A 57671-nucleotide genomic window follows, 5' to 3' on the forward strand; every position below is an offset into this window, starting at 1 on the left:
ACATTCCGAACCCGGAAGCTAAGCCTTTCAGCGCCGATGGTACTGCAGGGGGGACCCTGTGGGAGAGTAGGACGCCGCCGAACAATCATTGTGGGGAAGCCCCGTGCCATTGGCACGGGGCTTTTCTGCGTTTCAGGGCCTTTCCTGGGACCCGGGTTGTGCCGGCCAGAAAGCATCTGGCCGGCACAACCCGGGTCCTTTTGCGTCCGGGGCGTGCCGTGCTTACAGACGTCCGGATGCCTTGAGTGACAGGTAGGCATCCGCAAGTGTCGGCGCGAGTTCGGCCGGTGTCGCATCGACGACCGTCACCCCGTGCCGCTGCAACTGCTCGGCCGTCCGGCGACGTTGATCCTGGGCGCGGGCCCCGGCAGCTGCCTCGTACACCGCGTCCACCGTGCCCCTCGCGCCGGCCATCTCCTCCATACGCGGATCGCGTACCGAGGCCACCAGCACGGTGTGGCGCTGAGTGAGGCGTGGAAGCACCGGCAGCAGTCCTTCCTCGACGGGCGCCGCGTCCAAGCTGGTCAGCAGGACGATCAATGACCTGCGCGGGGCGTGCGCCGAAGCCGCTACGCAGAGACCACGGGCATCCGTCTCCACCAGCTCCGGTTCCAGAGGCGCCAGTGCCTCCACCACGGCCGACAAGACATCGCCCGGGGTTCCACCGCCCCGGACATGGGCGCGGACCCGGCGGTCGTAGGCAAGTACGTCCACACGATCCCCCGCGCGCGACGCGAGTGCGGTCAGAAGCAGCGTCGCGTCCATGGAGGCGTCGAGACGAGGTATGTCGCCGACCCGGCCGGCCGACGTACGGCCGGTGTCCAGAACCACCAGGATGTGACGGTCGCGCTCCGGACGCCACGTCCTGACCGCCACCGTCGACTGACGGGCCGTGGCACGCCAGTCGATCGACCTGGTGTCGTCACCGGGCACGTACGGCCGCAGGCTGTCGAACTCCGTCCCCTCGCCCCGCGTGAGGACGCTCGTGCGCCCGTCGAGTTCACGCAGCCGGGCAAGCCGGGACGGCAGATGCTTGCGGCTGGAGAACGCGGGGAGGACGCGCACGGTCCACGGGACCCGGTGGCTCCCCTGGCGGGCGGCAAGCCCCAGCGGACCGTACGACCGGACGGTGATCTGCTCGGCGCGACGGTCGCCGCGGCGTGTGGGACGCAGGAGCGAGGTGACACGGCGGCGTTCGCCGGCCGGGACGTCGAGCGCGTGGCGGGACGCGGCATGAGCCGTGCTGGGAAGCCAACTGCTGGGCGGCCACGCATCCCGCAGGTGTGCCCGGAGCCGACGGCGGGAAGGATTGGCTACGGTGAGTTGCACCGCGGCGGCCTCGCCGAGTCGAACGGTTGTATCACCGGATCGGGTGAACTGAAGCGTTCGCACTGGCGCTGCCAGGGCATAGTCGCACAGAATTGCTAGCGAGAGCGGGGCATTGACCGCGAGCATGCCCGTCCAGCTCGGGGCCTGGATGCCTACAGGGAGTGACCCCAGGGCGGCCAGCAGGGCGGAGCGTCCGGTGAGGGCCACGGTTCACCGCCTCAACGGGGTACGGGGACATGAGCGAGGACAGCGGTGATGACGGAGTCCGGGGTGACTCCCTCCATCTCCGCCTCCGGTCGCAATTGGATGCGGTGCCGAAGCGTGGGGAGAGCGAGTGCCTTCACGTCGTCGGGGGTGACGTAGTCGCGACCGGTCAGCCAGGCCCACGCGCGGGCCGTGGACAACAGAGCAGTGGCACCTCGGGGTGAGACGCCGAGGGAGAGCGAGGGGGATTCACGCGTGGCACGACAGATATCGACGACATAGCCGACGATCTCAGGAGAGACCGTGGTCCTGGCGACGGCGGCTCGTGCGGCCGCCAGATCGGCGGGTCCGGCGACCGGGCGTATGCCCGCCGCGTCCAGGTCGCGGGGATCGAAGCCCTCGGCATGGCGCGTCAGGACATGGATCTCGTCGTCGCGGGAAGGCAGCGGCACCGTCAGCTTGAGAAGGAATCGGTCCAGTTGGGCTTCCGGGAGGGGATAAGTGCCCTCGTACTCGACGGGGTTCTGCGTGGCGGCGACGAGGAAGGGGTCCGGCAGGGGGCGGGAGACTCCGTCGACCGTGATCTGCCGCTCCTCCATCGCCTCGAGAAGCGAGGACTGGGTCTTGGGCGGGGTCCGGTTGATCTCGTCGGCGAGCAGCAGATGCGTGAAGACCGGGCCGGGCTGGAAGGAGAACTCCGCCGTGCGGGCGTCGTAGACGAGCGAACCTGTGACGTCGCTCGGCATCAGGTCGGGGGTGAACTGGACGCGTTTGGTGTCGAGTTGCAGTGACGCCGCGAGTGCGCGCACCAGAAGCGTCTTGGCCACCCCGGGGACCCCTTCGAGCAGCACATGACCGCGGCAGAGGAGGGCGACGACGAGTCCGGTGACCGCCGCGTCCTGGCCGACCACGGCCTTGGCGATCTCGGAGCGCAGCGCCTCCAGGGAGGCGCGGGCCGCGGCATCGTCGGTGACGGTCCCGGTGGTCCCGGCGGGAGTGGGGAGCGGGGCGCTCATGAGGTGCGGACCTCTCTTTCGAGGGTGTCGAGTCGATCTGCCAGAAGCACGAGAGCCGAGTCGTCGGCGGGGACCCGGCCGAACAGCAACTCGTGGAGGTCGCTGTCGGAGGGGCCGAGGCGTACGGACACGGCAGGAAGGAGTTCTGCGGGGGAGTGGGCGTCGCGGAGGGGGACGCCGACGAGAGGCGCCAGCCGGGTGCGGGTGGCCCGGCGCAAGGACGCGGCCGCACGGTCCCGGGCGTTGGCCTTGCGCTGGAGGCGGGCGCGGCCCTCGGTGGATTCGGATGCCCGGATGGCGACGGGCAGGTGTTCGACGATCACCGGACCCAGACGCCGTGCCCGCCAGATCGCGGCCAGGACGGCGGCGAGGGCGAGTTGGAGAGTGCCCCAGAGCCAGCCCGACGGAATGAGATCGAGGAAGCCGCTCTCGCCTTCCGTCCCGTCGCCGTCCGTACCGTCGTCCGCTCCTGCGCCGCCGTTCCCGGCGGAGGGGTCACTGAGTGAAGGGATGTACCAGACGAGATGCGGTCGGGATCCGAGAAGTTGCAGAGCAAGGGAGGCGTTGCCCTCGTGGTCGAGACGTTCGTTGTAAAGGAGATCGGGGGCGCCCAGGAGGACGGCGTCGCCCACCTCCCGCTCGCGCAGGACGAGCAGGGAGGACTGAGTGTCCGCCGGGTAGCACGCGAGGGAGTCCGGGCCGTTCGCCGTGTAGAGGAAGCCGCCTGTTTCCGCCGGGCCCGCGCGCAGAGCGGCGGGCAGCGAACATCGCGGAGGCCGGGCGGTGACCGGGGCGGGGGAGCCGACACGGACGTCGGGGGCCAGGTCGCTTGCCGCGGCGGGACCGGGGGCGAGGAGCACGGTGCGGCCGCCCGTGTCGGCGGTCGCCCTGCGCAGAGCATGCCGCTGGTCCGGTGTCAGCAGGTTGGGGGCGCTGACGAGCAGCGTGGTGTCGGGGCCGACCGGGGTCACGGCGGCTTCGAGTGCGGTGACCACACGGACGGATACGCCGTGGTCCTTGAGGAGTTCGGCCACGGCCCGGCTGCCGTAGCGGTCGGCGGAGCGGGGGTCGAGCCGGCCGTGCTGCTCCCCGGAACGGGTGGCGGCCAGGGCCGTGGCCGCGACGAGGAGGATCACGAGGCCCAGCAGGACCCCGCGGGTGCGGGTCCAGACCTGGCGCGCGGTGGGCGAGGCGGAGGTGGAGGGAGCGCCGGTGACCGTGCTCATCCGGCGGCTCCCGGGTGGGCACCGGCGAGGTCCGGAGCCGCGGATTCGAGGTCGAGGTCGAGGGCCCGGACGGTGAGGTACGTCTGCTCGCCGGCGGAGCGGCCGCCGTATGTGACGTCGTCGAACTCCCGGGCGGCTGCCCGGAGCCGTGAGGCGTGGGAGGGCAGGGCGCGGCCCGCCTCCGTGGCGGCCTCGTCGGCGGTTCGTCCTGGGCGCGGGTCGAGCAGGGTGCGTTCCTCCAGAGAGCGGACGATCGCCCGCATCCGCTCCTGGACGGCCTGGTTCCAGCGGCCCGCGGCGGCGTGCGCGTCGGCGGTGGTGCGGTGTTCCGAGGCGCTGCGGGGGCCGCTCTCGAAGAGGGCGTCCCGTGGCGTGGGGACGCGTTGCGGTGAACCGAGGCGCCATACGAGCGCGGCGACGAGCGCGATGAGGATCAGGACGAGGACGACCAGCCCGGCCGGGCCGCCCGGGGCGGCCCCGGAGGCGGCGGAGAGGAGGTCGCCGATCCAGGTCCACAGGTGGTCCATCGCCCGCTGGAGAAGGTTCGGATCGTTCTCGTGGTACTTCGGATCGGACAGTTCGCGCTGTGCCGCCTCGCGGGCGGGGACGCGTGGAGTGTCCACGGGGATGTCGCCGCCCGCCCGGATGATCAGTCGTGCCGCCGTTGTGCCTCCCGCCCCCGACACGGTGTCAGCTCCTGTCGTCGTAGCCCGGCAGCCCGGCTGCCCGTGCGAGTTCGAGGTCCAGGGCCTCGCGGCGGATGCGCTGGTCCACGTAGAGGAGGGCCGCGACTCCCGCGGACAGCGGATACGTGATTGTCGAGATCACCACGTCGCCGATGGCCGAGACGATGAGGAAGGGCCAGCCGAATTCGGTGGTCTCGCCGGTGGCGAAGGCGCTCAGGCCGCCTCCGTCGACGCCCGCGGCGATCAGCCCGAAGGGGATGCCGATGACCAGCGTCACGACGAACGTCAGCAGGACGGTGAGCGCGAGGATGCCGAAGACGCGCCACCAGGCGCCGCGCACGAGCTTGGCGGAGCGCCGCATCGAGGCCGCGATCGACTGCCGTTCCAGCATCAGTGCGGGAGAGGCGAGGGAGAGGCGGACCATCAGCCAGAGGAAGACCACGATCGCGGCCAGGAGCCCGAGGAAGGCGAGCCCGACACCGGCCGTGTCGCCCAGCAGGAAGCCCGGCAGGATGCCCACGGTCATGATCGCCCCCGCGATGACAGCCAGGAGGACCGTCAGACCCAGCAGCGGGAGCAGCCGGGACCGGGCCTCGGCCCAGGCGTCGGCGAGCGTGACGGGCCGGCCGAGCACCGAGCGGCTGATCACCACGGTCAGCACGGCGGTCGTGAAGATCGTGGCGAGCATGCCGATGAGCATCGGAGGCGTGGTGTTCAGCAGGCTGGAGCGGAACGCTTCGCTTGCCTGCCGCAGAGCTTCCGAGCCGGTCGCGTTCCGGTCGATCGCCGGGGGGTCCGGCATCAGATAGCGCTGGATGAGCAGATTGGCGGTCTGGGCGACCACCGATACGGCGAGCGTGATGCCGAGGACCGTGCGCCAGTGCGCGCGCATGGCGGACACGGCGCCGTCCAGGATCTCCCCGACGCCCAGGGGACGCAGGGGGATGACACCGGGCTTCGCAGCGGCCATGGGGTGCCGGCCGGGGCCCTGAGGGGGGACACCCCAGCCGGGGGGAGGAGGGGGGACGCCGGGGCCGGGCGTGGAATTGCCCGGCGGGGACCACTGCCCGGCCGGCGGCTGCGCGGAGGACCAGTTCCCCGCGGGGGAACCGTCGACGGGGCCGGAGGGGCGGGGGACGCCCGGCTCCTGGTCGTCGGAGGGGGCGGATCCGGGCGAGGCCCAGCCCGGAGTGTCGTTCATTGCTCGCTCCTTCACGGTCCTGTCCGCGTACCGGGGCGTCAGGTTGGCAGCCATCGTGCCACGGGTCACTCCGGTGCGGGCCGGGCCCCGGATCTCCCTGGTATCTCCGCCGTTTCTTCCTGCGCGGGTGACGGGCGGGGCAGACTGGGCGAATGGCTGATCAGGATGCGCAAACGCCGGTGGGCAGCGAGCCCGCCGCTCTCCCCGTACTTCGCTGGGAGGAGCCGCCGGAAGGGGCCGTACTGGTGCTCCTCGACCAGACCCGGCTGCCGGCGGAGGAGGCCGAGCTGGCGTGTACCGATGTTCCGGCGCTGGTCGAGGCCATCCGGACGCTCGCGGTCCGGGGCGCGCCTCTGCTGGGGATCGCGGGGGCCTACGGGGTGGCTCTCGCCGCCGTGCGGGGGTACGACGTCGCCGAGGCCGCGGAGCTGCTGGAGCAGGCGCGGCCCACCGCGGTGAACCTCGGGTACGGCGTGCGCCGGGCGGCGGGAGCGTACTGGGCGGCCGTCGACAAGGGAGCCGGTCCCGAGCGGGCCGCCGGGGCGGCCCTGGCGGAGGCCAGGGCGCTGCACCGGGAGGACGCCGAGGCCAGCGGGCGCATGGCGGAGTACGGGCTGGCCCTCCTCGACGAGTTGCTGCCGGGCGGCGGTCACCGGCTTCTCACCCACTGCAACACCGGGGCCCTGGTCTCGGGCGGTGAGGGCACGGCCTTCGCGGTGGCGCTCGGAGCGCACCGGGCGAGCCGCCTCAGGCGCCTGTGGGTGGACGAGACCCGTCCGCTGTTGCAGGGCGCCCGGCTGACCGCGTACGAGGCGGCGCGCAACGGGATGCCGTACAGCCTGCTCACGGACAACGCGGCCGGGTCGCTGTTCGCCGCGGGGGAGGTGGACGCGGTGCTCATCGGGGCGGACCGCATCGCCGCGGACGGATCGGTGGCCAACAAGGTGGGGAGCTATCCGCTGGCGGTGCTGGCGAAGTACCACCATGTGCCGTTCATCGTGGTGGCGCCGACCACGACCGTGGATCTGCGGACTCCGGACGGTGCGGCGATCACGGTCGAGCAGCGTGCCGCGAGTGAGGTGACGGAGGTCACATTGCCGCAGGCCGCGGCCGGTGGGCGCGGGGGCGGGTCGGTGCCCGTGGCGCCGGTGGGAACCCCGGCGTACAACCCCGCGTTCGACGTCACACCGCCGGAACTCGTCACGGCGATCGTCACGGAAGAGGGCGTAATCTCCCCGGTCACGGGGGCCGGGCTGGCGGAGCTGTGTGCCAGATCATCGCAGGTAACGATTAGCTAATGGGATGATGTCGATTATGAAGGGACGCGTCCTTGTCGTCGACGACGACACCGCACTGGCCGAGATGCTCGGGATTGTGCTGCGTGGTGAGGGGTTCGAGCCGTCGTTCGTAGCGGACGGCGACAAGGCACTTGCTGCATTTCGTGAAGCGAAGCCGGACCTGGTCCTGCTCGACCTCATGCTGCCCGGACGGGACGGCATCGAGGTCTGCAGGCTGATCAGGGCCGAATCCGGCGTGCCGATCGTCATGCTCACTGCCAAGAGCGACACGGTAGACGTGGTGGTGGGCCTGGAGTCCGGGGCCGACGACTACATCGTCAAGCCGTTCAAACCGAAGGAGCTGGTGGCCCGGATCAGGGCACGACTGCGCAGGTCCGAAGAGCCGGCACCGGAGCAGCTCACCATCGGTGATCTGGTCATAGACGTGGCCGGGCATTCGGTGAAGAGGGACGGGCAGTCCATCGCGCTGACCCCGCTGGAGTTCGACCTGCTGGTCGCGCTCGCCCGTAAGCCGTGGCAGGTCTTCACCCGAGAGGTGCTCCTGGAGCAGGTCTGGGGTTACCGCCACGCCGCGGACACCCGGCTGGTGAACGTGCATGTGCAGCGGCTCCGCTCCAAGGTCGAGAAGGACCCGGAGCGGCCGGAGATCGTGGTGACCGTCCGCGGTGTCGGTTACAAGGCCGGACCGAGCTGATATGACCCTGGGCAGCGCTGCTCCGAAGCCCGGGGAGCCGGGAGTCCGTACGGAGCGGGCTGCCGGTTCGGGGCACACGTCGTCTCCGGTGGGGCGCTTCCTGCAGGGCGGCCGGTTGTTCCAGGACCGGGCGCCCGGCGGGCCCGTGCCCCGGCTGCTGATGCGCTGGGTGCGGCGTCCGCTGCTGCCTGCGGTCCGGCTGTGGCGGCGCAACCTCCAGCTGCGGGTCGTCGCCGGCACGCTGCTGATGTCGCTCGGTGTGGTGCTGCTGCTCGGCCTCGTCGTGATCGGGCAGGTGCGCAACGGACTGCTGGACGCCAAGAGCAAGGCGGCCCAGACCCAGGCCGCGGGCGGTTTCTCCGCCGCCCAGGAGAAGGCCAACGCGCCCCTCAACGTCAACGGGCAGAACAGCGACGACGCCGACGGGGCGAGGGCCAACAACTCCTGGCGGACCGAACTGGTCGACCAGCTCGCCAGTGGCGGGAAGAACGCGTTCAACGTGGTGGCGCTCAGTGCGGACGAGGGTTCCCGCGCGCCGCGCGGTTCGGGCAGTGTCGAGGCGGCGAGCATTCCGCAGAAGCTGCGCGACTCGGTGAACAAGGGGCCGGGGGCGTACCAGACGTACTCCCGGATCAAGTACTCCAACGGCCATGAGTCGCAGCCCGGCCTTGTCGTCGGCAAGCGGCTCTACGACGTCGAGCGCAATCCGTACCAGCTGTACTACGTCTTCCCGCTGACGCAGGAGGAGAAGTCGCTGAACCTGGTCAAGGGCACGCTGGCGACCGCGGGGCTGTTCGTGGTCGTGCTGCTCGGGGCCATCGCGTGGTTCGTGGTGCGCCAGGTCGTCACGCCCGTGCGGATGGCGGCGGGCATCGCCGAACGGCTGTCGGCCGGGCGGCTCCAGGAACGGATGAAGGTCACCGGCGAGGACGACATCGCCCGGCTCGGCGAGGCCTTCAACAAGATGGCGCAGAACCTCCAGCTGAAGATCCAGCAGCTGGAGGAGTTGTCCCGGATGCAGCGACGGTTCGTGTCGGACGTCTCGCACGAGCTGCGGACCCCGCTGACGACCGTGCGGATGGCCGCCGACGTCATCCATGAGGCACGGTCCGACTTCGATCCGGTCACCGCGCGTTCGGCGGAACTGCTCGGGGATCAGCTCGACCGTTTCGAGTCGCTGCTCTCCGATCTGCTGGAGATCAGCCGGTTCGACGCCGGGGCCGCGGCGCTGGAGGCCGAGCCGATAGACCTGAGGCAGGTCGTGCACCGGGTGATCGGTGGTGCCGAGCCGCTGGCCGAGCGCAAGGGGACCCGGATCAGGGTCGTCGGCGACGAGCAGCCGGTGATCGCGGAGGCCGACGCGCGCCGGGTGGAGCGGGTGCTGCGCAATCTGGTGGTCAACGCCGTCGAGCACGGCGAGGGCCGCGACGTCGTGGTGCGGATGGGGGCGGCCGGAGGCGCGGTCGCCGTGGCCGTCCGGGACTACGGCGTGGGGCTGAAGCCCGGAGAGGCGACGCGGGTCTTCAACCGGTTCTGGCGGGCCGATCCGGCCCGCGCCCGGACCACCGGCGGCACCGGACTCGGTCTGTCCATCGCCGTCGAGGACGCACGCCTGCACGGCGGCTGGCTCCAGGCCTGGGGCGAGCCGGGCGGCGGCTCCCAGTTCCGGCTGACGCTGCCGCGTACGGCGGACGAACCGCTGCGGGGATCGCCGATACCGCTGGAGCCCGAGGACTCGCGGAACAACCGGGAGAACCGGGAGCGGTCCGGGTCAGCCCCCGCCCGGGGCGGCGAGCACCGGCTGATGACCGTTCCCACGCAGCCGCCCGGGACCGACCGGGCCGCGCTGCCTGTGTCCGCCCGGACCGCACCGGCCTCGGTGCACCCGGCGGCCCTGCCGGGCAACGGCGCCCGGGTGATACCGCGCTCCGCCGAGGAGCGCCCGGCCCGTCACAACGACTCTCCCGGGCAGGACCGGGGGCGGGAGGACACGACTCGTGGGCACTGATCGTCGTCGTGACGGCCGGGGGCACGCGGCGGGCATGACCGTGCTGCTCGCGTGCGGCGGGATGCTGCTGCTGAGTGCCTGCGGCTCCATGCCCGTCACTGGGGACGTGAAGGCGGTGGATGCCTCGCAGCCCGGTGACTCCCAGGTCCAGGTGTACGCCGTGGCGCCGCGCGACGGCGCCACGCCGAACGAGGTGGTCGACGGCTTCCTGGAGTCGATGACCAGTGACGACTCGGACTTCCGTATGACGCGCCAGTACCTGACGAAGGAGGCGTCGAGCCGGTGGAAGCCGGGCGCGATGACCACCGTGCTGGCCAAGGCGCCGAACCGCAGCGACCGGCCGATCCGCGAGGGCGACCGCAGCACCAACGAGGTGGTGTACACGCTGACCGGCGAGAAGGTGGCGACGGTCGACGACCAGAACGCCTACCAGCCGCTGGCGCCGACGGAGTTCTCCCGCACGCTCCATCTGGTACGGGAGAACGGCCCGGACGGCAAGGAATGGCGCATCGCGTTCGTGCCGGACGGTCTGATACTCGGCCAGTCCGACTTCAAGCGGCTCTACCGCTCGGTCAACAAGTTCTATTTCGCCACCGGACGCGGCGACGCCAAGTCCACGCTGGTGGCCGACCCGGTCTATCTGCGCAACCGGACCGACCCCGCGACCGGCACCGACACCGTGACCCAGGCGGTGCGCAGTCTGCTCAGGGGGCCGACGGAGTGGCTGAGCCCCGTGGTCGAGTCGCGCTTCCCCGCCGGCACGTCGCTGCGCAAGGGGGTCACCTCGCTCACCCCCGACGACCGCAACGTGCTGAAGGTGCCGCTCAACAAGAAGGCGGACGGGGTCGGGCAGAGTTCCTGCCGGATGATGGCCTCGCAGGTCCTCTTCACGCTGCGGGACCTGACCTCGGCGCGGGTCGAGCAGGTGGAACTGCAGCGTTCCGACGGTTCGCCGTTGTGCGTGCTCGACGCCGACCAGGCGGAGGAGTACGCCCCCGCCGGTTCCTCGGGCGCGCCGGAGAGTCAGTACTTCGTCGACGGCAAGGGCCATGTCCAGCGCATCCCGGGCAGCACCCGGGGCAGCGGCGACCCGGAGCCCGTCGCCGGTCCCTTCGGCAGCGGCTCGCTGCGGGTGAGCGCGGTCGGCGTGGCCCGGGACGAGCAGTCCGCGGCGGTCGTCTCGCAGCACGGGGACGCGCTCTACGTCTCCTCCATCGCCGTGGACGGCGATCTGCCCGTTCCGGCGGTCACCAGCAAGGCCCCCCGCGTCAAGGACCGGCTGACGGCCCCCAGCTGGGACGGCCGGGGCGATCTCTGGGTCGCCGACCGGGACCCGGAGCACGCGCGACTGCTGCGGCTGGCCGGCGGCAAGGGCAAACCCGAGGAAGTCACCGTGCCCAGCCTCGGCGGCAGCCGGATCACGGCCCTGCGGCTGTCCTCGGACGGTGTGCGCATCGCCCTGCTGCTGACGCGCGACGACCGGACGACGCTGCACATCGGCCGGATCGAGCGCAGCGGCCCGGAGGACGGCGGACAGGTCTCCGTGGTCGACCTGCGCCAGGCCGCGCCCCAGCTCGCGGACGTGACCGCGATGTCGTGGTCCGGCGGCAGCCGGCTCGTGGTGGTCGGCAAGGAGGAGGGCGGGGTCCAGCAGGTCCGCTATGTGCAGGCCGACGGTTCGACGCCCACCTCGGGCGTGCTGCCCGGCGTCAACCAGGTGCGGGCCATCGCCGCGGCCGACGACGAGCAGCTTCCGCTGATGGCGGACACGGTCGGCGACGGCATAGTGAAGCTGATGCCCGGCGAGAACTGGCAGACCGGGCTCAAGGAGGGCTCCGCGCTGGTCTACCCGGGCTGAACCTCCGGCAGCGGTCCCGGCCTCCGCGGGGGTTTGTCCACAGGGGTGGCCGCCCCGACCTCGCGGGGGCACAGTGGATCCATGCGCGGGTGGTGGCGGGAGATCGCCGGACTGGTCCTGCCGGTGGTCTGCGGGGGCTGCGGCACGCCGCGGACGGAGTTGTGCGAGCGGTGCGGCGTGGAGCTGTACGGTGGCGCGCCTCGCCGGGTGAGACCCGATCCGGAGCCGCCGGGGCTGCCCGTGGTCCACGCGGCGGCCGCGTACGAGAACGCGGTGCGCGCGGTGCTGCTGGCCCACAAGGAGCGCGGTGCGCTCGGCCTCGCCGGGGCCGCCGGCCGGGCGCTGGCGGGCGCGGTGCGGGCCGGGGCAGGACGAGGGCCGGACCGGCGGCCGCTGCTCCTCGTGCCCGTTCCCTCCGCTCGTCGTGCCGTCGCCGCGCGCGGGCACGATCCGGCCCGGCGGATCGCGCTGGCGGCCGCGGCGGAGCTGCGGCGGGCCGGGATCGGCGCCCGGGTGGCCGGGGTGCTGCGGCAGCGGCGTCCGGTGGCCGACCAGTCGGGGCTCGGGGCCCGGGAGCGGCTGGCCAATCTGACCGGTGCGCTGGGCGTCGTGCCCGGCGGCGCCCGGCTGCTCGCCGCCGGACGGGTGGTGCTCGTGGACGATCTGCTGACCACCGGGGCCTCGCTGGCCGAGGCCGCCCGCACGGTGGAACGGGCGGGCGGCCGGGGCGGTGCCCGGGTCCGCCACGCGGCGGTCGTGGCCGCTTCTCCCTCCGCCTTCGAAATAAACCGGAACTGGAACTGAACTTGCATCGTTGCAGGTGATGAGAGGGTAAAAAGACCTGAACGGAGGTACGTGCGAGTAGCGGGTGCCGACATCCCGCCGAGCAGGCTATGTTCGGTTGTGAGGAATGGTGAATGCCAGACCTCGGCGAATGCACCACCAGGTTTCGGGCAGGCGACCCACCGGTGGACCCAACCGGAAATTCGGTGGGATGGAGACCTCGCCGACGGGGGAGGAGGAGGTGGAAGTCACCGAGTCCGCGGCTCCGGACACCACCGGAGCCTGGTGCAAAAGGGAGACGCTCCGCCAGGGAGTGGAGCGATCCGGGAACGGAGTTCTGCGTGGACATCGTCGTCAAGGGCCGCAAGACCGAGGTGCCCGAGCGGTTCCGCAAGCACGTGGCCGAGAAGCTGAAGCTGGACAAGATCCAGAAGTTCGACGGCAAGGTGATCAGCCTCGACGTGGAGGTGTCCAAGGAGCCGAATCCCCGTCAGGCGGACCGTTCCGACCGGGTGGAGATCACGCTCCGCTCGCGTGGACCGGTCATCAGGGCGGAAGCGGCCGCAGGCGACCCGTACGCAGCGCTGGACCTGGCCACGGGCAAGCTGGAGGCGCGGCTGCGCAAGCAGCACGACAAGCGCTACAGCCGCCGGGGATCGGGCCGGACGCCCGCTGCGGAGGTCGGCGAAACGGTGCCGGACGCGGCATCGTTCAACGGTGACGGCGAGCTGGTCGCCGACGAGGGCGAGCGGCCCGTACCCACCACCAGGATCGGTTCGCTCGAAGTGCAGGGCGAAGGACCGCTGGTGATGCGCGAGAAGACGCATGTGGCGGCGCCCATGTCGCTGGACCAGGCGCTCTACGAGATGGAGCTGGTCGGTCACGACTTCTATCTGTTCGTCGATTCCGAATCGAAGGAACCGAGTGTCGTCTACCGGCGACACGCCTACGACTACGGTGTCATCCACCTGAGGACCGACCCGCTGGCCGCCGACGAGGCGGGCGGCGCCGGCGGTGCGCTGGGCGGCTGACGCCCTCACCTCGTGGTGCCCCTGGAGCGCCCTGTGCGCCCCCAGGGGCACCCCCGTGCGACCACGGGATCACCGCATCGCCGTCCAGGCATGAAATCATGGCTGCCCAAGCCAATCGGTGCGCTGTGAACTGCCGTTGGCGGACCGTCCGAATCAGGCCGTGGCCTTCAGGGGGAAGAACGATGGCGGACACCTTCGGGCCCGTACGCGACGCGCACGATGCCGATGACGTGCGACGCTCCAGGGCCGGCGCGGACGACGACGCCTCCCGCAAGGAGCCGATCCGGGTCCTGGTGGTCGACGACCACGCCCTGTTCCGCCGGGGCCTGGAGATCGTCCTCGCCCAGGAGGAGGACATCCAGGTCGTCGGTGAGGCGGGCGACGGGGCCGAAGCGGTCGACAAGGCGGCTGATCTGCTGCCCGACATCGTTCTGATGGACGTCCGCATGCCCAAACGCGGTGGCATCGAGGCCTGCACCTCCATCAAGGAGGTGGCGCCCAGCGCGAAGATCATCATGCTGACGATCAGCGACGAGGAGGCGGACCTCTACGACGCGATCAAGGCCGGTGCCACGGGATATCTGCTGAAGGAGATCTCCACGGACGAGGTCGCCACCGCGATTCGCGCGGTGGCCGACGGACAGTCCCAGATCAGTCCCTCCATGGCGTCCAAACTCCTCACCGAGTTCAAGTCGATGATCCAGCGGACCGACGAACGGCGGCTGGTTCCGGCCCCCCGGCTCACCGAGCGCGAGCTGGAGGTCCTGAAACTCGTTGCCACGGGCATGAACAATCGCGATATCGCGAAAGAACTCTTCATTTCCGAGAACACCGTGAAGAACCACGTCCGCAACATTCTGGAGAAGCTCCAGCTGCACTCGCGCATGGAAGCGGTGGTCTACGCCATGCGGGAGAAGATCCTGGAGATCAGGTGACCCGGCCGATCTCCTTGGTGAGCGCCGTGCGCAGCTCCGGGGCGTCGACCCGCTCCAGCCGCACGTCCGTGCACCCCACCCACGCGGCGGCCTCGGCCAGCGCCTGTGCCATCGGCTCCACCGCCTTCGCGTCCGCGAGGGAAACCTGCCGGGCGACCAGCGTCGTCCCCTCGCGCGCCGGGTCGACCCTCCCCCGGAGCCGGCCTCCCGCCAGCAACGGCATCGCGAAGTAGCCGTGGACGCGCTTGGGCTTGGGAACGTACGCCTCCAGACGGTGCGTGAAACCGAAGATCCGCTCGGTCCGCGCCCGCTCCCACACCAGTGAGTCGAACGGCGACAGCAGCGTCGTACGGTGACGTCCCCGGGGCTCCGAGGCCAGCGCGGCCGGATCGGCCCAGGCCGGCTTGGACCAGCCCCGCACCGTCACCGGAACCAGCCCCGAGTCCTCCACCACGGCGTCGAACTGCTCGCCCTTGAGGCGGTGGTAGTCCGCGATGTCCGCCCGGGTGCCGACGCCGAGCGAGCGGCCGGCCAGTGCCACCAGCCGGCGCAGGCACTCCGCGTCGTCCAGATCGTCGTGCAGCACGGCGTCGGGCAGGGCGCGCTCCGCCAGGTCGTAGACCCGCTTCCAGCCGCGCCGTTCGGTGCAGACCACCTCGCCGTACATCAGGGCGCGCTCGACGGCCACCTTCGAGGCCGACCAGTCCCACCACTCCCCGCCGTTCTTCGCGCCGCCCAGCTCCGTCGCCGTCAGGGGGCCCTCGGCGCGCAGCTGGTCGATGACCCTCTCGTACGCCCCGTCGGGCAGGTCGTGGTGCCACTGCGGGCGGGCGCGGTAGGCGCGGCGGCGGAACGCGAAGTGCGGCCACTCCTCGACCGGGAGGATGCAGGCCGCGTGCGACCAGTACTCGAAGGCGCGGCCGCCCGACCAGTACGCCTCCTCGACCGGGCGGCGGCCGACCGCGCCCAGGCGCGCGTACGGAATGAGCTCGTGCGAGCGGGCGAGGACGGAGATCGTGTCGAGCTGCACCGCGCCCAGATGCCGCAGCACACCGGGCACCCCGGAGCGGCGGTCCGGGGCGCCCAGGAATCCCTGGGCCCGCAGCGCGATCCTGCGGGCCTGGTCGGCGGAGAGTTCGACAACGGGGGGCTGCACAGGCGTCATGCCTCGAACCCTAGAGGGCGGCACTGACACTCGGGCCGGGAACCTTCCACCTCGTGGACCGCCTTACCGGGAAGCGCCGGCACCGTCCGGGACATACGCGAGGGCCGACGGCAGACCGAGGTCGGACGGGAGCAGCGAGCCCGTCCAGGCGTCGCGCCGGACGCCGTTGTTGACCAGCGCGGAGCGCTGATCGCCCTCCATACGGAAGCCCGCGCGCAGCGCGACGGCCCGGGACGGTTCGTTGCCCGCCTCGGCCCGCCACTCCAGGCGGTCGCAGCCCAGTGCGGTGAAGGCCCAGCGGGCGACGGCGAGCACCGCCTCCGCCGTATGGCCGCGGCGTCTGTGCTCGCGGGCGGTCCAGTAACCCACCTCGAACGTTCCCGGATCCGGGCGGCGGTGGACGCCCACGGCCCCGGCCGGTCCGCCGCCGTCGCGCGGGACCATGGCGAAGTTGTAGGCGAGGTCGTCGCGCCAGCCGTCCGGCACCAGGCGGCGGGTGAAGGTTTCGGCGTCCGCGCGGGCGTACGGGGAGGGGACGGCCGTCCAGCGCTGGATGGCGGGGTCCTGGCAGGCCGCGTACACCGCGTCGGCGTCCTCGGGGACGAAGGGGCGGAGTATCAGGCGTTCGGTGGTGAGGGTGATCGGCTCCATGGACGGATTCTGGTGAGGCCGGTGCCTCGGGGCGAGTACTTTTCGCGCTTCCCGGCACCTTCGGCGCCCTTCGTCCGTTGACTCGGAAGGGCGCTGCGGGGTCAACGCGGCGGCAGCCCTCCCGGCGCGGCCGGGTCCTCGCTTACGATGGCCGTTGCGGTGGGGCCCACCTGCCGTGCCCGCGCCAGTGTCCATCACACGACCCAGTGCCCAGGCCCGACCGGCAAGGAGACCAGCCTCAGTGTCCGTCTTCAACAAGCTCATGCGTGCAGGCGAAGGCAAGATCCTGCGCAAACTGCACCGCATCGCGGACCAGGTCAGCTCCATCGAAGAGGACTTCGTCAACCTCTCCGACGCCGAGCTGCGGGCGCTCACCGACGAGTACAAGGAGCGGTACGCCGACGGCGAGAGCCTCGACGACCTGCTTCCCGAGGCCTTCGCGACCGTTCGCGAGGCCGCCAAGCGCGTTCTCGGCCAGCGCCACTACGACGTCCAGATCATGGGCGGCGCCGCGCTGCACCTCGGCTACGTGGCCGAGATGAAGACCGGTGAGGGCAAGACCCTTGTCGGCACGCTGCCCGCGTACCTCAACGCGCTCTCCGGCAAGGGCGTCCACCTGATCACGGTGAACGACTACCTGGCCTCCCGCGACTCCGAGATGATGGGCCGCGTCCACAAGTTCCTCGGCCTCAGCGTCGGCTGCATCATCGCCAACATGACGCCGGCCGAGCGCCGCGAGCAGTACAGCCGCGACATCACGTACGGGACGAACAACGAGTTCGGCTTCGACTACCTCCGCGACAACATGGCGTGGTCGAAGGAGGAGCTGGTCCAGCGCGGCCACAACTTCGCGATCGTCGACGAGGTCGACTCGATCCTCGTCGACGAGGCCCGTACGCCGCTGATCATCTCCGGCCCCGCCGATCAGGCCACCAAGTGGTACGGCGACTTCGCCAAGCTGGTCACCCGCCTGTCCAAGGGCGAGGCGGGCAACCCTCTCAAGGGCATCGAGGAGACCGGCGACTACGAGGTCGACGAGAAGAAGCGCACCGTGGCCATCCACGAGCCCGGTGTCGCCAAGGTCGAGGACTGGCTCGGCATCGAGAACCTCTACGAGTCGGTGAACACGCCGCTCGTCGGGTACCTCAACAACGCCATCAAGGCCAAGGAACTCTTCAAGAAGGACAAGGACTACGTCGTCATCGACGGCGAAGTCATGATCGTCGACGAGCACACCGGCCGTATCCTCGCCGGCCGCCGCTACAACGAGGGCATGCACCAGGCGATCGAGGCGAAGGAAGGGGTGGACATCAAGGACGAGAACCAGACGCTCGCCACGATCACCCTGCAGAACTTCTTCCGCCTCTACAACAAGCTGTCCGGCATGACCGGTACGGCGATGACCGAGGCCGCCGAGTTCCACCAGATCTACAAGCTGGGCGTCGTCCCGATCCCGACCAACCGGCCGATGCAGCGCGTCGACCAGTCGGACCTCATCTACCGCACCGAGGTCGCGAAGTTCGCGGCCGTCGTCGACGACATCGCGGAGAAGCACGAGAAGGGCCAGCCGATCCTGGTCGGCACCACCTCGGTCGAGAAGTCCGAGTACCTCTCGCAGCAGCTCTCCAAGCGCGGTGTGCAGCACGAGGTCCTCAACGCCAAGCAGCACGACCGTGAGGCGACGATCGTCGCCCAGGCCGGCCGCAAGGGCGCGGTCACGGTCGCGACGAACATGGCCGGACGAGGCACCGACATCAAGCTCGGCGGCAACCCCGACGACCTCGCCGAGGCGGAGCTGCGCCAGCGCGGGCTGGACCCGGTGGAGCACGTCGAGGAGTGGGCGGCCGCGCTGCCCGCCGCGCTGGAGAAGGCCGAGCAGGCCGTGAAGGCGGAGTTCGAGGAGGTCAAGGCCCTCGGCGGGCTCTACGTCCTCGGTACCGAGCGGCACGAGTCGCGCCGTATCGACAACCAGCTGCGCGGTCGTTCCGGCCGTCAGGGCGACCCGGGCGAGTCCCGCTTCTACCTGTCGCTCGGTGACGACCTGATGCGGCTGTTCAAGGCGCAGATGGTCGAGCGCGTGATGTCCATGGCCAACGTGCCGGACGACGTGCCGATCGAGAACAAGATGGTGACCCGGGCCATCGCGTCCGCGCAGTCGCAGGTCGAGCAGCAGAACTTCGAGACCCGCAAGAACGTCCTGAAGTACGACGAGGTGCTCAACCGGCAGCGCGAGGTCATCTACGGCGAGCGGCGCCGTGTTCTGGAGGGCGAGGACCTCCAGGAGCAGATCCGCCACTTCATGGACGACACGATCGACGACTACATCCGCCAGGAGACGGCGGAGGGCTTCGCCGAGGAGTGGGACCTGGACCGGCTGTGGGGCGCGTTCAAGCAGCTCTACCCGGTGAAGGTCACCGTCGCCGAGCTGGAGGAGACGGCCGGGGACCTGGCCGGTGTCACGGCCGAGTTCATCGCCGAGTCCGTCAAGGAAGACATCCACGAGCAGTACGACGAGCGCGAGAAGACGCTCGGCTCGGACATCATGCGTGAGCTGGAGCGGCGCGTGGTGCTGTCCGTCCTGGACCGCAAGTGGCGTGAGCACCTCTACGAGATGGACTACCTCCAGGAGGGCATCGGCCTGCGGGCCATGGCGCAGAAGGACCCGCTGGTCGAGTACCAGCGCGAGGGCTTCGACATGTTCAACGCCATGATGGAGGGCATCAAGGAGGAGTCCGTCGGCTACCTGTTCAACCTGGAGGTCCAGGTCGAGCAGCAGGTCGAGGAGGTCCCGGTGCAGGACGCGGCGACGTCGCTGTCCAAGGAGGACGCGGTGCCGGCCGCGCGGCCGGAGATCCGGGCCAAGGGGCTCGACGCTCCGCAGCGGCCGGACCGGCTGCACTTCTCCGCTCCCACGGTGGACGGGGAGGGTGGGGTCGTCGAGGGCGACTTCTCCAACGGGGACGGCGGTACGGCGTCCGAGTCGGACGGGCTCACGCGTGCGGAGCGTCGCAAGGCCCAGAAGAGCGGTGGGGGGCGTCGCCGCAAGAAGTAGGCGGTTGCGCGTTTGCGGCCGGGGCCGGGCACCTAGGGGTGTCCGGCCCCGGCCGTTGTGCTCGGTGGGGTGGGGAGCCGGGCCTCCGACGCCGACCGGGAGGGCCGGGTTGCCGTGCGGGGCGGGTCGCGACCTGCCCCGCCCCGCAGGGGTCCGCAGGCTGAAGCGGGCGATGGGAGGTGCCGGGTCCCCCTTGCCGAAGGCCCAGAGGCCCCAGGGGCCCCGGAGGGCCCTGATCGGTGTCTGGAGGGCCTTGTGCGCCTGGAAGGGGGCCGAGGGAGGGGGACGCGCTCCGAGGCCGTGTGCGGGTGTCATGGGGTGTTCTGGGTGCTTTCGGGGTGCGGGGTGTGGGCGGCGGTGGGGGTCAGGGGTGGCGGACGGGGGTGTTGCCGAGTTCTACCGCCGCGCAGCGCCAGCGGAGGTCGGGGCCCTGTTCGAGGCGGAAGGCCATGGCGCGGACCTGTTCACCGGCGGCGATGCTGGCGCATGCCTCGACGACGCCGGGGGCGGGCTGGGCGCCGTGGCACATGCGGATGACGGGGCGGGCGCCCCGGCTCCTGAAGGGGGTGGTGGGGGCCAGTTCGGCGAGCTGGTCGTAGGCGTCGCCGATGGTGTGGCCCAGCATCCAGTGGACGGGGCGCTGGCCGCTGAGGACCGCGAGAAGGCGTTCGGCGAACCAGTGGTGGGGCCGGAGGCGCTGGGGCATCCGGCGGCGTTGTGCGGGTACGGCTTCGGGCCTGCGGGCGTCGTGCCGTCCGGCGGGCCGGGTCCTGTTCGTGCTCATCGCTGTCGCCCCCGTGCGTCGGAGCCCGGTCGGTACCGGGCGGTAACTTCTGCTGTGGATCTTCTACGGGGGCGGCGGGGCCGCCGCAAGCCTCGGCGGCGCGCAGGGGCGGCGCAGGGGATTCACCTATCCGAGTGGTCGGGACGGTGCGGGGCGGGCCTCCGGGACGGGCCGGTCCGGGTGAGGTGCGGGCGCCGGGTGGACGGGGCGGGCCCGGGACACGTAACCCCAAAGGGGGACGCCGCACGTATCCTGAGGGCGTTCCGACTACGAAAGCGACCTCAGCCATGCGCGTGTACGTCCCCCTGACCCTCTCCGGGCTCGCAGCGGCGCACCGGGCGGGCGAAGTCGGTCCCGGCCCGCTCACCGCCTACGCGGTGACCCCCGCGCTGCGCGAGTGGTACGTCTCCGACGACATCGAGGAGCTGGAGTACGCGGCGCTCAACCGGGCCGCCTCCGCCTCGCTGCGGCTGATCGCCGGGGACCCCGACGCCGCCCGGCGCCGCGTGGTCGTCGCCGTCGACGTACCGGACGGGGACGCGGTCGCCGACCCGGATCACATCCTCGACGCCTCCTCGCTCGGCGAGGTCACCATCGCCTCCGCGGTCCCCCTGGCCAAGGCCGCCGCCGTCCACGTCGACTCCGACGAGGCCGACAAGGACGTCACCGCCGCCGCGGCCGCGCTCGGAGCGGCGGACCTCGGCGACGACGACGCGCAGTTCACGGTGGACGGGGCCGAGGACCACGAGCTGCTCTGGTTCGGGATCCAGGAGATTCCTCATCTGATCGGATAAGAGCAGCCGGGTTGTGGACAGTTTGTTCGGTTGTCGGCGGCGCCGGGTATTTTTTCCTGCATGGGGACGCACGGACACCACCGCACACATCTGGTCTGGGACTGGAACGGCACGCTGCTCGACGACAACGCCGCCGTCGTCGGCGCGACCAACGCCGCCTTCGGTGAGGTGGGGCTCGCGCCCATCACCGTGGAGCGGTACCGCGAGACGTACTGCGTCCCGATACCCCGCTTCTACGAGCGGCTCATGGGCCGGCTGCCCACCGATGCCGAGTGGGAGCTGATGGACGGCGCGTTCCACCGGCACTACGCCGAGCGGCGAGCTGCCTGCGGGCTGACCGAGGGGGCCGCCGAGCTGCTGGCCCAGTGGCAGCTGGACGGGCGGAGCCAGTCCCTGCTGAGCATGTATGGGCACGAGCACCTGGTTCCCGCCGTGCGCGGATACGGGATCGAGCGGCACTTCGTGCGCGTCGACGGGCGCACCGGCCCCTCCGGCGGCAGCAAGGCCCAGCACATGGCGCGGCACCTCGCCGCCCTACCGCACATATCCCCCGAGCACACCGTCGTCATCGGTGACGCCGTGGACGACGCCGTGGCCGCCGCGCACGTGGGGGCGAAGGCCGTCCTTTTCACCGGCGGTTCGCACAGCCGGGCCAGCCTGGAGCGGGCCGGAGTGCCCGTCGTGGACACTCTGGCCGAGGCCGCCGCCCTGGCCCTCAGCCTGGGCGCGTAGCCGGCGGCCCCGGGGCGGGTCACGTCACCGGCGCCTTGGACCTGAGCACCGTGAGGAACGCCCGCATCCAGGCCGAGTGGTCCGGCCAGGCGCGGGAGGAGACCAGGGTGCCGTCCACCACGACCTCGGTGTCCTCGAAGGCGGCCCCGGCGGTGGCCATGTCGGGTTCCAGGGCGGGGTAGGCCGTGACCCTGCGGTCCTTGAGGGCTCCGGCGGCGGCGGTCATCAGCGGGCCGTGGCAGATCTGCGCGACCGGGCGGTCCGTGTCGAAGAAGGCCGAGAGGATCGCGCGGAGGTCGGGGTCGTTGCGGAGGTATTCGGGCGCCCGGCCGCCGGGGACGACGAGGGCCGCGTAGTCGGCGGGGGCCACCTCGGAGAACGCCAGGTCGGCCGGCCAGGTGTAGCCGGGCTTCTCGGTGTAGGTGTCGAATCCGGGCTCGAAATCATGGACGACGAAACGGAGGGTCTTGCGGGAGGGGGCGGCGATGTCGACCTCGTACCCCTCCTCGCGCAGCCGCTGGTAGGGATAGAGGACTTCGAGGGATTCGGCGGCGTCGCCGGTGACGATCAGGATCTTCGGTGCCATCGCGGGGCTCCTCACGGGTGGGTCGGCCTGATCCGGGCGGGACGTACGGTTCGAACCGTTCCAGAGTGTCGAACCGTTCCAGAGTGCGGTGTCCAGGGTCCGCGCGCTGTCCGGAGTGTCAAACTTCGGGGGTTTCTTTTGTACACATGCGGCTCGTGACGGTTGTGGGGGAGAGCGAGATAGCCTGGACCCCGTGATCAGCGCGATACGCCTCGGGGGCAGCGAAGCCCCCGGCCTGCGCCCGGAGTGCCACCGCGCCCGGGCCATGACTGATCCCCTCAGCCCGGCCAGACCGCCAAAAATGGCCAATAAGGTCCCGGGCGTCTCTCATAGCGGCATAGCGTCGACTCAGACCGGAAACCCCGTGTCGTGGCGGTACGTCGTCTTTTTTTCCACCTACGTCACGCAACGGCGCGCGACAGGAGCCAGAGGACATGCAGACCAAGCTGGACGAAGCCAAGGCCGAGCTGCTCGCACGGGCCGCCAAGGTAGCTGACCACAGCCCGGGCGGTGGTGTCGGCGGGCCGGACGGGAGCCCCGGGGCGAAGGCCCAGGGCAGCGGGGCCGGGCCGGAGCGTTCACGGCAGGAGACCGTGCTCGGCTACCTCCAGCGCTACTACCTCCACACCGCCCCGGAGGACATCATCGGCCGCGACCCGGTCGACGTCTTCGGTGCCGCTTCCTCCCACTACCGTCTCGCCGAGAACCGCCCCCAGGGCACCGCGAACGTCCGGGTGCACACCCCGACCGTCGAGGAGAACGGCTGGACGTGCAGCCACTCCGTGGTCGAGGTCGTCACCGACGACATGCCGTTCCTGGTCGACTCCGTCACCAACGAGCTGTCCCGCCAGGGCCGCGGCATCCACGTCGTGATCCACCCCCAGATCGTCGTCCGGCGCGATGTGACCGGGAAGCTCATCGAGGTCCTCAGCGAGGGCACCGGCGCCCCGGCCGGCCCCCGGTCGGGCCGCAAGAGCGCCAAGGGCGCCAAGAAGGACGCCCCCGAGCTGCCGCACGACGCGCTCGTCGAGTCCTGGATCCACGTCGAGATCGACCGCGAGACCGACCGCGCCGACCTCAAGCAGATCCAGACCGACCTGCTGCGGATCCTGTCCGACGTACGGGAGACCGTCGAGGACTGGGAGAAGATGCGGGACGCCGCGCTGCGCATCGCCGACGACCTGCCCGGCGAACCGCTCGACGACCTCGCCGACGACGAGGTCAACGAGGCCCGGGAGCTGCTGCGCTGGCTGGCTGCGGACCACTTCACGTTCCTCGGCTACCGCGAGTACGAACTGAAGGAGAGCGACGCGCTGGCCGCCGTTCCCGGCACCGGTCTCGGCATCCTGCGCTCCGACCCGCACCACACGGAGGACGAGGCCCACCCGGTCAGCCCCTCCTTCGACCGGCTGCCCGCCGACGCCCGCGCCAAGGCCCGCGAGCACAAGCTCCTCGTGCTGACCAAGGCCAACAGCCGCGCCACCGTGCACCGCCCCAGCTACCTCGACTACGTCGGGGTGAAGAAGTTCGACGCCGACGGCAACGTCATCGGTGAACGCCGCTTCCTCGGCCTGTTCTCCTCCGCCGCCTACACCGAGTCCGTGCGCCGGGTGCCGGTCGTCCGCCGCAAGGTCGCCGAGGTGCTGGAGGGCGCGGGCTTCTCGTACAACAGCCACGACGGGCGCGACCTGCTCCAGATCCTGGAGACCTACCCGCGCGACGAGCTGTTCCAGACGCCGCCCGACCAACTGCGCTCGATCGTCACCTCGGTGCTCTACCTCCAGGAGCGGCGCCGGCTCCGGCTCTACCTGCGCCAGGACGAGTACGGGCGCTACTACTCCGCGATCGTCTACCTGCCGCGCGACCGCTACACCACCGGGGTGCGGCTGCGGCTGATCGACATCCTCAAGGAGGAGCTGAACGGCACCAGCGTCGACTTCACCGCCTGGAACACCGAGTCGATCCTGTCCCGGCTGCACTTCGTCGTCCGGGTCGCCCCGGGCAGCGAGCTGCCCACCCTCACCGACGCCGAGGCCGACCGCATCGAGGCCCGTCTCGTCGAGGCCGCCCGCTCCTGGGCCGACGGCTTCCAGGAGGCGCTGGGCGCCGAATGCGGCGAGGAGCGCGCCGCCGAACTGCTCCGCCAGTACGGCCACTCCTTCCCCGAGGGCTACAAGGCGGACCACTCGCCGCGCTCCGCCGTGGCCGACCTGGTCCACCTCGAAGCGCTCAAGCAGCACGGCAAGGACTTCGCCCTCAGCCTGTACGAGCCGGTGGGCGCGGCCCCCGGCGAGCGCCGGTTCAAGATCTACCGCACCGGTGAGCAGGTCTCCCTCTCCGCCGTGCTGCCCGCGCTCCAGCGGCTCGGCGTCGAGGTCGTCGACGAGCGCCCCTACGAGCTGCGCTGCGCCGACCGCACCCACGCCTGGATCTACGACTTCGGGCTGCGCATGCCGCAGACCACGGGCAACGGCGGCTATCTGGCCGACGACGCACGCGAGCGCTTCCAGGACGCCTTCGCGGCCGTCTGGACCGGCGAGGCGGAGAACGACGGCTTCAACGCCCTGGTGCTCAGCGCCGGACTGAGCTGGCGGCAGGCCATGGTGCTGCGCGCCTACGCCAAGTACCTGCGCCAGGCCGGTTCCACGTTCAGCCAGGACTACATGGAGTCCACGCTCCAGAACAACGTCCACACCACCCGGCTGCTGGTCTCGCTCTTCGAGGCCCGCATGGCGCCCGGCCGCCAGGCCGCCGGCAACGAGCTGACCGACGGGCTGCTCGAAGAGCTCGACGGGGCCCTGGACCAGGTCGCCTCGCTCGACGAGGACCGCATCCTGCGCTCCTTCCTCACCGTCATCAAGGCCACCCTGCGGACCAACTTCTTCCAGCGCGCCGACGACGGCGAGCCGCACGGCTACGTGTCGATGAAGTTCGACCCGCAGTCCATCCCCGACCTCCCCGCGCCCCGCCCGGCGTTCGAGATCTGGGTCTACTCGCCGCGCGTCGAGGGCGTCCACCTGCGCTTCGGCAAGGTCGCCCGCGGCGGTCTGCGCTGGTCCGACCGGCGCGAGGACTTCCGTACCGAGATCCTCGGCCTGGTCAAGGCGCAGATGGTGAAGAACACCGTCATCGTGCCGGTCGGCGCCAAGGGCGGCTTCGTCGCCAAGCAGCTCCCGGACCCGAACGCCGACCGCGACGCCTGGATGGCCGAGGGCATCGCCTCGTACCGCACCTTCATCTCGGCGCTGCTCGACATCACCGACAACATGGTGGCCGGCGAGGTCGTGCCGCCCAAGGACGTCGTCCGCCACGACGAGGACGACACCTACCTCGTCGTCGCCGCCGACAAGGGCACCGCGAAGTTCTCCGACATCGCCAACGAGGTCGCCGTCGCGTACGGCTTCTGGCTCGGCGACGCCTTCGCGTCCGGCGGTTCGGCGGGGTACGACCACAAGGGCATGGGCATCACCGCCCGGGGCGCCTGGGAGTCCGTCAAGCGGCATTTCCGGGAGCTCGGCCACAACACGCAGACCGAGGACTTCACCGTCGTCGGCGTCGGTGACATGTCCGGTGACGTGTTCGGCAACGGCATGCTGCTCTCCGAGCACATCCGGCTCGTCGCCGCCTTCGACCACCGGCACATCTTCCTCGACCCGAACCCGGACGCCGCGACCTCGTACGCCGAGCGGCGCCGCCTGTTCGACCTGCCGCGCAGCTCCTGGGCCGACTACGACAAGGGGCTGATCTCCGCGGGCGGCGGCGTCCACCCGCGCAGCGCCAAGTCCATCCCGGTCAACGCCCATCTGCGCGAGGCGCTCGGCATCGCGCCGGGCATCGCCAAGATGACCCCCGCCGACCTGATGCAGGCCATCCTCAAGGCCCCCGTCGACCTGGTGTGGAACGGCGGCATCGGTACGTACATCAAGGCGTCCTCCGAGGCCAACACGGACGTCGGCGACAAGGCCAACGACGCGATCCGCGTCAACGGCGAGGACCTGCGGGCCAAGGTCGTCGGCGAGGGCGGCAACCTCGGCGCCACCCAGCTCGGCCGGATCGAGTTCGCCCGCAACGGCGGCCGGATCAACACCGACGCCATCGACAACAGCGCCGGTGTGGACACCTCCGACCACGAGGTGAACATCAAGATCCTGCTCAACGGGCTGGTCCGGGACGGCGACATGACCGTCAAGCAGCGCAACAAGCTGCTCGCCGAGATGACCGACGAGATCGGCCGGCTGGTGCTGCGCAACAACTACGCGCAGAACACCGCCCTCGCCAACTCGTCCGCCCAGGCGTCCTCGCTGCTCCACGCCCAGCAGCGCTTCATGCGTCGGCTGGGCCGCGACGGATACCTGGACCGCGCACTGGAGTTCCTGCCCAACGACCGGCAGATCCGCGAGCTGCTGAGCGCCGGCAAGGGGCTCAGCCAGCCCGAGCTGGCCGTGCTGCTCGCCTACACGAAGATCACGGCGGCACAGGAGCTGATCGGGACCAGCCTGCCGGACGACCCGCACCTCCAGAAGCTGCTGCACGCCTACTTCCCGCAGCAGTTGCGCGAGCGGTTCCCCGAGGCCGTCGACGGGCACGCGCTGCGGCGCGAGATCATCACCACGGTGCTGGTCAACGACACGGTCAACACCGGCGGTTCGACCTTCCTCCACCGGCTGCGGGAGGAGACCGGCGCCTCGATCGAGGAGATCGTGCGGGCGCAGTTCGCGGCCCGGGAGATCTTCGGTCTCGGCGAGGTGTGGGACGCCGTGGAGGCGCTCGACAACACCGTCGCCGCGGACGTCCAGACCCGGATCCGGCTGCACTCGCGCCGGCTCGTCGAGCGCGGTTCGCGCTGGCTGTTGGGCAACCGGCCGCAGCCGCTGGAGATCGCCGAGACGGTCGACTTCTTCCGCGACGGCGTCGACCAGGTCTGGGCCGCGCTGCCCAAGATGCTCAAGGGCGCCGACCAGGAGTGGTACCAGGGCATCCTGGACGAGCTCACCGGGGCGGGCGTCCCGGACCAGCTGGCGCAGCGGGTCGCCGGATTCTCCTCGGCCTTCCCGGCCCTGGACATCGTGGCGATCGCCGACCGCACGGGCAAGGACCCGCTGGCCGTGGCCGAGGTCTACTACGACCTCGCGGACCGGCTCGGGATCACCCAGCTGATGGACCGCATCATCGAGCTGCCGCGGGCCGACCGCTGGCAGTCGATGGCCCGCGCCTCCATCCGCGAGGACCTGTACGCCGCGCACGCGGCCCTCACGGCCGATGTGCTCGCGGTCGGCAACGGGGCCTCCACCCCGCAGGAGCGGTTCGAAGCCTGGGAGGAGAAGAACGCGGCGATCCTCACGCGTTCGCGCTCCACCCTGGAGGAGATCCGCAGTTCGGACGCCTTCGACCTGGCGAACCTCTCGGTGGCCATGCGGACGATGCGCACCCTGCTGCGGACGCACGCCTGACGCACCGGACGGTACGAGGGAGGGACGGCGGCTGCCCGCCGGCCGGCCCTCCCTCGGCCCCCCGGTCTCAGACCATCCGGGTCACGTCCGTCTCGGCGGACGGCGGCGGCTTGCGGTGCTGCCAGGCGTGGGCCAGCTCCGTCGGGAAACGGCGGCCGCTGCGGGTCAGCAGGACGCCCTCCACCAGCTGGAGTTCGTCGCCGGCGGAGAACACGCGTTCCTCGGTGCCGAGCTTCGTCCACGGTCCGGGGCCCGAGCGGCGCGGGTGTCGGCGCCACAGCGTCGTGCCGTAACTGCTGCGGTCGCGGACGTGGACCGTGCCGCGGTCGATCCGCAGTTCCAGATGGACCCGGCTCAGTCCGGCGGTGCGCTCCCTCGGCAGCAGTCCGGCCAGCGAGATGCCGCCCTCGCCCGCCGCCCGCCCCACCTTCACCCGGGTCCCGTCGACCAGGGTGAACCGGTCCGCCAGGGCGTCGTCGAGCAGCAGTTTGAGCTGGACGGTCGCGGTGCGCGGCCCGTCGTCGGCCAGCGCGCCCCCGTGCAGTTCGCAGGTCGGGACGCCGCGCCGCATCCGGGGGAGCAGCGCGGCGCCGCCGTGCCGGGTGTCGTACAGCGTGCATCGGCGTTCCGCGCACCGCCAGGCGCGGTTCACCACCTCGAAGAGGGGGGTCCGGCCGGGGTCGAGGAGGCCCTGCCGCTTGAGGACGTCCTCCTCCAGCTTCATGGAGATGTCGACGGGGGCGGCCACCTTCAGATCGACCGGGACCAGACCCACGGTGCCGCCGGGGCGTGGGACGGGCTCCAGGAAGTCGTCGGTGTTGCCCTGGAGCCAGGGGTACGCGGTGCGGTGCCCGCGGAAGCGGTCGCCGGTGATGACGGGGATGCCGGTCAGCTCGCACAGCTCCAGCAGCCGGTCGTCGGCGTCGTCCAGCTCCTCGACCAGGCCCTTGCGGACCCAGCGGGCGAGCAGGGTGATGTCCGCGGGATCGGTGAACTCCTGCCTGCGGCCCAGCCGCAGGCTCCGGTCGGCGACCAGGTACAGCTTCACCTCGGGGTCGCGGGCCAGCTTCTTCGCGGCGTCGACCAGGAGCGCGAGCCGGCGCAGCGAGCGCCCGCCGGGCTCGCCCAGGCGCCGGTCGCGTACGACGTTGGAGAGGTCCACGAGGAAGCAGGCTTCCTCGAAATCGGTGGTCAGGTGTTCTTCCATCGGGCCGGCCTCCGGGCTTGCCGATCGGGAACTGACGCCCCGTGAATGCGCTTGCCCAGCAACTATATTGACGTTCTTCCGGTGCGGTACCGGCGGCGGGGCGGCGGTTACGAGCGCCAGAGGGTGACCTCGGTGAAGTAGTCGGGCATGCCGTCCGAGGTGTGCACCACCTTGGTCACCTTCACCAGGGCGATGTTCTTCTCGGACGTCACCGTGCAGAGCAGGGTGCCCACCGGCAGGGTGCGGCCGAGGTCCTCCTGCTCGATCTCCGACGGCAGCACGTCCGTCTGCGCGCCTCGCAGACACTGCTCGGCCGTCGGCCCGGCGCTGCGGCCCATGGGAGTCAGGAACTCCCACCGGTTCAGGTTGCCGTCGAGCGTCAGCTCGCTGTGGGTGCCGCTGCCCTCGCTCGGCCCTCCGACCCGTGGCTCGTCGAGGTCCACCGAGACCGCGTCCCAGCCGGACGGGGCCCGCAGCGAGAGCGGCCGGTTCTCGAAGACCAGGGCGTAGCGCTTCTGCGCCGGTGACGGTGTGGTGGTTTCCGGCGCGGTGGTGTCCGGAGCGGTGGTGTCCGGGCCGGTCCGGTCCGGTCGGGGCGTCGGTGAGGCCGGCTGACCGCCGGGCGTCCGCACGTCGCCGGGGGTGTCGTCGGCCGTGGTGCGGCCGTGGTCGGCGGTCCGGGTGGCGACCAGCCAGGTGCCCGCGACGAGCAGGACCGCCGCGCCCGCCGCCAGCGCGACCCGGAGCACGGCCCTGCGGCGCGAACCGCCGGGCGCCCGGGGGACCGGCCCGGAAGGGACCGGGGCCGAGGGCACGTGCGCGGCGGGTACGGCGGCCGGGGGCGCCGGAACGCCACCCGGCGGGACGGCCCCGGCGGGCGGCACCGTGCGCTCGCCGGGGCCGGCCGGGACCGGGGGAAGAGGAGCGGGCGGCACCGTGCGCTCGCCGGTTTCGGACCGGGGGAGCGGGGGCGGCGGGTCGGGCAGGGCCGGAGGCCCCGGGAGGGACCGCTCGCGGCGGGCGATCTCTGCGGCGAGCGGCCGGGGCAGCCAGGAGTCGGGGCCGTCCGGCGCCCTGCCCGTCCACGGTTCGCACAGCGACGCGAGCACGGCGGGTGTGATGCGTGCGGCCGGGTCCGCCGTCAGACACCGCTCCAGCACCTCGCGCAGCTGGGGCAGGAAGCCGTCCAGCCGGGGCGGTCGGAACGCGGTGTTGGCGATCCGGGCGCCCAGGGTCATCGCGCCGCCCGTCCCGTACGGATGGCGGCCGGTGGCCGCCAGGGCCGCGATCAGGCCCAGCGAGAAGACGTCCGACGCGGGGCCGGTGTCCTCGCCCTGCGCGTGCTCGGGGGACATGAACTGCGGGGTGCCGATCAGCCCGCCGCTGCGGGTGAGGTGCGTGGAGTCGGCGGCGCGGGCGATGCCGAAGTCGATGACGTAGGGGCCCGTCCTCCCGAGCACGATGTTGCCGGGCTTGAGATCGCGGTGGACGACCCCCGCGGTGTGGATGGCGACGAGGGCCTGCGCCGTGCAGCCCAGGAGCCGCATGACGGTCGGCAGGGGCAGGGGACCGTGGTCCTCCAGCGCGGCCCGGAGCGACAGGCCCGGAACGAACACCGTGGCGAGCCAGGGGTGGGGGCCGGAGGTGTCGTGGTCGACCACGGGCACCAGGTGGTAGCCCTGCACCAGCCGGGCGGCCCGCACCTCCTGCTCGAAGCGGCGCCGGAACTCGTCGTCCTCCCCGAACTCGCGGCGAATCACCTTCAACGCGACGGCCTGGCCGCCACGGGTGCGCGAGAGGTAGACGGTGCCCATCCCGCCCTCACTGATCCGGGCGAGCAGGCGGTATCCGCCGATCTCGCGCGGATCGTCGGGCCCGAGCGGTGCGAACATCGTGCCGGTGCCGGTGCTGATGGGATCCTCCCCCGCTCGCGCGTCCGAGGTGACCGAACGAGCCTACGCGAGGTGACGCCTCATCACCTGCTGCTCGGGGTAGGGGTGTTGGTCATTTCGGACGCGACGGATCACCGCTTCCCTCCCCGCTCCGACGTGAACCGCTCGTACGCCGCGACGACCTCCGCCGCCGGCCCGTCCATCCGCAGGACCCCCGCCTCCAGCCAGATCGCCCGGTCGCAGGTCTCGGTGATCGACTTGTTGTGGTGGCTGACCAGGAAGACCGTGCCGGCCCGCTCCCTGAGCTCGGCGATGCGCTCCTTGCTGCGCCGCTGGAACCGGGCGTCGCCCGTGGACAGCGCCTCGTCGATCAGGAGCACGTCGTGGTCCTTGGCGGCGGCGATGGAGAACCGCAGACGGGCACCCATGCCGGAGGAGTACGTGCGCATCGGCAGCGTGATGAAGTCGCCCTTCTCGTTGATCCCGGAGAAGTTCACGATGCCGTCGTAGCGTGCGCGGATCTGCTCCCGGCTCATCCCCATCGCCAGCCCGCCGAGGACCACGTTGCGCTCACCGGTCAGATCGCTCATCAGCGCCGCGTTCACCCCGAGCAACGAGGGCTGGCCCCGGGTGTGGATGCGTCCCTTCGCGGGGGGCAGCAGTCCGGCCACGGCCTTCAGCAGGGTGGATTTTCCCGAACCGTTGGAGCCGATCAGACCGATGGCCTCGCCCTTGTACGCGGCGAAGCTGACGCCCTTGACGGCGTGCACCTCGCGGACGCCCGGGGTGGCCCGCCGCGAGACGATCCGGCTCAGCGCCGAGGTGGCGCTGCCCCGGCCGGTGCGCGCGCCGTTGACCCTGTACGTGACGTGGACGTCGTCGACGACGACGGTCGGCACTCCGGTGCCCGTGTGCTCAGCCACGTCCGTAACGCTCCTCGGCCTGCCAGAAGAAGACGAAACCGCCCGCCCCGCACAGCAGCGCCCATCCCGTGGCGACGGCCCAGACGTGCGGGGGCAGCTGGGAGGCGTGGAAGCTGTCGATGAGCGCGAACCGGGTCAGGTCGATGAAGACGGCCGCCGGATTGAGTTCCAGCGCCGCCTTCACCAGATGCGGGATCCGGTCGCCGCTCAGGCTCTTGTCGATGCTCCACATGACGCCCGACGCGTACATCCAGGTGCGCAGGACGAACGGCATCAACTGGGCGAGGTCCGGGGTACGGGCGGCCAGCCGGGCGACCGCCATCGAGACGCCCGCGCTGAACACGGTCTGCAGTGCGAGCGCGGGGGCGGCCAGCAGCCACGAGGGCCGGGGGTACTGGCCGCACGCCACCAGGATCATGACCAGGGCGCCCAGGGAGAACAGCAACTGCTGGAGCTGCTGGAGGACCAGCGCGATCGGCAGCGAGGCCCGGGGGAAGTGCAGCGCCCGGACCAGGCCGATGTTCCCGCTGACGGCCCGGGTGCCCGCCGTGATCGCGCTGCTGGTGAAGGTCCAGATGAAGACACCGGTCACCAGGAAGGGCACGAAGTCGGTGACGCCCTGCTTGGTCTTCATCAGGACGCCGAAGATGACGTAGTAGACCGCCGCGTTGAGCAGCGGGGTCATCAGCTGCCAGATCTGGCCGAGTTTCGCCTGGCTGTACTGGGCGGTGAGCTTGGCGGTGGCGAACGCCGTGATGAAGTGGCGGCGGCCCCACAGCTGACGTACGTACCGCGGCAGGGACGGGCGGGCCCCGCTCACGCCCAGCCCGTGCCGGGCGGCGAGAGCGGCGAGCTCGCCGGGGGCGTACACGGGCGGGGCGGGCGGCGGCGGGGTGTCCGGCAGGGCCGGGGCGATGGTCTGGCTCACCACGATCACTTTCGACACGGAAGTGCGGAGGCGGCCCCGGGGTGCCGGGGCGCGGGGGTGCGGGGGTGCGGGAACGTGCGGGGGCGACGGAACGGGACCGTTGGGTGGTGACGCGGGCGAGGGGACGCCTGTGCGTCGCGACGGGACGGTTTCGTCGCAACGCCGAGGTCGGGACGCCTCTGTGAGGGTGGTACGCCACTGCGTCGCGACGCTACCGTTTCGTCGCTACGCGAAGGATGGAACGTCCCCACGTCGCGACGCTACCGTTGCGTCGTAACGACGACGTTAGAACGCGCTCACGTCGCGACGCAACCGTTTCGTCGTGACGTCCAGGTAAAGACCTTCCCACGACGAAACGCAACCGTTTCGTCGCTCCGGACTATGCTTCCGCCATGACCACCGACGCCGGAAGCCGCCGCCGTGCCCCCGCCGGAGCCGCCGTGCTGCGGGAGGACGTGACCGACGCCATCCGCAGAGCGGTCTTCGAGGAACTCGCCGCGGTGGGCTTCGCGCGGATGTCGATCGAGGGCATCGCCCGCCGGGCCGGTGTCGGCAAGACGGCCGTCTACCGCCGTTGGAAGTCCAAACTGCACCTCGTCCAGGACCTGGTCGCGGCCGTGGCGGTCCAGGGGATGCCGGCGCCGTCCACCGGTTCGCTGTACCGGGACGTCCGCGCGCTGCTCGACCTCGCCGCGTACGGGCTGCGCCATCCGCTGGCCTCGCAGGTCATCCCGGACCTGCTGGTCGAGGCGGCCCGCAATCCGGAGATCGCCGACACCATCAAGGCCGTTCTGCTCGACCCGCAGCAGGGGATCGCAGCCGTCGTCGTGCGCGAGGCCGTGGCACGGGGCGAACTGCCCAGGGACACCGATCCGGACCGGGTCCTCGACCTGATCGTGGGACCGCTCTACTGGCGGCTCGCCGTCGTCCGGGGGGATCTGCCCCGGGGGTATCTGGACGACCTGGCCGCCTCGGCCGTCGCCGCCCTCACCCGCTGACCGCCCTCACCCACCGGGCATCGCCACCGGCTGACCGCCTTCACGCACCGGGCATCGCCACCGGCTGACCGCCTTCACGCACCGGGCATCCCCCCCGCTGACCGCCTTCACCCACTGGGCATCGCCCCCGCTGACCGCCCTCACCCACCGGGCACCCCCAGCGCCGTGCATCCTCGCTCACCCGGCTTCCTCAGCGCCGAACACCCTCACTCACCGGGGGCGTCCTCACCCACCGAACACCCTCGCCCACCGCACGCTCCCGTGTGCCGACCGCCGTCAGCACGCATGCGCGCGCCATCACCCGTCGGGGGCCGTTACCGGTGACCCCCGGCCGTTCATGGGGTTGAGCCGTACGGATCGCCAGGCTCCCCCCTCGATGAACGGACGTGTCCGCCATGCCGCCACGGCTCAGTGTCGTTGTCCCCGTCTACAACGTCGAACCCTTCCTGACGGACTGCCTGAGGTCCCTCGCGGAGCAGACCGTCACCGATCTCGACGTGGTGATCGTCGACGACGGGTCCACCGACGACAGCGCGGCCCTGGCCGCCGGTTTCGCCGCCCGGGACGACCGCTTCCGCCTGGTCCGCCAGGAGAACGGCGGACTGGGCCACGCCCGCAACACCGGCGTCCGCCACTGCGACCCCGACAGCCGCTACCTGGCCTTCGTCGACAGCGACGACATCGTCCCGCCGCACGCGTACGAACGGCTGCTCGGTGCCCTTGAGGAGACCGGGTCCGACTTCGCGTCCGGCAACGTGCTGCGGCTGCGGTCGGGCGGCCGGCTCGTGCAGTCGCCGATGTTCCGCGCGCCCATGGCCACGACCCGGCTGCGCACCCACATCACGCGCGACCGGGTCCTCGCCGGGGACCGGATCGCCTGCAACAAGGTCTTCCGCCGCTCCTTCTGGGACGCGCACGCCTTCGCCTTCCCGGTCGGCGCGCTCTACGAGGACATCCCCGTCGTGCTCCCCGCGCACTTCCTGGCGTCCTCCGTCGACGTCCTCAAGGACCCCGTTTACCACTGGCGCGACCGCCCCGGCTCCATCACCGCGGGCCGGGCCGTCGTCCGGGGCGTCCGCGACCGCGTCGCCCACGTCCAGGGGGTCTCCGACTTCCTGGCCGAGCACCGCACCCCCGCCGACAAGAACCACTACGAGGCGCACGCCCTCGCCAACGACCTCTGGTACTTCATGGAGGTCCTGCCCGACGGCGACGACGCCTACCGCGAGGCCTTCCTGGACCGCGCCAACGGCTTCCTCGGACAGGTCGACCCCGAGGTGCTCGACGCCCTCCCGCTGCGGCTGCGGCTGATGTGGCACCTGGTGCGCGAACGCCGCCTGGCGGAACTGCTGGAGCTGCTGGCCCTCGACGCGCGCGAACCCGGCGCCTTCGCCGTACGCGGACTGCGCCGCCGCCGGGCGGCGTACCCGGTGCTGACCCACCCGGTCCCCGACCGGGTGCTGCGCGTGGGCGAGCGCGATCTGCCGCTCGTCGCCCGGCTCCGCGACGTCACCTGGCGGGACGGGAAACTGCACCTGAGCGGATACGCCTACCTGCGTAACCTGCCCGCCGGCTCCGGGCCTTCGGAGTTCCGGGCCGGCTGGCTGCGGGCCGGCCGGCGCCGGATCGTCCCGCTGCGCCTGCGCCGCACCACCGAACCGGAGGCCACCGCCCGCTCCCGGCAGAGCCTCCACGACTACGACCGCTCCGGCTTCGAGGCGGTGCTCGACCCCGCCCGGATCCGCATCGCCCCCGACGGGCCCGTCGACCGCGTGAGCTGGCGCCTGGAGATCGGCGTCGCCCGCCAGGGCCTCCTGCGCCGCGCCGCGCCCGCGACCACCGAGGCGCCCGTCGCCCCGCCCGTCCACCGCCCGGACGGCGACCACCGCATCGTGCCCGTCTTCGACGCCGACCGGCTGGTCCTGCACGCCGAGCGCGTCGACGCCCGCTTCGAGAGCCACCACGCGGGCGAGGACGCCGACGGGGCGCCCACCGTCGTCCTCGAAGGCATGGTCAGGACCTCGCACGCCGACGGGGAACCGCGCCTCGCCCTCACCCACCGCGCCTCCGGCGCCGCACTCGACGTCCCGGCCACCGTCCACGAGGACGCCGCACCCGACCGCACCGGCTGGCGGCGCTTCACCGCGGCGCTCCCGCTCGCCGCCCTAGGCGCGGCCCGCCCGGCGGACACCGGACCCCGCACCGCCCTCCCGTACAGCGTCCACCTCGTCGGGCCCGGCGGGCGGCGCACCCCGCTCGACGTCCCCGGGCCCGTGCCGCCCGGCCGCTACCCGCTCCTCCCGGCCGGCGAGGAACCCCGCGAGCTGGGGCTCACCGTCAGCGCCCGGGGCAATCTGCTCATCGGGGACCGCCCCGTGCAGCCGCTCGTCGACCTGGCCGCCTGGACCCAGGACGGCAGGCTGCTCCTGGAGGGCACCTTTCCCGAGGACACCGCCCGGCCCGTCGTCCTCGTGGCCCGCCACAGCGGCCACCACGAGGAGACCGTCCTGCCCGTCGCCTTCACCGGGCCCGGCGGCGAACGGCGGTTCGCCGCCGAACTGCGGCCGGACGCCGTCGAGGTCTGCGGCGGCGGCACGCTGCCGCTCGGCGAGGGCAACTGGTACTTCTTCCTCCGTGAGCGCGGCGCCACCGAGGAGAGCCGCGACATCGCCCTGCGCCTCCCGGCCTCCGTCCACCACACCCTGCCCGCCGCCCGCACCCTCGCGGGCCGCACGTACGCCATCGAACGCCGCTACCACGACCAGTTGCTGCTGCGCTGCGCACCGCCGCTGACGGCCGCCGAACGCGGACCGCGCGCCCGGCGGCTGCTCACCGCCGCCCATGTCGCCCAGCGCACCGCCGCCCTGCGCGACACCGTGCTGTTCAGCAGCTTCGAGGGCCGGCAGTACTCCGACTCGCCGCGCGCCGTCCACGAGGAGCTGGTCCGCCGGGAGACCGGCCTCGATCACGTCTGGGCCGTCCGCGACCGGCAGGCCCGCGTCCCGGCCGGGGCGGACACCGTGGAGCACGGCTCGGCCGCCTGGTACGAGGCACTGGCCCGCAGCCGGTACATCGTCACCAACACCCAGCTGCCCGAGTGGTTCGAGCGGCGCGCCGGCCAGACCGTCGTCCAGACCTGGCACGGCACCCCGCTCAAGCGCATCGGCCTCGACCTCGCCGGCACCTCCCGCGCCAACCGGGCGTACATCGCCACCCTCGAACACCGCGCCCGGCAGTGGAGCTTCCTGGTCTCCCCGAACACCTTCGCCACCCCCGTGCTGCGGCGCTCCTTCGGCTACGGGGGAGAGGTCCTGGAGTGCGGCTACCCCCGCAACGACCTCTTCCACGCCCCGGACCGCGTCAAGGTCGCCGCCGCCGTGCGCGCCTCGCTCCACATCCCCGACACCGCCCGGGTGGTGCTCTACGCCCCGACCTGGCGCGAGGACCTGCCGAAGAACGCCGGCCGCTACCCGATGGACCTGCGGCTCGATCTCGCCGCCGCCGAACGCGCGCTGGGCCCGGACACCGTCCTGCTGGTGCGCCGCCACTACCTCGTCACCGACCGGCTCCCCGACTCCGGCACCGGATTCGTCCGCGACGTCTCGCGCTACCCGGACGCCGCCGAACTCCTGCTGATCAGCGACGCGCTGGTCACCGACTACTCCTCGATGCTCTTCGACTTCGCGGAGACCGGGCGGCCCATGCTCTTCCACACCTACGACCTGGAGCACTACCGGGACACCCTGCGCGGCTTCGCCTTCGACTTCGAGTCCCGGGCCCCCGGCCCGCTGATCGCGGACTCCGCCGCACTCGTCGAGGCGCTGCGCGACCCGGTGCGGGCCACCGAGGGACACGCCCAGGCGTACGAGGCGTTCCGGCGCGACTTCTGCGATCTGGACGACGGACGGGCCGCCGCCCGCGTGGTGGACCGCATGCTCGCCACGGCGGAGTGAGGCCCGCCGCCCGCGCGTTGACGGACACACGGACCGAACTGGCTGAACCGTTCGGGTGATTCGGACCCGGCGGCGTTTGCGCCCATGCGCAGGCATTCGAGCCTCGGCCCGGATAAGTCTGTTCATCGGTGCGTTGCATAGCGTCGCCGGGTTGCTACGTTCTGTTTTCATGGGTATCCGAATGTGGGGCGAGACCTGGAGTGTGCGCCGGGCGAGGAGCGTGGTGGCGGCCGTCTCGGCCGCCGGTCTCCTGACGCGCATGCTCATCGCCGCGAATTCACCGGGGCCCGCGGATGTGCGCTTCTTCCAGGCATTCGCGAAGGCCCTCACCCTGTACGGGCCCATCCGCATCTACGAACAACCGCTGCCCGGACTTCCCGTCTACAACCATCCGCCCCTGGCCGGCTGGATGCTGCTCGGACTGAACGCCCTGTCCGAACACGGCATTTCCTTCGCCACGCTGATGCGCTTTCCCGCCTCGCTCGCCGATTTCGTCTGCGCGCTGCTCGTCCTCGAAATCGTCCGCCGCCGCGCCTCGCTCGGCACCGCCGTCCTGTGCGGGGCCGGGGTGGCCCTCAGCCCGGTGCTCCTCGCGACCTCCGGCTACCACGGCAACACCGACGCGGTCGCCGTCGTGTGCGCGCTGGCCGCCGCCCATCTGCTCGCGGACCGCAGGGCGCCGCTGGCGGCGGGGGTCGCGGCGGCCCTCTCGATCAGCGTCAAGTTCGTCCCCGTCGTGGCGCTCCCGGCCCTGTTCGTCGTGGCCCTGCGCGGCGGACGGCCGGCGGCGGCCCGCTTCGCCGCCGGGTTCGCCGCCGTGATCGCCCTGGTCTGGGGGCCGGTCCTGGTGACCGTCCCCCGGCACCTCAAGGAGAACGTCCTCGACTACGCCGGCGGCTCCTACCACCTCTGGGGACTGATCCGCTTCGCCGACGTCCTCGGCCTGCCGGAGGCCGCCATCACCTTCATGCAGGGCGGCGGCCACCTCCTCTTCGTCCTGGTCTGCGTGGCCGTCGGTGTCCGGCTCGCGATGCTGCGCCCCGACCAGCTGCCCGGTGTCACCGCCGCCACGCTCGGCCTGCTGCTCCTGCTCTCCACCGCCTCCGGGCTCCAGTACCTGACCTGGGCGGCGGCCGCGACGTTCGTCCTCGGGCCCTGGGAGGGGATCGCGTTCAACGCCGTGGCCGGGCTGACCGCCGTCCTCGGCTACGGCGGACGCTCCCCGGTGCGCTGGAGCGAACCGGTGCTCTACCTGGGCGCCGCCGGCTGGTTCGTCCTCGCGGCCGGACTCGCCACCGGCATCCACGCCCTCCTCACCGCACCGCCCGCCACCGGCCCGGAGAACCGTTCCGGCCCGGCGCCGCTCGCCGCGCCCCGCACCGCCCAGCCCTCCCGCTCCACCGCCCCCTGAACAGGAGAACGCCCCGTGAAGGAAAGCCCGAGTCCCAGGATCGGCATCCTGGTGGTCGCGTACAACGCGGAGACAACGCTGGAGAAGACCCTCGACCGGATTCCGGAGGACTTCCGGTCCCGGATCGACGAGATCCTCATCCTCGACGACGCCAGCCACGACGCCACCTTCACCGCGGGATGCCGCTGGTCGCAGGCCGAGGGCATGCCCCGGACCGTGGTCATGCGCCACACCAAGAACCTCGGATACGGCGGAAACCAGAAGGCCGGATACGCCCTCGCCGCCGCCCACGGGCTCGACATCGTCGTCCTGCTGCACGGCGACGGGCAGTACGCCCCCGAATTCCTCCCCGATATGGTCGCCCCCATCGAGAACGGCGAATGCGAGGCCGTGTTCGGCTCCCGGATGATGAAATCCGGGGGAGCCCGCAAGGGCGGTATGCCGATGTACAAATGGCTGGGCAACCGCATTCTCACCCGGCTGGAGAACCGGCTCCTGGGATCCGATCTCACCGAATTCCACTCCGGATACCGCGCCTACAGCGTCGAGGCCCTCAAGAAACTGCCCATCGACCGGAACACCGACGCCTTCGACTTCGACACCCAGATCATCGTCCAGCTCCTGGACGCCGGCATGCGGATCAAGGAGATCCCCGTGCCCACGTACTACGGCGACGAGATCTGCTATGTCAACGGCATGAAATACGCGAAGGACGTCGTCAAGGACGTCCTCGAATACCGGCTGGCCGTCAAGGGATTCGGCACCTGCGCCTGGATCCCCAAGCCCGTCGAATACGCCTTCAAGGAGGGCGACGGCTCCTCGCACGCGGTCATCCTGGAGAAGATGCGCACCATGCCCCCCGGCCGGGTCCTCGACCTCGGCTGCTCCGGCGGGCTGTTCGCCCAGCGCCTGGAATCCCTCGGCCACGAGGTGACCGGCGTCGACTACGTCGAGGTCCCCGGCGTCCGCGAACGGTGCACGCACTTCCACCTCGCCGATCTGGAGGAGGGGCTGCCCCCGGAGATCGGCGGCGGCTTCGACTACGTGGTCGCCGGGGACGTCATCGAGCACCTCTCCCGCCCGGAGCGGGTCCTCGCCGAGATCGCCGGAGTGCTCCGGCCGGGCGGTGAAGTACTGCTCTCCGTACCGAACTTCAGCCACTGGTACTCCCGCATGCGGGTCGCCGTCGGCGCCTTCGGCTACGACCGCCGGGGCATCCTCGACGAGACGCACCTGCGCTTCTTCACCCGGGCCAGCCTGCGCCGCACCGTCCGCGACGCCGGCTACGACGTCCTGGACCTCACCTCGACCGGGGCGCCGTTCTGGTCGCTGCTGGGGCACGGGCCGCTCGCCTCGGTCCTCGCCGGGATGTCGCGGCTGCTGACCCGCATCCGGCCGACGCTGTTCGGCTATCAGCACGTCGCCCTGCTCACCCCGCACGCGGCCGAGACGATCATCGCTGGAGAGCACGTCGATGTTCAGGACATCCTCAACCGACAGTACGTCCCCGGCGACCGGGTCGGCGTCTGAGCCCACGATCCCCGAACCCACCCGCGCCCCGGACTCCGCGCCCCGGGCAGCCGTCAGGAGCAAGGCATTGACCCTCTCCAGTCTCCTCCTGCTGCTCTTCGCCGTGTTCTCCTCGGCGGGCGGGCAGATCATGCTCAAGCACGGGATGAGGAGCGCCGCGGCTGCCGCGGGACGGGACGGCACCTCGGTCGCGCTGCGCGCCGCCACCAGCCCGTGGGTCGTGGTCGGCCTGGTGGTCTTCGCGGTCTCGGCGCTCGCCTGGATGTCGACGCTGGCCACGGTGCCGCTCTCGCTCGCCTATCCGTTCAACGCCCTCGGCTATCTGCTGATCGTGGGGGCCGGGGCGACGGTGCTGCACGAGCGGACCTCGATGTGGACCTGGGGCGGCTCGCTGCTCGTGGTGGTCGGCCTGATCACGGTCATGGCGGGCCAGCAACGCTGAACCGCCCCTGCCCGACCCGACCCACCACGGCCCCGAGGGCCCGCCACCCGGACCGCTCCGGACGGCGGGCCCCCGGCCCGACTCAGACCTCTTCCCCCAGCAGCACCCGCCGCACCACCCGCTCGGCGGCGCGCCCGTCCCCGTACGGGCAGAACCGGGCCCGGAACGCCGCCAGCAGCTCCCGGCTCTCCGGACCGTTCCACTCCCCGTCCCGGAAGATCCGGGCCAGCTCCTCCGTGCTCGTCGCCACCGGGCCCGGGGTGTCGCCCGGCAGGCCCGACAGCAGATCGAAGACCACCCCGCGCACCGTGCGATAGGTCTCCCAGTCCGGGGCGTGCACCACGATCGGCCGGTCCAGATGGGCGTAGTCGAACATCACCGAGGAGTAGTCCGTGATCAGCGCGTCCGCCGCCAGGCACAGCTCCTCGATCCGGGGGTGGTCGCTCACGTCCAGGACCGAAGGGTGCTCCGGCAGGCCCGTGTCGCCGTAGAAGTAGTGCGCGCGCACCATCAGAACGGTGTCGGGGCCGGCCTCGGCGCAGAACCGCTCCAGGTCCAGCCGGCTGGTGAACCCGGCCTCGTAGTCGCGGTGGGTCGGCGCGTACAGCAGGGCCCGCTGTCCGGGGCCCAGGCCCAGGGCCTCACGGGCGGCCCGCACCCGCTCCTCCGTCGCGGTGGCGAGCACGTCGTTGCGCGGATAGCCCGTCTCCAGGCTCCGCGCGGCGCCCGGATAGGCGCGCGCCCACACCTCGGTGGAGTGCGGATTGGCCGAGACGCTCCAGTCCCACCGGTCGATCCGCTTGAGCAGCCGGTCGAAGTTCAGCCCCTGGGCCGCCGCCGGATAGTCCTGCTGGTCCAGGCCCATGATCTTCAGCGGGGTGCCGTGATGCGTCATCACATGGACCTGGCCGGGGCGTTTGACCACGTGGTCGGGGAAGTTGACGTTGTTGAAGAAGTACGTGGCACGGGCCATGACGGCCCAGTAGCGGCGGGTGCCGGGCACCACGTGGTCGATGCCCTCGGGGACCGTGTCCACCTGGTTCTTCGAGACCACCCACACCCCGCGCACCTCCGGAGCCAGCTCCAGGGCCTTGCGGTACACGGCCTCGGGATTGCAGCTCACCCCCCGGTTCCAGTACGCGGCGTAGACGGCCAGCCCCGGATCGAGGGGCCACCTGCGCTGCCACCAGTAGTACCGCTTGCTCAGGCTCCGCCGGGCCTGTCCCCGGACCGCCTCCGGGGCCGCGCGCAGCGCCCGGCGCACGGCGAGCACCGTGTCGAGGCCGCCGAGCGCGGCGTACCTCCCGCCGCCGATCAGCCGGGGCCGCAGTCCGCGCGCGCCGGCCGGGAAGCGGAACCCCTCCGGGCGGTGGTCGCGGTGGAAGGCGGCCACCGCGCGGACGTACCGCCGGCGACCGCGCCGCACCGAGGCATAGCCCGACAGCAGTTCCTGCACGGCCCGTTCGAAGAGCAGCGGGCGGACGGGCTCCAGCCGGGGGCGTTCGCGGAGGAACTCCATCAGCCCGGCGTACGCCTCGACGAGCCCGGCGGGGGAGGCCGTCTCGTCCGCGTCGAGCCCCGGGACACCGCGCTGCTGGCGGTGTTCGACGCAGGCGACGGGCAGGACGGCCAGCGACTCGGCCGCCGCCAGGGTCTGGAGGGCGTACATCCGCTCGCCGTGCCGCCCCGGGCCGAAGCGCAGCTTCTCGCCCTCGTGGAGGGTGCGGCGCACGGCCCGGTTCCAGGAGACCGGGGCGATGTCGAGGAGTGCGGCGCGCTCGGGGCCGGTCAGCGGGCCGTCGTCGAGCCCGGCCAGCAGCTCCAGGGACCTGCTGGGCCGGGGCCGGCCCCGGAAGGGCCGCTTGTGGTGGCCGTACAGCAGCAGATCGGGGTCGCCCGCCTCCGCGAGCCGGTCGGCGACGGCGCGCAGCGCGCCGGGCAGGAGGACGTAGTGCGCCTCCAGATGGAGCAGATAGTCCCCGACGGCCCGCTCGGCCCCGGCGTTGCGGCACCCCTCCGGGCCCGCCCCGTCCGGGAGGTGGATGGCCTGCACCCGGTCGTCGCGTCCGGCGAACTCGTCGAGCAGGAGCCCCGATCCGTCCGGCGCCGCGTCGTCGACGCCGATCACCTCGATGTCCGTGAACGACTGCGCGAGCACGGACTCCAGGCACGCGCGCAGACTGCCCCGGGCGCGACGGACGGGGATGATGACACTCAGGCGGGGCATAAGGTCTCTTTCTCGGCCGGGGACACCCCATAAACGCCCGAAGGAGTGACGGGGTTACGCCGGCCCCGCCGCACCCGCGAAACACCAGGTGGGGGCGGCCCCGGTAGCCCGGAGACCGCCCCCTGCCCGGCCTGCTCGACCGCGTCCGCCCGCTCGACCGCGCCTACTTGACCGCGCCCGCCATCACGCCGGAGACGAACTGGCGCTGGAAGGCGAAGAACACCGCGAGCGGGATGACCATCGACACGAAGGCGCCGGGCGCCAGGACGTCGATGTTGTTGCCGAACTGCCGTACCTGCTGCTGGAGCGCCACGGTGATCGGCGGCGAGTCGGAGTCCGCGAAGATCAGCGCGACCAGCATGTCGTTCCACACCCAGAGGAACTGGAAGATGCCGAGCGAGGCGATCGCGGGACCGCCCAGCGGCATCACCACCCGGGTGAAGAGCCGGATCTCGCCCGCCCCGTCCAGCCGGGCCGCCTCCAGGAGTTCCCGGGGGATCTCCGCGAAGAAGTTGCGCAGCAGGAAGATCGCGAAGGGCAGGCCGAAGGCCGTGTGGAAGAGGACCACTCCGAAGGTCGTCTCGAAGATCCCGACCTCGCCGAAGAGCTTGGAGACCGGGATGAGGGCCACCTGCACCGGGACCACCAGCAACCCCACGACCAGCAGGAACCACCAGTCGCGGCCGGGGAAGTCCATCCAGGCGAAGGCGTATCCGGCCAGCGAGCCGATCACCACGACCAGCACGGTCGACGGCACGGTGATCATGACGGTGCTGAGCAGCGAGTCGGTGATCGCCGAGTTGTCGAGCAGCCGGGAGTAGTTGTCCAGGGTCAGCTCGGAGGGTGCGGTGAAGACCTTCCACCAGCCGGAGGCCGCGATCCGGTCCGGTCCGCGCAGCGAGGAGAGCAGCAGCCCGATGGTCGGCATCAGCCAGAACAGGGCCACCAGGACGAGGAAGACCCGCATCGCACCGCCGGCGGCGCGGGCCGCCAGCCGTGCCGCGAACGGAGGCCGTTCCTTCACGGGGCCGGCGGGCGGCTCGCCCGGTCCGGCGGGGGCGGCCGTGGCCGAGGGCGTCGTCATCGGCGCCCCTCCTTCCGTATCCGCCTGATGTTGAACAGCATCACCGGGATCACCAGCAGCAGCAGGAGGACGGCGATGGCGCTGCCGACGCCGAGGTCCGCGTCGGTGCCGAACGAGGAGCGGTAGAGCTGGAGGGCCAGCACGTTCGCGTCGTCCTGCGAGGAACCGGGCGCGATGATGAACACCAGGTCGAAGATCTTCAGCACATTGATCATCAGGGTCACCAGGACCACGGCGAGGACCGGTGCGAGCATCGGCACGGTGATCCGGCGGAAGACCTGCCACTCATTGGCCCCGTCGACCCGGGCGGCCTCCAGGAGTTCGCGCGGCAGTCCGGCGAGCCCGGCCGCGATCAGCACCATCGCGAAGCCCGCCCACATCCAGACGTAGCTGCCGATGATGCCGGGCGTGACCAGGGACGGGCCGAGCCAGTCCACCCCGTTGTACGGCTCCCTGAAGTTCGAGGCGGGCAGCCGTAGTTCGGCGCCGTCGGCGGAGGCGGGCAGGGTGAACACCCCGTCGGCGCCCGCCCGTGCGGTGGCGACGACCTTCCCGTCCTTGACGGCCTCCACCTCGATGCCCTTGAGCCCCAGCTCACCGGCGTCGACGACGTTCGGCTTTCCGCCGCCGCCCTTGGTGAAGTCCAGCCAGGCGGTGCCGGTGATCCCGCCGTCGGACGCGGGCTCCGGCGCCCTGGCCGGGCGGGCGTCGCCGGGCATCTTCGCCGGGAGCACGCCGACCAGGGGCAGCTGGACCGGCTGCCCGGCCCGTACGGTCGTCTTCGTCACGAACGCGCCGCCGCCCGCCGCCTTCAGCGGATGGACGGGGAGCGGATGCGCCTTGGGGAAGCCCGCCGACTCGCTGAACGTGTCGTGCACGCCCACCCAGACCGCGTTGGCGACCCCGCGCTCGGGCGCCTGGTCGTAGACCAGCCGGAAGATGATCCCCGCCGCCAGCATCGAGATCGCCATCGGCATGAAGACGATCAGTTTGAACGCCGTGCCCCAGCGGATGCGTTCGGTCAGCACCGCGAAGATCAGTCCGAGCGCGGTGGAGACGGTCGGCGCGAACACCACCCAGACCGCGTTGTTCTTCACCGCCGTACGGATGGTGTCGTCGGTGAACAGGGTGCGGTAGTTGTCGAGTCCGGCGAACCCGGTGCCCGCCTGGTCGAGGAACGACCGGTAGACCGAGTACACGATCGGATAGACCACGAGCGCGCCGAGCAGCACCAGCGCGGGCAGCAGGAACAGTGCCGCGACGGCTCTGCGGGTGCCGGTCACGCTCCGGGCCGTACGGCCCCGGCCGGGGGCCGGCGGACCGGACCCGGCGCCGGTGGAGGGCGCCCTGGGGGCGGGGACCCGGTCCCCGCCGGACGGTTGTCTGTCGGCGGAGGGCGCCTCGTCGGCGCCTCCCGCTGCGGCTGTCGTCATCGCGTCAGCTCTTGTACGCCTTGGCCGCGTCGGACTCCAGTTTCGCCTGGGTCCCCGCGATGTCCTTCGGGTTCTTCAGGAAGTCCTGGAGGGTCTTCCACTCGCCCTTGCCGGGCGTCCCGCCGAACGACTGCGGGGCCTGGTCGGACATGTCGAACCGGACGTCGTCACCGGCCGCGATGAGCGCCTTCGCGATGGTGCGCTGCACGTCGTTGGGGTACGCGCCGGGGTCCAGGGCCTTGTTCGGCGAGATGTACCCGCCCTGCTCGGCCCAGATCTTCGCCGCGTCGGTGGAGGCCAGCCAGGTCAGCAGGGCCTGGGCGCCCTTGCTGTCCTTCAGCGCCACCGCCGCGTCGCCCCCGGTCACCACGGGCGACTCGGCGCCTACCGCGGGGAACGGGAACACCTTGGCGTCCGTACCGATCTTCGCCTTCGTCTGCGCGATGTTGATCCCGACGAAGTCGGCCTCGAAGACCATCGCTCCCTTGGGCTGCTCGCCCCCGGTGAACGTCTGGGTGACCGAGGCGGGGAACTCCGTCTGGAGCGCGCCGTCGGCGCCGCCCGCGATCAGGGCGGGCTTCCCGAAGAGCTGCGCGAGCGTGGTCAGCGCGTCCTTGACGGACGGGTCCGTCCACTTGATCGTGTGCTGGGCCAGCTGGTCGTACTTCTCCGGGCCCGCCTGGGAGAGGTAGATGTTCTCGAACCAGTCGGTGAGCGTCCAGCCGTCCGCGCCGGCCACCGAGACCGGGGTGACGCCCGAGGCGGACACCGTCTCGGCGGTCGCCAGGAAGTCCTTCCAGGTCTTCGCCTCGGACGCTCCCGCGTTCTCGAAGACCTTGGCGTTGTACCAGATCAGGGACTTGTTGGCGGCCTTGAAATACACGCCGTACTGGGTGCCGTCCACCGCGCCCAGGTCCTGCCAGACCTTCGAGAAGTTCTTCGCCAGCTCGGCCTTCGCCTCGGCCCCGACCGGCTTCGCCCACTTCTTCTCGACGGCCTGCTTGATCGCGCCGACCTGCGGGATCATCGCCACGTCCGGCGGCTGGCCGCCCGCGATCTTCGTCCCGAGGAAGTTGACGATCGGGTCCTGCGCCGGGACGAACGACACCGTCGCGCCCGTGCGCTTCTCGAACTCCTTGAGGACCTTGACGAAGTTCTCCTGCTCCGGCCCCGTCCAGACCGCCGCGACGGAGATCTTCTCCCCGTCCAGTTTCGGTAAGGCGACCCCCGACGGGCTCCCCGAGCCCTTGGACGAGCCGTCCTTGCCCTTCGTGTCCTTGCCGCCGTCACCGTCGTCCCCGCAACCGGTGAGGGCCAGTGCGCCGATGGCGGTGAACACCAAGGCGGCCCTGCGAATCCGAAGCGTTGTGCGCATCCCTGCCCCGTCTCTCCTGTGCGCGTGAGCGGACCGGCACCGGCCGGGATCCCGGGGGTGCGGCCACCTGTCACGTCGTCCTGATGCGCACAGTCCTACGCCCGGCCCACCGGCGCCGCAATACCGTCATCGGGCCCAACTCGGTGATCGTGATGGGCTCGTGACGTGGGGTCGGTGCGATGTCTGGGGTTATGAGGAGTACGTGGGATCGGCAGGGGTCAGAGGGGCGCGGACGGGGTACGCGTACCCGTTTGTGGTCCGGGAGGCGACTGCGGGAGGGCAGGGCCGGGGACGGTGCGGCGCGTGCGCCGGGGCGGGCGGTGCGGGCGGTGTCACGAGGGCGCGGGGGCCAGTGGGGCGACGGGCTCGGCGTTGACCGAACGGGCGGCCCGCTCCAGCGCGCTGGCGAGCAGCGCGAGATCGGTCGGCCCGTTGCCCAGCTCGCGGACCGGGCGGCGGGTGGGCGGATCGCCCATCCGCTCCCACTCCAGCGGGACGACGGTCGGCCGCAGGGTCGCCGTGCGCGGGATGCGGCCCGTGACCCGGCCGCCCTGGAACGGCGTCACCCGCCCGTCGGGGTGGCCCAGCCGCCCCCGGCCGGGCGCCGGTTCGTCCGGCGAGGGCGGGACCACGGGCGCGTCGAGCACGATGCGCAGCCGGGCGCCCCGGGCCAGCTCGGTGTCCTCCGTGCGCTCGGGGCGGGCGGAGGTGGCGACGAGGTGCATCCCGAGCCGGCCGCCCTCCCGGGCCACCGCCTCCAGCGCCCGTACGACGGAACCGGCGGCGGGACGCCCCGGGCTGCCGAGGGCCGGGGCGAGCAGGGCGTCGAAGTCGTCGACGAGCACGACGAGCCGGGGCAGCGGGGAGGGGCCCGGATCGGCCGTCCGCGCGGAGGCGGGCCGCAGCCGCAGCGTGCCGCTCATCGGGGACTCCACGTCCCCGCGCTGCTCGGCCGGGCCCGGGGGACGCGGACCGACCATCCGCCGGCCCACCTCCTGCCGGCGGTGCCACTCGGCGAAGTCCACCCCGTCCAGCAGTTCGGCCCGGCGCTTCACCTCGCCGCCCAGGGCCCGGGCGAACTCCCGCATCCGGACCGGATCGCTGGCCACGAGCCGGGTGAAGGCGTGCGGCAGCTCGGTGCACGGACCGAGGCTCTCCCCGCGCTCGCCGCCCGCCCCGTCGACGAGCAGGAGCCCCAGCCGGTCGGGCCGGTCGGCGGCGGCCAGCGAGGCGGCGACCGCCCGGAGCAGTTCCGTACGCCCGCTGCCGCCCGGCCCCTCGATGAGCAGATGCGGTCCTTCCTCGGCGAGGTCCACGCTCACCGGCCCCCGGGGCCCCGCCCCGAGCACCACCACGGGGCGCCCGGCGGACGCGGGGCCCTGCGGGGCGGTGGCCGTCGCGGGCCCCGACGCGGCGGAACGCGCCGCGACCCGGGGAGCCTCCGCCTGACGCGGCCCGCTCACCCGGCTCGCCGCCCGCCCGGACCCCGGGGCCCGCACGCTCCCGTCCCCGGGACCGTCCGCCCCCTCGCCCCACGACCGTGTGTCCGACCCCGGCAACGTCCGCGAACTAGGCGTCTCCCCGAGCCGCCCGTCCCCCCGGGGGTGGGGGGTGCGGGCCGAGACGGGCGCGTCGGGGTGGGGCGTGCGGCCCGAACCGGCTGTTTCCGGGTACGGCGTGCGGCCGGAGGCGGGCGCGTCGGGGTAGGCCGTGCGCCCCGATCCGCGCGCTTCCGGATACGGGGTGCGCCCGGACGACGGCGCGTCCGGATACGGCGTACGCCCGGACCCGCGCGCGTCCGGATACGGCGTGCGCCCCGACCCCGGGGTCTCGGCCGGCGGATACGGCGTACGGCCCGAGTCGTGGCTCTCCGGTGCGGAGCGGGGGTAGGGGGTGCGGCTCGACGCGGGGGAGCGCTGGGCGGCGACGCGGGGGGTGGCGGAGGGGTCGTGGGGGGTGTCGGGCGGGGCGGTCGCGGCCCGGGGGGTGGCGCCGGGCTGGTCGTCGGCGGTGGAGGCCCAGCGGGCCATCAGGGAGGCGGGGGTGGCGCGGGCCAGGCCCAGCTCGTCCAGGAGGCGGGCCGACGGGGGGAGTGCCACGGCCGCGCGCGGGCCCGGCGGCAGCGCGGGGCCGTCCACGCGCAGCGGGGCCAGCGCCCGCCCGAACCGCTCCGCCCAGTGTGCCGAGACCGCGTCCACGGCGGCCACCGTGCCGTGTCCGGCGGCGCGCCCGCCCGCCGTGCGCAGCAGCCGCAGGGCCGTCGCCACATCGCCGCTGAGCATGGCCACCGCCCCGCACTCGCGGAAGGCGATCGAGGCGTGGCACGCGGCCTCGTAGGTCGCGGTGACCGGGGAGGTGGGGGTCGCGGCCGGGGTCTCGGCCAGACAGATCAGGTGGATGCCCGCGGCCGCCCCGGCCGAGGCCAGCCGGGCGGTGTGCTCCCGCAGGACCGCCGAACCGGGGTCGCCGTCGACCACGACCACCGTGAACGGGCCCTCGTAGGCACGGGCCGCCTCCGCGACCGCGGCGGCGTCGAGGCTGGCCCAACCCGGCCCGAGCGGGCTCTCGTCCAGTCGGCGCACCAGCTCGTTCGTCCGGGCGAGCGCCTGCTCGCGGTCGTACGCCAGGAGCAGCCGGCAGTCCTGGCCGTGCATCGGCCGCAGATGCGGCAGCCAGCCCAGCCAGCCCCACGCGCGGCGGCGCTCATCCGCGCCGCGCGCCCGGTCCGCGCTGATGAGGACGATCTCCAGATCGGCGGGGGAGTGCAGCGCGGCCAGTTGCGCCACCGTCGAGCGAGCGAGCCCCGCCAGCCGCTCCCGGGGCCCGGCCAGCCCCAGCGAACCGGCCTCCCGCAGCCCCACCGTCACCGGGACGGACGGCAGGTCCGCCCGGTCCGTCGTGCCCAGCCGGACCACCAGCGCCTCCGGATGCGCGGTGTCGCGCTCCCAGAGCCGGGGGCCGGGGCCCAGCGCGGTCAGCAGGACGGCGGCCGGATCGGGCCAGGTGCCCTCGGGGGCCGGGGCGTGCGGGGTGAGGGCCGCCGGGGGGACCGGCGCCGCCGCCGTCTCCTCGCCGCCCGCACCGGACGCCGGATCGCCCTTGCCGCCCTTCAGCCGGCGCGCCCAGGCGCCGAGACCGCCCCGGCGGGGCGCCTCGCCGTCCGCCGCCCGGCCGGTCCGCCCGGCGGCGGGGTGCGGCCGGGCCGGGGCGGCGGAATCCGCGGAGTGCGCGTGCCCCGGGGAGGGGGCGGACCGCCCGTGCTCCGGGAGCCCGTCGCCGGGGCCGAGGCCGTCGTGTCCGGGGCCGGGGCCGTCGTGTCCGGGGCCGTCCGGGCGGCCGCCGGGCGGGGTGTGCGGCGCGGGCGGGCGGGCCACCCGCAGATGGCCCTCCCCGTCCGGCGCGGTGTCCAGCGCGGGCGGTTTCGTGCCCGGGGCGAGCCGGAGCGTGGACTCGCCGAGCCGCAGCAGCGCGCCGGGGTTCAGCCGGACCGGCCGGTCGCGGACCTCCGCGCCGTCGAGCGTCGTGCCGTTGGTGGAGCCGAGGTCGGCGACCGAGACCCGGCCGTCCGCCGAGACCGTCACCGCGCAGTGCAGCCGGGAGACGTCGGGGTCGTCGAGCGGCACGTCGGCGTCGGCGGAGCGGCCGATGCGGATCTGGCCGCCGTGCAGCAGATGGACACCGCCCGCGTCCGGGCCGGCGATCACGTGCAGCTGGGCCGGAACGGTGTCGTCCGGGGTCTCGTCCTCGCCCGGCACCTGGAGCGAGAGCACCGCCCCGTCGACCAGCGGGGGCTCGCCGAGCGCGCACCGCTGGGCGTCGAGCCGCTCCCGCCCGGCGTACAGCACCACCGCGCCGCCGCCGAGGGTGCCGTCCGGGCCCGTGACGGACGTGGCCAGATGGGACGCCACGGTGGCCAGCGCCGTCCCCGCGGGGGCGGTGACCAGCACGTCGCAGGCGCGCGCGGGGGTCGGGCCGCTGCGCGGCGCCAGGACGGTCAGCCGGATCTGCATCGCCGTCAGCGGTCCCTTCTGCGCGCGGTGCCCGGCGAAGGAGACGCCCTGTGAACTCCCCCCACCCGGCACGGACGCGTCGTCCGGTACAGGTTCGTCACGCACCGCGGGGCTCCCGACCCCGCAGCCGTGCTGGAGGCATCCTCGCACCTGCCACCGACAACCCGCCCCCGGGTCACCGCTCAATGATCTTGAAACGTCGGCTGTGCGCCCAAAAATGCCCCCTTGGCCGGCCCCCCCGGCGGCCCCCGGAGCTCCCGATGCGGGAGGCGCGCTCCGGCCGCACCCCCACAACCGCCCCTTCGCGCCCGTGTGCGGCAACCATCCGCCGGGGGCGGGCGTCTCTCTCCGTGACCGGCGAAGCGGTGGGAATGGTGGGTAATGCGGCAGAAAAGGTACCCTTCCGGACCCGGTCGCCACCGCCACCCGGCCCACGGGGACAGGCCCTAGAGTGGGCCCGACTCCGGACGGAAGCGGACCGGTGCCCATGACCACACGACCAGCAGGGAGCGCATGACGTGCGGCCCGTAGGCAGCAAGTACCTGCTCGAAGAGCCGCTGGGACGCGGCGCCACGGGCACTGTCTGGCGTGCCCGCCAGCGCGAGACCGCGGGCGCCGAGGCGGCTGTCGCCGGTGAGCCCGGCGAGACCGTGGCGATCAAGGTCCTCAAGGAGGAGCTCGCCAACGACGCGGACGTCGTGATGCGGTTCCTGCGCGAACGCTCCGTCCTGCTGCGGCTGACCCACGAGAACATCGTGCGCACCCGCGACCTGGTCGTGGAGGGCGATCTCCTCGCCCTCGTCATGGACCTGGTCGACGGCCCCGACCTGCACCGCTACCTCCGCGAGAACGGACCGCTCACCCCGGTCGCCGCCTCGCTGCTCACCGCCCAGATCGCGGACGCGCTCGCCGCCAGCCACGCCGACGGCGTCGTCCACCGGGATCTGAAACCGGCCAATGTGCTGCTCTCCGAGCGCGACGGCGCGATGCACCCGATGCTCACCGACTTCGGCATCGCCCGGCTCGCCGACTCCCCGGGCCTGACCCGGACCCACGAGTTCGTCGGCACGCCCGCGTACGTGGCGCCCGAGTCCGCCGAGGGCCGCCCGCAGACCTCCGCCGTCGACATCTACGGCGCCGGCATCCTGCTGTACGAGCTGGTCACCGGCCGTCCGCCGTTCGCCGGCGGCACCGCGCTCGAAGTCCTGCACCGCCACCTCAGCGAGGAGCCCCGCCGTCCCGGCAACGTGCCCGCCCCGCTGTGGACGGTCATCGAGCGCTGCCTGAGCAAGGACCCGGACCGCAGGCCCAGCGCGGAGAACCTGGCGCGCGGGCTGCGTACCGTCGCCGCCGGCATCGGGGTGCACGCGAATTCCGCGCAGATCGCCGCCGCCGATGGGGTGGGCGCCCTGCTCGCCCCGGACCCGGCGCCCACCGCCGTACCCGAGACGCCCGGCGCCGCCGACCCCACCCAGGTGCTGCCGAGCAACGCGGGCGCGTACGACCCCAACGCGGCCACCAGCGTGATGCCGCACAACGCCGGCCCCGGCGGCGGCCACGCCGACCCGACGGCGGTCATGCCGCCCGTCCCGCCGCGCCCCGAGGGCGCCCCGCAGCCCGACGGACCGCACCCCTGGCAGTCCCAGCTCCAGGCCGCCCGCGACCGCAACGAGCAGACCCAGGTCCAGTACCTCGACCCGGGCCAGGACCCGCTGCGGCGGCGCCCCCAGCGCCAGCAGCCCCCGCAGCAGCAGCCGCGACGGCAGCAGCAGTACCAGCAGCCCCAGCAGCCGCAGTACCACCAGCCGCCCCCGCAGCAGTACCAGCCCCAGCAGTACCAGCCGCAGCCGCAGCGCCAGCAGTACGCACCGCCGCAGCAGCCCCAGGCGCCCGCTCAGCGCCCGCCCCGCGAGCCCCGCGAGCCGAGGCGGCGCAGCGCCAACCCGATGAAGATCCCCGGCCTCGGCTGCCTCAAGGGCTGCCTGTTCACGCTGGTGCTGCTCTTCGTCGCGAGCTGGCTGATCTGGGAGCTGACCCCGCTCAAGGACTGGATCGGCCAGGGGCAGAGCTACTGGAACGCGATCACCGACGCGGTCGACACCGTCACCGGCTGGATCTCCAAGCTGGGCGGCGACGGCGGCGGCACCTCCGGAAGCAGCGGAACCGGCGGAAACTGACCGGGAACCTCCCTGACCCTGTAGCTATATCGACTTCCGCGGGCCAATTCCGAGGCATTTCGCCCGCAGAAGCGAAGGATGGTGCCATCCACGGGACGCGACCCCCCGATCGCCGCGTAACTTTGTCGACCGGGGGTTGTGGAGCGACGTCCATCGCCAGCCGCTGAGGGAGCAGTCTTGGCACGGAAAATCGGCAGCCGGTACACCGCCCATCAGATCCTGGGGCGCGGCAGCGCCGGCACGGTGTGGCTCGGCGAGGGACCCGAGGGCCCCGTCGCCGTCAAGCTGCTCCGCGAGGACCTCGCGTCCGACCAGGAGCTCGTGGGCCGGTTCGTCCAGGAGCGCACCGCCCTGCTCGGCCTCGACCATCCCCATGTCGTCGCCGTCCACGACCTCGTGGTCGACGGCAACGACCTGGCCCTGGTGATGCGGCTGGTGCGCGGCACCGATCTGCGCACCCGGCTCGACCGCGAGCGCCGGCTCGCTCCCGAGGCCGCCGTCGCGATCGTCGCGGACGTCGCCGACGCGCTGGCCGCTGCGCACGCCGCCGGGGTGGTCCACCGCGACGTCAAGCCGGAGAACATCCTGCTCGACATGGAGGGACCGCTCGGCCCCGGCAACGCCCACCCCGCGCTCCTCACCGACTTCGGCGTCGCCAAGCTCATCGACACCCCGCGCCGCACCAAGGCCACCAAGATCATCGGCACGCCCGACTATCTGGCGCCCGAGATCGTCGAGGGCCTGCCGCCGCGCGCCGCCGTCGACATCTACGCCCTGGCGACCGTGCTGTACGAGCTGCTCGCGGGCTTCACGCCCTTCGGCGGCGGCCACCCCGGCGCCGTCCTGCGCCGCCACGTCACCGAGACCGTGGTCCCGCTGCCCGGCATCCCCGACGAGCTGTGGCAACTGCTCGTGCAGTGCCTGGCCAAGGCCCCCGCCTCCCGGCTGCGCGCCTCGGAGCTGGCCGCCCGGCTGCGCGAACAGCTCCCGAATCTGGCCGGCATACCGCCGCTGGACGTCGACGAACCCGACGAGGAGCCCGAGCCGGAGCCGTACGACGAACAGCAGTACACCCCCGCCGCAGAGGAGCCCCGCCGCCGAGGCGCCGTCCCCCTGGTCCCGGGCTCCTCGCCCGACTCCAACCGCGACACCCACACCAGCATGCGCGTCCCGGCCCCCGACGAACTCTCCGGCGGCCCCCACGGCACCGCCCGCGCCCCCCGCGCGCCCGGCCGCCCCCGCCCCGGCTCCGCCCGCAACAAGCAGGCCGCCCTCCGCAAACGCCGGCTCACCCTCGGCGCCGCCGCCCTCCTCCTCGCCGCGGCGATAGGCGCCGGCAGCTGGCTGGCCCTGGGCGGCGACGACGCGGGAGCCTCCCCCCAGGACACCGAGAACTCGGCGCCCGCCACCCCCTGACCCGGCTCTCCCCACCGCCCCCGGGCCGGTGATCGAGCGGCCCGAGGAACGTCCGCGCCGACAGCCGTTAGGCTGGACCCGTGGCAGTCGTCGATATTTCCGAAGAGCTGAAGTCCCTCTCCTCGACCATGGGGTCGATCGAGGCCGTCCTGGACCTGGATGCGCTGAGGGCGGACATCGCCGCGCTCGAGGAGCAGGCCGCCGCGCCGTCCCTCTGGGACGACCCGGAGGCGGCACAGAAGATCACCAGCAGACTTTCGCACCTCCAGGCCGAGGTCCGGCGGACCGAGGCGCTGCGCGCCCGGATCGACGACCTCGGAGTCCTCTTCGAGCTGGCCGAGGCCGAGGACGACGCGGACACGCTCGCCGAGGCCGAGGCCGAGCTGGAGTCCGTCCGCAAGGCGCTGGACGAGATGGAGGTGCGCACCCTCCTGTCCGGCGAGTACGACGCCCGGGAGGCCCTGGTCACCATCCGGGCCGAGGCCGGCGGCGTGGACGCGGCGGACTTCGCCGAGAAGCTCCAGCGCATGTACCTCCGCTGGGCCGAGCAGCACAACTACAAGACCGAGGTCTACGAGACGGCGTACGCGGAAGAGGCCGGCATCAAGTCGACCACCTTCGCCGTCGAGGTGCCCTACGCCTACGGCACCCTCTCTGTCGAGCAGGGCACGCACCGGCTCGTCCGCATCTCGCCCTTCGACAACCAGGGCCGCCGCCAGACCTCCTTCGCGGGCGTCGAGGTGCTGCCCGTGGTCGAGCAGACCGACCACGTCGAGATCGACGAGTCCGAGCTGCGCGTCGACGTCTACCGCTCCTCCGGCCCCGGCGGCCAGGGCGTCAACACCACCGACTCCGCGGTGCGCCTGACCCACCTGCCCACCGGCATCGTCGTCTCCTGCCAGAACGAGCGCTCGCAGATCCAGAACAAGGCCTCCGCGATGAACGTCCTCCAGGCAAAGCTCCTGGAGCGCCGCCGTCAGGAGGAGCAGGCGAAGATGAACGCCCTCAAGGGCGACGGCGGCAACTCCTGGGGCAACCAGATGCGCTCCTACGTCCTGCACCCGTACCAGATGGTCAAGGACCTGCGCACCGAGTTCGAGATGGGCAACCCCGAGGCCGTCTTCAACGGCGAGATCGACGGCTTCATCGAGGCCGGCATCCGCTGGCGCAAGCAGAGCGAGAAGTAGTCCGGCCGCGACGGGCCCGGGAGCAGCCGCTCCCGGGCCCGTCGCCGCGTGCGGCGGACGTTCAGGACGCCTCGCGCCCCAGGCACCGCTTCAGCTCGTCCACCTCGTAGAAGTAGCTGCCCTTCGCCACCGGCGCGCAGCCCGCGCGGAAGGCCGTCTCCTTCTCGTTGTAGAGCATCCGCACGAGGTACGCGCTCCCGTCGCCGTTCTCGCTCCGGAAGAGGTCCCACTGGATGTTCGTCGCCATGGGGGCCACCGACGCGCCGCGCCAGGGGTTGTCGGCGTAGGTGTACGGACGCTCCGGCGACACGGGCCGCGTGCTGCCGGGCAGCCCCATCAGGGCGGCCAGCGGAATGATCTCCTCCGCGTGGGTGAAGCGGAGTTCGGCGCCGAGACCGCCCGTGCCGTTCCGCTTGGCGTCGATCTTCGCGAAGAAGTCGTCGAGCAGGACGTTCGCCATCCGGTACGTGATGTCGCTGTCGTCGAAGCCCGGACCCTTCTCGTAGAAATCCTCGGCGTCGCTCAGATACGCGAACCAGCGGGCCTCGCGCGGTGCGATCCAGCGGGACATGTCCCAGTCGCCCTCCTCCGCCATGGCCGGGGCGATGGCGTAGAGCGCGTAGACGGCCTGCGCGGCCTCCACGTCCGTGGCGACGGAGGCGAACTCGCCCGCCGAGATCCGCCGCACGAACCGCGGCGTGAAGATCTTCTCCAGCACCCGGCGGGCGGCGGTGTGCGTGGCCGGCTGGTCGGTGATCGCGTCGAGCGTCGCGGCGAGCCGGGCGTCGTTCTCCACGTAGTCCCGGTACTCCGCGCCGCCCGCCGCCTTGTGGAAGTAGAGCAGATCGGCGTCCGAGCGGGCCGGGCCGATGAGCGGCGCCAGCGCGGGGACCTTCGCGGCGAGCGCCCCGGCGAACAGGTTCCCGCTGTCGACGGCCCGGTCCTTGCCGGAGTTGACCACGTCGATGCGCTCGGAGCGCTCGGCCATCCGCGCGAAGAGTCCGGGGAGCCGCTCCTGGAGCCGGGCCGCCGTCTCCCGCATCTCGCGTACGCCCCGGCCGCTGAGCTGTCCGTACCCGATCCGCTCCATCGCGGCCAGCAGCGACCGCGTCTCCGCGCCGAACCGCTCGCCCGAGGGCGTGAGCTGTCCCTCGGCGCGCGCCCTCTCCCACAGCGCGAGGATCAGATCGCCGTCCTCGCTGTCCGAGGCCGCGCGCGAACCGTGGCGCGACACGTTCTCCGTGAAGACGGGGACGAAACCCTTGGGTGCCCGCTGGTAGGAGCGCGGGTTCTGCTGGGGGGCGTACGGCGTCTTCGTCGCGTAGGAGCCGTTCGCGGAGCCGCGCTCGGAGGGCGGCGCCGCCTGGGCCGGTGCGGTCACCGGCAGCAGCGCCGAGACCGCGAGGGTCAGCGCGAGGGCGGCGGTTCGTTTCTGCATGGATCTCACCAGGTTCGGAGCAGGGGGCGTGCGGGACGTCCGCAGTCTGGTGCGCCGGGATGAACCGGGGGTGGACGCCGGGAGGCGGGCAGATGTGCGCCGGTTCGCACGGCCCGTCCGCCAGGCGCGCGGAAATTCGGGGGGCGCGAAAGGGAGTTGACGTTGCGAGTTGCGTAGAACGCGTGGCGAGTGCGTCACAGTCGTGACCCTGAATGAGGATCAACTCTCCCCAAAACGGGGCACATTGCGCGCAATGGCCTTGACGTAGTCCTTAACTCTGGACAGGGTGCTAAGGCAGCATGCGTATGTCTGGGACGGGTGTGATCGGGGGCGGGCGGCACGGCCACGCGACGTGGGCCGGCGCTCGGAGCGAACCCCGCCGGGCCGTGCCCCGCGTATGGCTGCTCCATTGACGAGAACGGCTACTGGGGGTAGCAGCACATGACAAAGAAGACGCGAGTCCGCGTCGCGCGGATAGCCGCGGGTGCGGTGATCGCCGCGGGCGCCTCGCTCACGGCCGCCGGCGCGGCGCAGGCCGTCGGTATCGATGTCGGTGT

Annotated in this window: 39 protein-coding genes and 1 rRNA gene (1 of these 40 running past the window's edge); 21 read left to right on the forward strand and 19 right to left on the reverse strand. The window is 72.2% G+C overall.

Annotated elements, in window-relative coordinates:
- A 5S ribosomal RNA gene (gene rrf, locus ACWCXC_RS33140) occupies positions 1 to 83 on the forward strand; the annotation flags it as partial.
- A 139-nt stretch (positions 84 to 222) separates the two neighbouring features.
- On the opposite strand, the gene ACWCXC_RS33145 is transcribed toward rrf, so the two are convergent.
- Genes ACWCXC_RS33145 through ACWCXC_RS33165 form a run of 5 tightly spaced genes read right to left on the reverse strand, consistent with a single transcriptional unit; the run spans position 223 to position 5662 of the window.
- The gene (locus ACWCXC_RS33145) at positions 223 to 1536 is read right to left on the reverse strand and encodes a DUF58 domain-containing protein (protein WP_450684417.1); all 1314 of its coding nucleotides are present in this window, start codon (positions 1534 to 1536) and stop codon (positions 223 to 225) included.
- Between the two features lie 11 nt (positions 1537 to 1547).
- Positions 1548 to 2549 carry an AAA family ATPase gene (locus ACWCXC_RS33150; protein WP_450891422.1) on the reverse strand — a complete coding sequence of 334 codons (1002 nt, stop codon included), beginning with the start codon at positions 2547 to 2549 and terminating at the stop codon, positions 1548 to 1550.
- A complete protein-coding gene (locus ACWCXC_RS33155) occupies positions 2546 to 3775 on the reverse strand; it encodes a DUF4350 domain-containing protein (protein WP_450891423.1) in 1230 nt (409 codons plus the stop codon). Before ACWCXC_RS33155 ends, ACWCXC_RS33150 begins: the two co-directional genes overlap by 4 nt.
- Entirely contained in the window at positions 3772 to 4461 is a 690-nt protein-coding gene (locus ACWCXC_RS33160; RefSeq protein ID WP_450891424.1) for a DUF4129 domain-containing protein, read from the reverse strand. Before ACWCXC_RS33160 ends, ACWCXC_RS33155 begins: the two co-directional genes overlap by 4 nt.
- Before the next feature lie 4 nt (positions 4462 to 4465).
- Complete coding sequence (locus tag ACWCXC_RS33165; protein WP_450684421.1) at positions 4466 to 5662, reverse strand: glycerophosphoryl diester phosphodiesterase membrane domain-containing protein; 1197 nt, start codon at positions 5660 to 5662, stop codon at positions 4466 to 4468.
- 152 nt (positions 5663 to 5814) lie between these two features.
- Here ACWCXC_RS33165 and mtnA point away from each other — a divergent pair, with 152 nt between their 5' ends.
- From mtnA to ACWCXC_RS33200, 7 genes are all read left to right on the forward strand, one after another.
- Positions 5815 to 6960, forward strand: coding sequence for an S-methyl-5-thioribose-1-phosphate isomerase (mtnA, locus tag ACWCXC_RS33170; protein WP_450684422.1), 1146 nt, complete (start codon positions 5815 to 5817; stop codon positions 6958 to 6960).
- Positions 6961 to 6964: 4 nt separating this feature from the next.
- Positions 6965 to 7654 carry a two-component system response regulator MtrA gene (gene mtrA / locus ACWCXC_RS33175; RefSeq protein WP_187740742.1) on the forward strand — a complete coding sequence of 230 codons (690 nt, stop codon included), beginning with the start codon at positions 6965 to 6967 and terminating at the stop codon, positions 7652 to 7654.
- 1 nt (position 7655) lies between these two features.
- Positions 7656 to 9662: an MtrAB system histidine kinase MtrB gene (mtrB, locus tag ACWCXC_RS33180; protein ID WP_450684423.1), complete on the forward strand. Its 2007-nt coding sequence runs from the start codon at positions 7656 to 7658 to the stop codon at positions 9660 to 9662.
- A 34-nt stretch (positions 9663 to 9696) separates the two neighbouring features.
- Positions 9697 to 11520 carry an LpqB family beta-propeller domain-containing protein gene (locus tag ACWCXC_RS33185; protein WP_450684449.1) on the forward strand — a complete coding sequence of 608 codons (1824 nt, stop codon included), beginning with the start codon at positions 9697 to 9699 and terminating at the stop codon, positions 11518 to 11520.
- An 81-nt stretch (positions 11521 to 11601) separates the two neighbouring features.
- Complete coding sequence (locus ACWCXC_RS33190; RefSeq protein WP_450891425.1) at positions 11602 to 12324, forward strand: ComF family protein; 723 nt, start codon at positions 11602 to 11604, stop codon at positions 12322 to 12324.
- A 320-nt stretch (positions 12325 to 12644) separates the two neighbouring features.
- The gene (gene hpf, locus ACWCXC_RS33195; protein WP_450891426.1) at positions 12645 to 13334 is read left to right on the forward strand and encodes a ribosome hibernation-promoting factor, HPF/YfiA family; all 690 of its coding nucleotides are present in this window, start codon (positions 12645 to 12647) and stop codon (positions 13332 to 13334) included.
- A 182-nt stretch (positions 13335 to 13516) separates the two neighbouring features.
- Entirely contained in the window at positions 13517 to 14269 is a 753-nt protein-coding gene (locus ACWCXC_RS33200; RefSeq protein WP_450891427.1) for a response regulator, read from the forward strand.
- Here the strand turns inward: ACWCXC_RS33200 and ACWCXC_RS33205 are convergent.
- Together ACWCXC_RS33205 and ACWCXC_RS33210 are read right to left on the reverse strand one after the other, a co-directional pair.
- Positions 14262 to 15434, reverse strand: a complete 1173-nt coding sequence (locus ACWCXC_RS33205) for a winged helix-turn-helix domain-containing protein (protein ID WP_450891428.1) — start codon at positions 15432 to 15434, stop codon at positions 14262 to 14264. The two genes, ACWCXC_RS33200 and ACWCXC_RS33205, sit on opposite strands and share 8 nt — an antisense overlap.
- A gap of 63 nt (positions 15435 to 15497) precedes the next feature.
- On the reverse strand, positions 15498 to 16085 hold the full coding sequence (locus ACWCXC_RS33210) for a GNAT family N-acetyltransferase (RefSeq protein ID WP_450891429.1): 588 nt from the start codon (positions 16083 to 16085) through the stop codon (positions 15498 to 15500).
- 241 nt (positions 16086 to 16326) lie between these two features.
- Between ACWCXC_RS33210 and secA the strand changes: the two genes are divergently transcribed.
- The gene (secA, locus tag ACWCXC_RS33215) at positions 16327 to 19137 is read left to right on the forward strand and encodes a preprotein translocase subunit SecA (protein WP_450684429.1); all 2811 of its coding nucleotides are present in this window, start codon (positions 16327 to 16329) and stop codon (positions 19135 to 19137) included.
- Positions 19138 to 19501: 364 nt separating this feature from the next.
- Here the strand turns inward: secA and ACWCXC_RS33220 are convergent, their stop codons facing one another.
- Positions 19502 to 19921 (reverse strand): Rv3235 family protein, encoded by a 420-nt coding sequence (locus ACWCXC_RS33220; protein ID WP_450684430.1) that lies wholly within the window; start codon positions 19919 to 19921, stop codon positions 19502 to 19504.
- A gap of 287 nt (positions 19922 to 20208) precedes the next feature.
- On the opposite strand from ACWCXC_RS33220, the gene ACWCXC_RS33225 reads away from it, so the two are divergent.
- Positions 20209 to 20715: a DUF6912 family protein gene (locus tag ACWCXC_RS33225; RefSeq protein WP_450891430.1), complete on the forward strand. Its 507-nt coding sequence runs from the start codon at positions 20209 to 20211 to the stop codon at positions 20713 to 20715.
- A 60-nt stretch (positions 20716 to 20775) separates the two neighbouring features.
- A complete protein-coding gene (locus ACWCXC_RS33230) occupies positions 20776 to 21447 on the forward strand; it encodes an HAD family hydrolase (RefSeq protein ID WP_450684432.1) in 672 nt (223 codons plus the stop codon).
- Between the two features lie 19 nt (positions 21448 to 21466).
- On the opposite strand, the gene ACWCXC_RS33235 is transcribed toward ACWCXC_RS33230, so the two are convergent.
- Positions 21467 to 22033: a DJ-1/PfpI family protein gene (locus ACWCXC_RS33235; RefSeq protein ID WP_450684433.1), complete on the reverse strand. Its 567-nt coding sequence runs from the start codon at positions 22031 to 22033 to the stop codon at positions 21467 to 21469.
- A 434-nt stretch (positions 22034 to 22467) separates the two neighbouring features.
- On the opposite strand from ACWCXC_RS33235, the gene ACWCXC_RS33240 reads away from it, so the two are divergent.
- On the forward strand, positions 22468 to 27483 hold the full coding sequence (locus ACWCXC_RS33240; RefSeq protein WP_450891431.1) for an NAD-glutamate dehydrogenase: 5016 nt from the start codon (positions 22468 to 22470) through the stop codon (positions 27481 to 27483).
- Positions 27484 to 27550: 67 nt separating this feature from the next.
- Here the strand turns inward: ACWCXC_RS33240 and ACWCXC_RS33245 are convergent, their stop codons facing one another.
- From ACWCXC_RS33245 to ACWCXC_RS33260, 4 genes are all read right to left on the reverse strand, one after another.
- Positions 27551 to 28690, reverse strand: a complete 1140-nt coding sequence (locus ACWCXC_RS33245) for an FHA domain-containing protein (protein WP_450891432.1) — start codon at positions 28688 to 28690, stop codon at positions 27551 to 27553.
- A 107-nt stretch (positions 28691 to 28797) separates the two neighbouring features.
- Positions 28798 to 30582, reverse strand: a complete 1785-nt coding sequence (locus tag ACWCXC_RS33250; RefSeq protein ID WP_450891433.1) for a serine/threonine-protein kinase — start codon at positions 30580 to 30582, stop codon at positions 28798 to 28800.
- A 131-nt stretch (positions 30583 to 30713) separates the two neighbouring features.
- Complete coding sequence (locus tag ACWCXC_RS33255) at positions 30714 to 31505, reverse strand: ABC transporter ATP-binding protein (protein WP_450891434.1); 792 nt, start codon at positions 31503 to 31505, stop codon at positions 30714 to 30716.
- Positions 31498 to 32436 (reverse strand): ABC transporter permease, encoded by a 939-nt coding sequence (locus ACWCXC_RS33260; protein WP_450891435.1) that lies wholly within the window; start codon positions 32434 to 32436, stop codon positions 31498 to 31500. The genes ACWCXC_RS33255 and ACWCXC_RS33260 overlap by 8 nt, the downstream gene beginning before the upstream one ends.
- A 389-nt stretch (positions 32437 to 32825) precedes the next feature.
- On the opposite strand from ACWCXC_RS33260, the gene ACWCXC_RS33265 reads away from it, so the two are divergent.
- The 5 genes from ACWCXC_RS33265 (at position 32826) to ACWCXC_RS33285 (ending at position 40767) form a co-directional block, all read left to right on the forward strand.
- Positions 32826 to 33431 carry a TetR/AcrR family transcriptional regulator gene (locus tag ACWCXC_RS33265; protein WP_450684439.1) on the forward strand — a complete coding sequence of 202 codons (606 nt, stop codon included), beginning with the start codon at positions 32826 to 32828 and terminating at the stop codon, positions 33429 to 33431.
- 395 nt (positions 33432 to 33826) lie between these two features.
- Positions 33827 to 37384 (forward strand): bifunctional glycosyltransferase/CDP-glycerol:glycerophosphate glycerophosphotransferase, encoded by a 3558-nt coding sequence (locus ACWCXC_RS33270; protein WP_450891436.1) that lies wholly within the window; start codon positions 33827 to 33829, stop codon positions 37382 to 37384.
- Between the two features lie 169 nt (positions 37385 to 37553).
- Positions 37554 to 38795 carry a glycosyltransferase family 39 protein gene (locus ACWCXC_RS33275; RefSeq protein WP_450891437.1) on the forward strand — a complete coding sequence of 414 codons (1242 nt, stop codon included), beginning with the start codon at positions 37554 to 37556 and terminating at the stop codon, positions 38793 to 38795.
- Between the two features lie 15 nt (positions 38796 to 38810).
- Positions 38811 to 40325, forward strand: coding sequence for a methyltransferase domain-containing protein (locus tag ACWCXC_RS33280; RefSeq protein WP_450684442.1), 1515 nt, complete (start codon positions 38811 to 38813; stop codon positions 40323 to 40325).
- Between the two features lie 67 nt (positions 40326 to 40392).
- Positions 40393 to 40767 (forward strand): hypothetical protein, encoded by a 375-nt coding sequence (locus tag ACWCXC_RS33285; RefSeq protein ID WP_450684443.1) that lies wholly within the window; start codon positions 40393 to 40395, stop codon positions 40765 to 40767.
- Positions 40768 to 40849: 82 nt separating this feature from the next.
- Here ACWCXC_RS33285 and ACWCXC_RS33290 read toward each other — a convergent pair whose 3' ends face one another.
- The 5 genes from ACWCXC_RS33290 to ACWCXC_RS33310 form a co-directional block, all read right to left on the reverse strand.
- Positions 40850 to 42994 carry a bifunctional glycosyltransferase/CDP-glycerol:glycerophosphate glycerophosphotransferase gene (locus tag ACWCXC_RS33290; protein ID WP_450891438.1) on the reverse strand — a complete coding sequence of 715 codons (2145 nt, stop codon included), beginning with the start codon at positions 42992 to 42994 and terminating at the stop codon, positions 40850 to 40852.
- Positions 42995 to 43157: 163 nt separating this feature from the next.
- Entirely contained in the window at positions 43158 to 44078 is a 921-nt protein-coding gene (locus ACWCXC_RS33295) for a carbohydrate ABC transporter permease (RefSeq protein WP_450684445.1), read from the reverse strand.
- The gene (locus tag ACWCXC_RS33300; protein WP_450891439.1) at positions 44075 to 45511 is read right to left on the reverse strand and encodes a carbohydrate ABC transporter permease; all 1437 of its coding nucleotides are present in this window, start codon (positions 45509 to 45511) and stop codon (positions 44075 to 44077) included. The genes ACWCXC_RS33295 and ACWCXC_RS33300 overlap by 4 nt, the downstream gene beginning before the upstream one ends.
- A 4-nt stretch (positions 45512 to 45515) precedes the next feature.
- Positions 45516 to 46886 carry an ABC transporter substrate-binding protein gene (locus tag ACWCXC_RS33305; RefSeq protein WP_450684447.1) on the reverse strand — a complete coding sequence of 457 codons (1371 nt, stop codon included), beginning with the start codon at positions 46884 to 46886 and terminating at the stop codon, positions 45516 to 45518.
- Between the two features lie 332 nt (positions 46887 to 47218).
- The gene (locus tag ACWCXC_RS33310) at positions 47219 to 50896 is read right to left on the reverse strand and encodes an FtsK/SpoIIIE domain-containing protein (RefSeq protein WP_450891443.1); all 3678 of its coding nucleotides are present in this window, start codon (positions 50894 to 50896) and stop codon (positions 47219 to 47221) included.
- Positions 50897 to 51414: 518 nt separating this feature from the next.
- On the opposite strand from ACWCXC_RS33310, the gene ACWCXC_RS33315 reads away from it, so the two are divergent.
- The 3 genes from ACWCXC_RS33315 to prfB all read left to right on the forward strand — a co-directional run bounded on the left by ACWCXC_RS33315 (position 51415) and on the right by prfB (position 55676).
- Positions 51415 to 53073: a protein kinase domain-containing protein gene (locus ACWCXC_RS33315; protein WP_450685878.1), complete on the forward strand. Its 1659-nt coding sequence runs from the start codon at positions 51415 to 51417 to the stop codon at positions 53071 to 53073.
- A gap of 177 nt (positions 53074 to 53250) precedes the next feature.
- Entirely contained in the window at positions 53251 to 54489 is a 1239-nt protein-coding gene (locus ACWCXC_RS33320; RefSeq protein WP_450891440.1) for a serine/threonine-protein kinase, read from the forward strand.
- An 80-nt stretch (positions 54490 to 54569) separates the two neighbouring features.
- A complete protein-coding gene (gene prfB, locus ACWCXC_RS33325; RefSeq protein WP_450685880.1) occupies positions 54570 to 55676 on the forward strand; it encodes a peptide chain release factor 2 in 1107 nt (368 codons plus the stop codon).
- Between the two features lie 61 nt (positions 55677 to 55737).
- On the opposite strand, the gene ACWCXC_RS33330 is transcribed toward prfB, so the two are convergent.
- A complete protein-coding gene (locus tag ACWCXC_RS33330; protein WP_450891441.1) occupies positions 55738 to 57114 on the reverse strand; it encodes a histidine-type phosphatase in 1377 nt (458 codons plus the stop codon).
- Between the two features lie 441 nt (positions 57115 to 57555).
- On the opposite strand from ACWCXC_RS33330, the gene ACWCXC_RS33335 reads away from it, so the two are divergent.
- Positions 57556 to 57671 carry the 5' end (the start) of a hypothetical protein gene (locus tag ACWCXC_RS33335; RefSeq protein WP_450891442.1) on the forward strand. Its footprint extends 769 nt past the window's final position, so only the first 116 of its 885 coding nucleotides appear in the window; the start codon lies at positions 57556 to 57558; the stop codon falls past the right edge of the window.

The organism is Streptomyces sp. NPDC001515 (assembly GCF_053597115.1).

Coding starts and splice junctions, on each gene's coding strand:
- ACWCXC_RS33150 (WP_450891422.1), bottom strand. CDS start 2,549: ATGAGCGCCCCGCTCCCCACTCCCGCCGGGACCACCGGGACCGTCACC.
- ACWCXC_RS33155 (WP_450891423.1), bottom strand. CDS start 3,775: ATGAGCACGGTCACCGGCGCTCCCTCCACCTCCGCCTCGCCCACCGCG.
- ACWCXC_RS33165 (WP_450684421.1), bottom strand. CDS start 5,662: ATGAACGACACTCCGGGCTGGGCCTCGCCCGGATCCGCCCCCTCCGAC.
- mtnA (WP_450684422.1), top strand. CDS start 5,815: ATGGCTGATCAGGATGCGCAAACGCCGGTGGGCAGCGAGCCCGCCGCT.
- mtrA (WP_187740742.1), top strand. CDS start 6,965: ATGATGTCGATTATGAAGGGACGCGTCCTTGTCGTCGACGACGACACC.
- mtrB (WP_450684423.1), top strand. CDS start 7,656: ATGACCCTGGGCAGCGCTGCTCCGAAGCCCGGGGAGCCGGGAGTCCGT.
- ACWCXC_RS33185 (WP_450684449.1), top strand. CDS start 9,697: ATGACCGTGCTGCTCGCGTGCGGCGGGATGCTGCTGCTGAGTGCCTGC.
- ACWCXC_RS33190 (WP_450891425.1), top strand. CDS start 11,602: ATGCGCGGGTGGTGGCGGGAGATCGCCGGACTGGTCCTGCCGGTGGTC.
- ACWCXC_RS33200 (WP_450891427.1), top strand. CDS start 13,517: ATGGCGGACACCTTCGGGCCCGTACGCGACGCGCACGATGCCGATGAC.
- ACWCXC_RS33205 (WP_450891428.1), bottom strand. CDS start 15,434: ATGACGCCTGTGCAGCCCCCCGTTGTCGAACTCTCCGCCGACCAGGCC.
- ACWCXC_RS33210 (WP_450891429.1), bottom strand. CDS start 16,085: ATGGAGCCGATCACCCTCACCACCGAACGCCTGATACTCCGCCCCTTC.
- ACWCXC_RS33220 (WP_450684430.1), bottom strand. CDS start 19,921: ATGAGCACGAACAGGACCCGGCCCGCCGGACGGCACGACGCCCGCAGG.
- ACWCXC_RS33225 (WP_450891430.1), top strand. CDS start 20,209: ATGCGCGTGTACGTCCCCCTGACCCTCTCCGGGCTCGCAGCGGCGCAC.
- ACWCXC_RS33230 (WP_450684432.1), top strand. CDS start 20,776: ATGGGGACGCACGGACACCACCGCACACATCTGGTCTGGGACTGGAAC.
- ACWCXC_RS33235 (WP_450684433.1), bottom strand. CDS start 22,033: ATGGCACCGAAGATCCTGATCGTCACCGGCGACGCCGCCGAATCCCTC.
- ACWCXC_RS33240 (WP_450891431.1), top strand. CDS start 22,468: ATGCAGACCAAGCTGGACGAAGCCAAGGCCGAGCTGCTCGCACGGGCC.
- ACWCXC_RS33245 (WP_450891432.1), bottom strand. CDS start 28,690: ATGGAAGAACACCTGACCACCGATTTCGAGGAAGCCTGCTTCCTCGTG.
- ACWCXC_RS33250 (WP_450891433.1), bottom strand. CDS start 30,582: ATGTTCGCACCGCTCGGGCCCGACGATCCGCGCGAGATCGGCGGATAC.
- ACWCXC_RS33265 (WP_450684439.1), top strand. CDS start 32,826: ATGACCACCGACGCCGGAAGCCGCCGCCGTGCCCCCGCCGGAGCCGCC.
- ACWCXC_RS33270 (WP_450891436.1), top strand. CDS start 33,827: ATGCCGCCACGGCTCAGTGTCGTTGTCCCCGTCTACAACGTCGAACCC.
- ACWCXC_RS33275 (WP_450891437.1), top strand. CDS start 37,554: ATGGGTATCCGAATGTGGGGCGAGACCTGGAGTGTGCGCCGGGCGAGG.
- ACWCXC_RS33290 (WP_450891438.1), bottom strand. CDS start 42,994: ATGCCCCGCCTGAGTGTCATCATCCCCGTCCGTCGCGCCCGGGGCAGT.
- ACWCXC_RS33295 (WP_450684445.1), bottom strand. CDS start 44,078: ATGACGACGCCCTCGGCCACGGCCGCCCCCGCCGGACCGGGCGAGCCG.
- ACWCXC_RS33300 (WP_450891439.1), bottom strand. CDS start 45,511: ATGACGACAGCCGCAGCGGGAGGCGCCGACGAGGCGCCCTCCGCCGAC.
- ACWCXC_RS33305 (WP_450684447.1), bottom strand. CDS start 46,886: ATGCGCACAACGCTTCGGATTCGCAGGGCCGCCTTGGTGTTCACCGCC.
- ACWCXC_RS33310 (WP_450891443.1), bottom strand. CDS start 50,896: ATGCAGATCCGGCTGACCGTCCTGGCGCCGCGCAGCGGCCCGACCCCC.
- ACWCXC_RS33330 (WP_450891441.1), bottom strand. CDS start 57,114: ATGCAGAAACGAACCGCCGCCCTCGCGCTGACCCTCGCGGTCTCGGCG.